A 55,374-nucleotide genomic window follows, 5' to 3' on the forward strand; every position below is an offset into this window, starting at 1 on the left:
CTCGGCCTGTGGAGCGCAGGTAAGACCGGGACTCGTCCCGGCGCAGCGCGAAGAAGCAGGAACCCGCCGAGGCGGCCGACCGGCCGCGGCAGGAATCCACGTGCTTCAGCGCAGGGAGCGGAGTCAATCCTCGGAGTTCGCCTTCGCCAAGGCCTTCAAACGGGAGTACGGGGTGGCGCCCGGCCGGTACCGCAAGGGTGCCTGAGGGCTCCCGCCGCCCGGTGCCGCACCTCACACCGGGGGCCGCGACGGAATGAAGGAGGCCGGGCGGGACGTTGCCCCCGTGGAACACCCACCACGGACCACCCCACCGGAACCCCCGGCAACCCCCTCGGAGAGAAGTCACATGCGCGTCGAGATCTGGAGCGACATCGCCTGCCCCTGGTGCTACATCGGCAAGGCCCGCTTCGAGAAGGGGCTCGCGGCCTTCGCCCACCGCGACGACGTCGAGGTCGTGCACCGCTCCTTCGAGCTCGACCCGAACCGCGCCAAGGGCGACACCGGCCCCGTCCTGGAGATGCTGGCGAAGAAGTACGGCCGCACCCTCGAAGAGGCCCGGGCCATGGAGGCGCACGTCGCCTCGAACGCGCACTCCGAGGGCCTCGAGTACCTCACCGACGGCCGCGACCACGGCAACACCTTCGACATCCACCGGCTGCTGCACCTCGCCAAGGAGCGCGGCCGCCAGAGCGAGCTCCTGGACCTGGCCTACCGCGCCAACTTCGCCGAGGAGCGCTCCGTCTTCGACGCCGAGACCCTGGTGGCGCTGGGTGTGGAGGCCGGTCTCGACGCGGCCGAGGTCCGGGCCGTCCTCGCCGACGAGTCGGCGTACGCCGAGGCCGTACGGGAGGACGAGCGGGAGGCCGCCGAACTCGGCGCCACCGGCGTGCCGTTCTTCGTCCTCGACCGCCGCTACGGCGTCTCCGGCGGCCAGCCCGCCGAGGTCTTCACCCAGGCCCTGGAGCAGGCCTGGCAGGGCCGCGTCCTCCAGCCGGTCGGCGCCGACGCGGAGGTCTGCGGCCCGGACGGGGCCTGCGAGGTCCCGTCGGCCTGACCGCTCTCCGCCGCACAGTGTCTGACCTGCGGAGATAAGCGCGGCTTGGATCTCCCCACGATCGAATCGCCATTGACGGCCGATCGTGGGGAATCCAGGGTGGGGGACATGGAATCCCTTGTCCAGCCGCTCGGCGGCGCCGAGTTCGCGCCCAGGAACACCTACCTGAACACCTCCGCCTGCGGACTGCTGCCCCGCCGGACCGTCGAGGCCGTCACCCTCCTCGCCGAGGAGACCGCCGCCGGCCGCGCCGGCGGCGCCGGCAGCTTCGACATCGTCGACGAGGCCCGCGCCGCCTTCGGCCGGATCGCCGGCGTCTCCCACGAGCGCGTCGCCGTGGGCAGCTCGGTCGCGGTCCACTGCGGGATGATCGCCCAGTCGCTGCCGGCCGGGTCCGAGGTCCTCTTCCCGGAGGGCGACTTCTCCTCCGTCATCACCCCCTTCACGATCCGCGGCGACCTCAAGACCCGCTTCGTGCCCCTGGACCGGCTCGCCGAGTCCGTCCGGCCCGGGACGGCGCTCGTCGCCTTCTCCGCCGTGCAGTCGGCGGACGGCCGCACGGCCGACTTCGCGGCGATCCGGGAGGCGGCGGCCGCCCACGGCGCCCGCACCCTCCTCGACGCCACCCAGTCGGCGGGCTGGCTGCCGCTGGACGCGGGGGAGTGGGACTACACGGTCGCCGGCGGCTACAAGTACCTGCTCTGCCCGCGCGGCGCGTCCTTCCTGACCGTCACGGAGGAGGCGCAGGACTCGCTGCTCGCGATCCACGCGGGCTGGGTCACGGGCGAGGAGCTGTGGGTCAACAGCTACGGGCCGGTCCGTGAACTGGCCCGCTCCGCCCGCCGGTTCGACGAGCCGGCCGCGTTCCTCTCGTACCACGGGGCGGCCCGTTCGCTCGCCCTCCTGGAGGAGATCGGCATCGAGCGGATCGAGGCCCACGACAAGGGGCTCGCGGCCCGCTTCCGCGCCGGGCTCCTCGACCTCGGGCACGCGCCGGTCATGGACGACTCGACGGTCGTCGCCGTCCCCGGCCTGGGGGACCGGGCGGACGCCCTGCACGACGCGGGCGTCCTGCTCTCGGCCCGCGCCGGCAATCTGCGGGCGTCGTTCCACCTGTACAACACGGCGGCGGACGTGGACCGCGCCCTGGACGTCCTGGCGGGCTGATCCCCGGCGGACGGCGGCGTCCTGGCGGGCGCCGCCGTGCCCGTGGGCCGGCGGGCCGCGCCGGACCCGGCAGGGCGAGCCTCGGCAGGCCGGGTCCGGTGGGGCGGTCCCGGCAGGCCCGGCCCGGCGGAGCGAGCCCCGGCAGGTCCAGTCCGGGGGAGCGGTCTCAGCAGACCGGCCCGGCGGCCTCCTCGCCCGCCTCCTCGGTCAGGTTCCCGCCCACGAGTCCGAGCAGGCGGGCGAGCTCCGCCCGGTCGGCCGGGGCGAGTCCGGCGAGCGTGCTCTCCTCCAGGTCCGCCCACGCGCCCTCGACCCCGGCGCGCAGGGCCAGGCCCTTCTCCGTCGCCTCGACCAGGACCGCGCGCCGGTCGGCCGGGTCCGGGCTGCGGCGGACGTATCCGCACTGCTCCATGCGCTGGAGCATCTTCGTCACCGTGGAGGGGTCGAGGCCGAGCGACTGGATGAGCTCCGACTGGCGGACCGCCCCGCAGTCCCACAGGCGCATCATCATCAGTTCCTGGCCCGGATAGAGGCCGAGGTCCCGCAGCCGCCGGCCCATGGCGATCCGGTGGAGCCGCGCGACCCACGCCAGGGTGTGGCTGACGGTCCCGCCGCAGGCGGCGGGCGGCGAGTCGGCGGACGGCGCCGACTCGGTACAGACGGGGTCGGTTCCTGGCATGCGGGCTCCTCGGAACGGCTTTCCCACAAGATTACCTTGGTCGGCCAATGAATGGGTTACAGTGAACGCGGCCCAATTACTTGGCCGACCACATATTTTTGTGAGGGACAGCCGTGACCACTGCATTCGACCCGATCGACCTTGCCGGCACCCGCCTCGCCAACCGCATCGCGATGGCCCCGATGACCCGCAGCCGCGCCAACGGCGAGGACGGCACCCCCACCGCGATCGTCGCCGAGTACTACGCCCAGCGCGCCTCGGCCGGACTGATCATCAGCGAAGGGGTCCAGCCCGTCCCCGAAGGACAGGGCTACCCCGACACCCCCGGGCTCCACAGCCGCGAGCAGATCGCCGCCTGGCGCCGGGTCACCACCGCCGTCCACGAGCGCGGCGGCCGGATCTTCGCCCAGCTCATGCACTCCGGCCGGATCGGCCACCCCGACCTCCTCGACGGCGACCTCCACCCCGTCGGCCCCTCGCCCGTCGCCGCCGCCGGCCAGGTCTACACCCACGAGGGCCCCAAGGACTTCGTCACCCCGCGCGAACTCACCGGCGACCAGGTGCGCGAGGCGATCGCCGGCTTCGCCTCCGCCGCCCGCAACGCCGTCGAGGCCGGCTTCGACGGCGTCGAGATCCACGGCGCCAACGGCTACCTGATCCAGCAGTTCCTCGCCTCCGGCTCCAACCACCGCACCGACGAGTGGGGCGGCCCGGTCGAGAACCGCATCCGCTTCGCCGTCGAGGTCGTGAAGGCCGTCGCCGCCGAGATCGGCCCCGAGCGCACCGGCCTGCGCATCTCCCCGGCCAACACCTTCAACGACATCAGCGAGACCGACACCGAGGAGCTCTACACCCGGCTGCTCACCGCGATCGAGCCCGTCGGCATCGCCTACCTCCACGTCCTGGAGACCGCCCCCGAGCGCCGCCCGCTCGTCCTGGACCTGCGCAAGCGGTTCGCCGGCACCTTCATCCTCAACCCGGCCACCGGCGCCGACCCGACCGGCACCGAGTCCCTGGCCCTGATCGAGGACGGCACCACCGACCTCGTCGCGTACGGCAGGCTCTTCATCTCCAACCCCGACCTGCCCGCCCGCCTGCGGACCGGCGGCCCCTACGCCACCCCGGACCCCGCCACCATGTACGCCGGCGGCCCCCAGGGCTACATCGACTACCCGGCGCTCTGAACCCTGATCTGCCGGACAGACCCTGGCCCGGACACGGAGAAGGCGGGGACCCGGACGACCGGACCCCCGCCCTCCCGCGCACGGCACGGGTGACGCGTACGGGCTCCTACCAGGCCTCCGCGACCGCCCGGCGCGCGCCTTCCAGGTCCACCGCGCGGCCCGACTCGCCGAGCGCCGCGCCCAGGGCGGCGAGCGAGGACCGCACGGCCCCCGGGGTCGCGTCCACCCCGTAGTGGTTGACCCGGATCATCTCCTTGGCCAGCGCCCCGCCGCCCGCGATCAGCGGCAGCGACGGGTCGGCCGCGAGGGCCTTCGCCACCAGCTCCGAGGCGTCGACGCCCGCGGGCGTGCGCAGCGTCGTCGCCACCGGCGCCGCGTCCTTCGCCTCGTACACGTACGGCTCCAGGCCCCCGCCCAGGGCCAGCGCGCCCGCACGGGTCGCGGCCGCCGCCGAGGCGTGCCGGGCCGTCAGCGCGTCCAGGCCCTCGGCCTCGATCCGCTCCAGACAGGCCTCCAGGGCCAGCATCTCCAGCTGCGCCGGAGCGTGCAGAAGGGCCTTGCGGCCGCCGTCGATCCAGCGCTCCTTCCAGTCCAGGAGGGAGAGGTACGAGCGGCGCGGCGCGGCCGGGTTGGCGGCGAACCGCTCCCACGCCCGCGCGCTCACCGACACCGCCGACACGCCCGCGGGCCCGCCCATCGCCTTCTGCGCGCCGATGATGCACATGTCCACGCCCCAGGCGTCCGGCAGCACCGGCTCGGCGCCGATCGACGCCACGGCGTCCAGGTAGAACAGCGCCCCGTGCGCGCGCACGACCTCGCCGATCTCCGCCACCGGGTTGGTGTTCCCGGTCGCGGCCTCGGCGTGCACCAGCGACACGAAGTCGATCTCCGGGTGTTCGGCGAGCGCCCGCTCCACCTGCTCCGCCGTCACCGCCGTGTGGAAGGGCACCTCCAGGTCGACCACGGTCGCCCCGCAGTCCCGCAACCAGTTCCCGAAGGTCTGGCCGTAGGGGCCGGTGACGACGTTCAGCGCGGTCGAACCGGCCCGCGCGCCGCTGCGGATGCACCCCTCCAGGGGCAGCAGCGCCTCGCCCTGGGTGATCACCACGTCCTGCTCCGTGGAGAGCAGGGCGGCCACCCGGCGCTCGATCGACGCGAACTGCGCGGCGGTCATCGGAGCCAGGTCCAGCAGCGGATGTGTCACGGTCACGGAGGTTCCTTCTTCGGTGTCGCATGCGTGTGGCATACATCGGGATCGGGCTCGTGCCAGCGTAAGCGCTTCCCGGTTCCCGGTCGGAGACGGTGCGCCGTCACGGTGGTGTCCGGAACGCGTCACAGGCCTCGAACCACCGCGCTCAGGCGCTTCCCCCGGAGCCCCGCCGGTGGGATGTTGCGGGCGGAGCGGCCCGCCCGTCGGAGGCCGCCGGTACGGAACGGGGTGGACACCATGGCTCGGAGAAGCGGCAGAACCGGAACCGTCACGATCGGAAGAGCGCGGCCGCGCAAGGCGCTCGTGGCCGCCGCGGCGCTCGCCGTCGCCGCACCGCTGACCCTCGCCGTCCCGGGAAGCGCGGGAGCCACCGGGGTGGTGTGGGCGTCCGCGGCCCGCCCGATCGTCTTCGCCCGCTACGACACGGCGACGCCCGTCGAGGACCTGTACACGATCTCCCCGGCCGGCGGCCCGACCGTCGCGCTCACCCACACCCCCGGCGTCAGCGACGTCATGCCCAGCTGGTCCCCGGACGGGAAGCGGATCGCATTCCTCCGCCACAGCCTCGACGGCACGGTCGACGGCATCTGGACGATGAAGAGCGCGGGCGGCGACCTGAAGCCCGTACCGGGCACCGGGGGCGCCTCCGACCCGGCGTGGTCCCCGGACGGCAAGCGGATCGCCTACTCCAGGCCGGTCGGCACCCAGCGCGAGATCTACGTGGCCGACGTCGACGGCACCCCCGCCACGCGGCTCACCAGCACCACCACGGCGGACGAGTTCCACCCGACGTGGTCCCCGGACGGCGCGTACCTGGCGTTCAGCCGCGCGGACGCCTCCGGATACAGCCGCCTGATGCGGATCCGACTGGCCACCCTGACCCAGACGCCGATCACCGGGGCCGCCTCCCAGGACTGGTCGCCCGACTGGTCGCGCGGCAACCGGATCGTCTTCAGCCGGGTCGACTCCACCGGCTTCGCCCACCTCCACGTCGTCCGCCCCGACGGCACGGGAGCGATCCGCATCACCTCGGCCCGCGCCAACGACAAGTCCCCCTCCTGGTCGCCGGACGGCCGGCGCCTGGTCTTCACCCGGGGCGGCACCGACGACGCGGACCCCGAGCACCTCTTCCTGGTACGGGCCGACGGCACCGCGCCCACCCAGCTCACCAAGACCGGCTCGCACGACCTGGAGGCCGACTGGCGCCCGTGACGGCCCTGCCGGGAGCGTGACGAAGACCGCCGCCCGGGGCCCGGGCGGCGGCTCGTAGAGTGCGGGTATGAGCGATCACGAGGTGCTGCACGTGAAGGGGCGGGTGCTCGTCGGCCCGGAGGACGTCCGCGACGAACTGTGGTGCGTAGACGGGCGGATCACCTTCGACCGGCCCGCCGCCGAGGCCGTCACCGTCGAGGGCTGGGTGCTCCCCGGACTCGTCGACGCCCACTGCCACGTGGGCCTCGACCGGCACGGCCCCGTCGACGAGGCCACCAGCGAGAAGCAGGCCCTCACCGACCGGGACGCCGGCACCCTGCTCATCCGGGACGCGGGCTCGCCCTCCGACACCCGCTGGATCGACGGGCGCGAGGACCTCCCGAAGATCATCCGGGCGGGCCGGCACATCGCCCGCACCCGCCGCTACATCCGCAACTACGCCCACGAGATCGAGCCCGCGGACCTCGTCGCCCACGTCGGCCGCGAGGCCCGCCGCGGCGACGGCTGGGTCAAGCTCGTCGGCGACTGGATCGACCGCGAGGTGGGCGACCTCACCGCCTGCTGGCCGCGCGCCGAGGTCGAGGCGGCCATCGCGGAGGCGCACCGGCTCGGCGCCCGGGTCACCGCGCACTGCTTCGCGGAGGACTCGCTCCGCGACCTCGTCGAGGCCGGCATCGACTGCGTCGAGCACGCCACGGGCCTCACCGAGGACACCATCCCGCTCTTCGCCGAGCGGGGCGTGGCGATCGTCCCGACCCTCGTCAACATCGCGACCTTCCCGCACCTCGCCGACGGCGGCCAGGAGAAGTTCCCCCGCTGGTCGGCGCACATGCGCCGGCTCCACGAGCGGCGCTACGACACCGTGCGGGCCGCCTTCGACGCGGGCGTGCCCGTCTTCGTCGGCACCGACGCGGGCGGCTCCCTCGCCCACGGTCTGGTCGCCGAGGAGGTCGAGGAACTGACCAGGGCCGGCATCCCGCCGCTCGACGCGCTCTCGGCCACCGCCTGGGGGGCCAGGGCCTGGCTGGGCCGCCCGTCCCTGGAGGAGGGCGCCCCGGCCGACCTCGTCGTCTACGGAGAGGACCCGCGCGCGGACGTCCGCGTCCTCGCGGCGCCGCGCCGGGTCGTCGTCAACGGCCGGGTCGTGGGCTGAGCCCGGGCCCGGCCGGGCCCCGTCCGGTCAGCGGCTCAGGAACGCCAGCCGGGCCCGCTTCTCCGGGATGAAGACCTCCGGCAGGTCCACCTCGGGGAGCACGACCTCCGGGCCCAGTTCGAAACCGGCCCGCAGCATGCGGGCGATCGCCTTCTCGTTGGCGGCGTCGGGCTCGATCACGATCCGGGTGTGGTCCGTCAGCGAGAAGTCGACGAGCGCGGTGAGCAGCCGGCCCGTGAAGCCGGCCTCGGGGGCGAGCCCCGGCGCGACGAACAGGTGCACACCGATGTCGCCGGGCCGCACCTCGTAGCACTCGCCCACCCGGTCCGCCGCCGGGTCGTACGTCTGGAAGAGGGCGACCGGCTCCCCGTCCCGGCTGACCAGGTAACCGTGGTGCGTGGTCAGCGAGTCGAGGTGCGCGTAGACCTCCCGGACCTGCTCGACGGTGGTCCCGACCATGCCCCAGAAGCGGGCCCGCTCCTCGTTGACCCAGCCGTGCAGGAGCGGCGCGTCCCCGGCGGGGTCGACGGGGCGGACCGTGACGGTCCCGAAGCCCTCGACGGTCTGGACGTGTACGGCGGTGGTCATCCCTGCTCCTTCGTGAGCTTCTGCCAGTCGGTGGTGACGGGGGCGAGTTCGCCCCGCAGCCACAGGGGGAGTTGGTCGCGGTGGTGCGGGTCGCCGGGGACGCCGGACGCGCCGAACGGCACGATCCAGCCGCTCCGCTCCCGGTCGGCGAGGTCCCAGACGTACCGCGCGGCGGAGGCGCGGGCGCTGCGGTCGGTCCAGCCGGGCACGCTGGACGTGGAGAGCACGCAGTCGTGGTCCCCGCCGAGCCCCGGCCACCGGTCGTCGTCCGGGTCGGGCAGCGCCTGCCAGGGCGCGAGCCGGTGCGTCACGCCCCAGGCGGCGGGCGGTTCCCCGGCGCCGACCTCGTCGAGCGCCTCGCGCACGATCCGGTCGACGTCCCCGGCGGGCACGGGCCCGGCCACGAGCAGCGTCTCCAGGGCGAAGGCGACGCGCGGCCCGAGCGCCAGCCAGGGCCGGAACAGCTCGGGGTACGGGGCGGGTTCGCGCAGCGCCGCGAAGGCCTCGTGTCCGGCGAGCCGGCGCACGACGGCCCCGCGCACGGCCGCGTAGAGCCCGGCGTCGACGCTCTCCGCGTCCATCCGCCGGTCCCAGCCGAGCAGCCGCCGCCGGACGTCGGAACCGGCGGGGGAGAGGCGGGCGGTCCGACCGCCCCCGGGGCCCGGGGACATGGTGAGGCCGGCGCTCGCGAGGGCGGCCGCGTCGCCGGGGGCCGCGTCGACGGCTCCGGCCGCGCCGTCCGTCTCGGTGCCGACCACCGCGGCGGCTTCCCCGGTGGCGCCGGCCACCGGATCCTCGCCCGCGCGCCGTACCGCCTCCAGGAGGCGGGCCGCCGAGGGGTTGTCGGTGTCCCTGTGGATCGCGGCCGTCGTCTCCGGGGTCCAGGCCGCCGAGGCGCGGAGCAGCTCGTCGATCCGGGCCGCCCGGTGCGGTGGCGCGAACTCGACGCCCAGCGGCGCCGCCAGGCCCCGGGCGTTGGCCATCACGGCGTGCCCGCGGACCTCGGCGCGGGGCAGCGGGGCCGGCGCGTCGGCCCAGGCGTGCGCCGGGTCCCAGGCGGGCACGACGCGCAGGGAGTTGGCCCGGTCCCGTACCGGCACGTGGCCGGCGACCCGGTGCAGGAGACCGCCCCGGGTGTCGGCGGCCTGGACGACGTTCACCGGCTCGACCCAGCCGTCGAGGGCCGCGTCCACGTCGGCGACGGTCCGGGCGCGCAGCAGCGCCGGCAGCGTCCCGAAGCCGAGCTCCCCGGTGACCCGCGGCGGGTGCCGCAGGCTCAGGCCCTCCCACTCGGCGGAGCCGTCCAGGGGCCCGCCGATGATCACCGGCCCCCGGTCCGTCTCGATCACCTCGACCTCCACCGGTTCCGCGTCCGCGACCCCGACCGTCTCCGTGTGCGCGGCCGCCGGGGCCCAGCCGTCGGGGCCGAGGGCCTCCACGGTGCCGTCGGGGAGCCGCCGCAGCCGTTCCCGGTACAGGTCCTGGTAGTCCGCCATCGCGTTGGTGATCGCCCAGGCCACCGGTCCGGCGTGGCCGAAGTGGGCGAGGCCGGGAACGCCGGGCACGGCCAGGCCCACCACGTCGTACTCGGGACAGGCGAGCCGGATCTGCTGGTAGACGCCCGGCGCCTCGATGAACCGGTGCGGGTCGCCGGCCACCAGGGCCGCCCCGCTCGCGGTCCGTCCGCCCGCCACGACCCAGCCGTTGGAGCCGGCGGTCCCGGGCCCGTCGGTCGCGAAGAGCTCCGTCCACTCCTCGCCGAGCCGCCGGGCGACCTCGTCCCGCCACAGTTTGGTGGGGAAGCCGGCGAAGAGGATGTGGGTCGAGAGCCAGACGGCGAGCGGGGTCCACGGCTCCCACCGGCCGGGCGCGAGGCCGGTCCCGGCGAACTCGGGTGCGCGGCCCGCCCCTTCGGCGAGGCCGTCGTTGACGCCGTCCGCGTAGGCGCGCACCCAGGCCGCGGTCGCCGGGTCGGTGCGGTCGAGCCGCTCGAAGCAGCGGCGGGCGGTGTCCGCGAGCCGGGCCCGCCGGACGAACGCGTCCCAGTCGAGCTCGGCGGCACCGAGGAAGGCGGCGCTGGTGCCCCGGGCCCGGTGCCGTTCGACCTCCAGCTGCCAGGCGCGGTCGCGGGCGGTGGTCCGCCCCTGGGCGAAGGCGAGTTCCTCCGGGTCCGCAGCCCGCAGATGGGGGACGCCCCAGGCGTCCCGGTAGACCTCGATGCTCACGGAGACCCCGATCCCGTCCATGTCCGACCGTACGGATGTGGCCACCCTTCTTAGGTTAGGCTGGCCTAAATTAATCTACAGGAGTCCGGGGTCGGGAACTCTCACCGGGTTGACGATCCGTGACCCGGCGACATCGCTGATCGTTGTCACCGATCCCGCGCACGCCTGCCCGTACGAAACGCGCGGGACCCCCGAGAACGGTTGTGTCGAAAAAAATCGAAAATGAACACGGAAACCCCCCTTTGGAGTGAACTCACGCCAGGCGACTGCCGGTTCACTCTCCGTGCGTAAAGATTCCGATGTCTCGAGTCGCCGAGGCCGTGCCGACCCACCGTCCCCGTGGAGAGCGGCCGGCGACGCCATGTCTCCTGTGGGGGTTCCACCATCTTGAACAGCAACACCTTCCTGCCCGCACGTCGTTCCGCCGCCGCCGCGACCGTCGCCGCCCTGGCCGTCGGACCCGTGCTCCTCGCGGCCCCGGCGGCGCACGCCACGGGCGGCGAAGGGCGCTCCACCGCCGTCGTGCTGAGGGCGGGCCTCGACGTCTCCCTCCTCGGCAAGACCGTGAACGTGCCGGTGCGGGCCTCCCTCAACGAGGTCGAGGCGCCGGCGAGCGAGAGCGAGACCGCGCTCTCCGTGAAGGTGCAGGGGGCCGAGGGCGGGGAGCCGATCGACATCCTCAAGGCCGACGTCGCCACGGCGGACGCGACCGTGGACGAGAAGAAGGCCGAGGGGCACGTCAACCTCGTGAAGGCGCGGGTGCACGTCCCCGGGATCCCGCTGCTCTCCCTCGTCGAGGTCGAGAAGGTCACGTCCAAGGCGCTGTGCGAGGTGGGCAAGAAGCCGGTCGCCGAGTCCAACGTCCTCGGTCACGTGACCGTGTTCGGCAAGAAGACCACCCTGTCCGCGGGCGGCCGGACCCAGGTCGCCGTGCCGGGCGTCGGCGAGGTCACCCTGGACCTCTCCCGTACCTCGACGACCTCCCGCACCGCCGCGGCCACGGCCCTGGAACTCAAGGTCGAGGTCGACCCGCTGAAGCTCGGCGTCGCCGAGGTCAACGGCACGGTCACCCTCGCCGAGGCCACCTGCGAGACGCCCAAGGGCGCGGCCCCGACCCAGAAGCCCACCGAGAAGCCCACGGAGAAGCCCACCGGCAACCCGACCGACCGGCCCACGCAGCAGCCCTCCGTCAAGCCGAGCGACGCCGGCGGCATCAAGACGAACAACGGCGGCACCACGCCCACCGAGAACCTCGCCGAGACCGGCGGCAGCTCCACCACCCCGTACATCGCGGCCGGAGCGCTCGCCCTCCTCGTCGCCGGCGGCGGCGCGCTCGTCGTGACCCGCTCGCGCGCCCGCTCCCGCGACTGACGGCCCGAGGGGGAAGCGCCGGGGGGCGCCGGGAGGGAAGCGAGGGTCCGGGGAGGGCGGCGGTGACGACACCGCCCTCCCCGGACCCTTCCGCACAACCCGCGGGGCTGTCAGCCGCCGATCAGCAGCGCCTGGTCGAGCGCCTGCAGGAAACGGTTCGTCGTCACCCGGTCCCGGACCGCGAGCCGCAGCCAGTTCCGGTCGAGCCCCGGGAACGTGTCGCCCCGGCGGGCCGCGAACCCGAGCGACCGCAGCCGCTCCCGCACCGCGTCCGCCCCGTCGATCCGCAGCAGCACGAAGGGGGCCTCCGCCCCCGCCACCGTCCGCACCTCGTCGAACTCCGCAAGCCCGGCCAGCAGATGGGCCCGCTCCACACCGATCCGGTGCGCCGCGTGCTCCGCCTCCGCGAGCGCCGCCCGCGTCATGCACGCCTCCGCCGCCACCAGGGCGGGCGTCGACACCGGCCACAGCGGCTGCGTCCGCTCCAGGGCGGCGATCGTCTCCGGCTCGGCCAGGACGTACCCGATCCGCAGGCCGGCGAGCCCCCAGGTCTTGGTCAGGCTCCGCAGCACCACGAGCCCCGGCACGTCGGTCCGCCCGGCCAGCGACTCCCGCTCGCCCGGCACCGCGTCCATGAACGCCTCGTCGACCACCAGGATCCGTCCCGGGCGGGCGAGCGCGGCGATCGAGGCGGCCGGATGCAGCACGGAGGTCGGGTTCGTGGGGTTCCCGATCACCACCAGGTCCGCGTCCTCCGGAACCGCCGCCGGATCCAGCCGGAAACCGTCCTCCTCGCGCAGCAGCACCCGGCCCACCTCGTGCCCGGCGTCCCGCAGCGCCGCCTCCGGCTCGGTGAACTGGGGGTGCACCACCACCGGCCGCCGCACCGGCAGGGCCCGTGCCAGCAGCACGAACGCCTCCGCCGCGCCGGCCGTCAGGAGCACCCGCGTCGACGGCAGGTCGTGCCGCTCGGCGACCGCGGCCCGCGCGGCCCGGCCGTCCGGGTAGGCCGCGAGACCGGTCAGCGAGTCGGCGATCCGCTTCCGCAGCCAGTCCGGCGGAGTGTTCGTCCGGACGTTGACCGCCAGGTCGATGAGTTTCTCGTCCCGGACCTCGGCGTCACCGTGGTGGCGCAGGTCGTGGGCGTCGGTGTGCGTGTGCGTGTCCATGGCCGCCGTCGTGTGGGGGGTGGGGATGGTGGGGGGTGAGCCAGGCTCGCCAGCGATGTACCCGTGCGTCAAGGGCAACAACCGTGCGACGGACGTCACTTCGTTCGGACGAACCGGGACGAAAGCGGCGATCGCGCAGGTCGCGCGCCGGGATTTCCGCTTCGGGACGAGCAACACGGGCCCGCCCCGGCCGACGAGCGACCCCCCGGGCCCCGCCCGGGTACCCACCTCCGGGCCCGCGCCCGCACCGGTCTCCGGGCCCGCGCCCGCGGCCGTCTCCGCACCCGCCTCTGCGGGCCCGGCCGTGGCGGTCTCCGCCCCCGCTTCCCCGGCCCCGCCCGTGGCGGTCCCGGCTCCCGCCCCGGTGCGCCCGCCCGCGGCCGTCTCCGGGCCCGTCCGGCCGTCCGCTCCCGCCGCGAGCAGCGCCGCCGCCTCCGCCACGGAGGCCGTGCCCGTCGCGGCCAGCGGCAGCGCCGAGGGATGCGGTACGGGAACGGCCGCCAGCTCCCGGGCCGGGAACCCCCGCACCGGCACCCCGAGGGCCGCCGCGGCCGCCACGATCCCCGGCTCGGCGGCCCGCGCGTCGAGCGTGGCGAGCGACCGCACGCACCCGGCCGGCAGCCCCGCCTCCCGCAGGGCCTCCCCGATCAGCGCGAGCAGCTCGTCCGCCGTCGTCCCCGACCGGGCCCCGACGCCGAGGTGCGCACCCGGCACCCCATCCGATAGCAAAGGCCCATGGCAGTAGTCGTCGCGCTCGGCGCGTTCCTCATGACGCTCTTCGGCGGCTGGGTCGCCGGACGCGTCACCGACCGCCGCCACCTCGTCCTCGGCCTCGCCGGCGGGCTCATGCTCGGCGTCGTCGGACTCGACCTCCTGCCGGAGGCCCTGGAGGCCGCTGGGAAGACGGTCTTCGGGGTCCCGGAGGCCCTGCTGCTCTTCGTGGGCGGCTTCCTCTTCGCGCACGTCGTCGAACGCCTCCTCGCCGTCAACCGCGCCGCGCACGGCGTCGGCGCCGACGAGAGGGTCCCGCAGGTCGGCCTCACCGCTGCCGCCGCGATGGTCCTCCACAGCCTCATGGACGGCATCGCGCTCGGCGCCGCCTTCCAGGTCAGCGGCGGCATGGGCGCCACCGTCGCGCTCGCCGTCATCACCCACGACTTCGCCGACGGCTTCAACACCTACACGATCACGAGCCTCTACGGGAACGCCCGCCGCAAAGCCCTCGCCATGCTCGTCGCGGACGCCCTCGCCCCGCTCGCCGGCGCCGGACTCGCCACCCTGTTCACCCTTCCGGAGGAACTCCTGGGCTGCTATCTCGGCTTCTTCGGCGGCGCCCTGCTCTACCTGGCCGCCGCCGAGATCCTGCCGGAGGCCCACCACGAACACCCCGCCCGCTCCACCGTGCTGTGCACGGTGGCGGGCGTGGCCTTCATCTGGCTCGTGGTGGGCGTCTCCGGCGGCTGATCTCACGCGCAGTGCTCCACGAACCGCGCGGCGACCTCCGGCGACCCCGCCCAGTGGGTGTGCACGTAGCTGGCGTGCACACCGCCCTGCACGAAGCCCTCCACCCGCCGGTCCGGCTGCCGCAGTCCCCAGGCCGCCAGCGGCCCGGCGCCCGGCTCGATGACGGTGCGGTGGAACTCGTGCCCCCGCATCCGCGTCCCGGCCGGCGCGAGGACGCTGTCGCTCACGGCGACGGCGTCCCGGTAGCCGAGCGTGAGCCGCTCCGACATCCGGGCGTCGGCGTCGAGCACCCCGCACATGGGCGTGCCGTCGAGCGACCGCGCCAGGTACAGCAGCCCGGCGCACTCGGCGGCGACCGGCGCGCCCGAGGCGGCGAGCTCGGCGACGGCCTTCCGCAGCGGCTCGTTGGCGGACAGCTGCTCGCCGTACATCTCGGGGAAGCCGCCGCCGATGACGAGCCCGCTCGTCCCCTCGGGGAGGCTCTCGTCGCGGAGCGGGTCGAAGGTGACGACCTCGGCACCGGCGGCGCGCAGCAGCTCGGTGTGCTCGGCGTACGAGAACGTGAAGGCAGCCCCGCCGGCCACAGCCACGCGCCGTGGCGGGCGATCGTTCCGCGGGGGCAAGGGGGTCCCCCCTGCTCGAGCGAAGCCGAGAGCTCGGGGGAGGGCGGGCACCACGGCGCCACCGGCGTGCAGCCGCTCCCCGACCCCCGGCACCCACGGTTCGGCGTGCAACTCAGGCGCGCTGCGCGCAAGCGCGAGCAGCGCCTCGAGGTCACACCCCTGCCGCACCTGCTCCGCCTGCGCGGCCACCGCCTCCACGGCGGCCGCCTGCCGCTCGGCGACCGGCACCAGGCCGAGGTGCCGGGAGGGCGTCGCGACGGCGGGGGCCCGCCGCAGCACGCCGAGCACCGGAACGCCCGACTCCCCGAGCGCTTCCCGCAGCAGGTGCTCGTGCCGGTCCGTCGCGACCTTGTTGAGGATCACGCCCCCGATCCGCACCTCCGGGTCCCAGGACGCGAACCCGTGCACCAGCGCCGCCACCGACCGCGACTGCGAGGACGCGTCGACGACGAGGACCACCGGCGCCTTGAGCAGCTTCGCGACCTGCGCGGTGGACGCCAGCTCGCCCTGGTCGGCGGCGCCGTCGTACAGCCCCATGACCCCCTCGACCACGGCCAGGTCGCAGCCCCGCGCCCCGTGCAGGAAGAGCGGCGCGATCAGCCCCGTACCGCACATGTACGCGTCGAGGTTGCGGCCCGGGCGGCCGGTCGCGAGCGCGTGGTAGCCCGGGTCGATGTAGTCGGGCCCGACCTTGTGCGGGGAGACGGCCAGACCACGGCCGGCGAACGCGGCCATCAGGCCGGTCGCGACCGTGGTCTTGCCCGCGCCGGACGACGGCGCGGCGATGACGAGACGTGCTACCACTCGATGCCCCGCTGGCCCTTCTGACCCGCGTCCATCGGGTGCTTCACCTTCGACATGTCGGTCACCAGGTCGGCGAAGTCCTGGAGTTCCTGCGGCGCGTTTCGGCCGGTGATGACGACGTGCTGCTGACCGGGACGGTCGCGCAGCACCTCGACGACCTCCTTGACGTCGATCCAGCCCCAGTGCAGCAGGTACGCGAACTCGTCGAGGACGTAGAACTTGTACTTCTCCTCGGCGAGGTCGCGCTTGACCTGCTCCCAGCCCTCGCGGGCCTTCTCCTCGTGGGACTGCTCGCCCTCGGCGACCTCGCGCTGGATCCAGGACCAGCCCTCGCCCATCTTGTTCCAGGTGACCGTGCCGCCCTTGCCGGTCTCGCCGAGCGCCTTGAGGGCGTTCTCCTCGCCGACCCGCCACTTGGCGGACTTGACGAACTGGAACACCCCGATCGGCCAGCCCTGGTTCCAGGCGCGCAGCGCCATGCCGAACGCGGCGGTCGACTTCCCCTTGCCGACGCCGGTGTGCACCATCACCAGTGCCCGGTTGCGGCGCTGACGGGTGGTGAGACCGTCGTCGGGCACGACGGTCGGCTGTCCCTGCGGCATTAGGCTGCCCTCCTCGTTGTCTGTCCTGCTGCCTGTACGTCCCTGACGAGGCCGGCGATCGAGTCGGCGCGCAGCTCGTCCAGGGTCACGGCGGTGCCGCCGAGTTCGCGCGCCAGCGTTCCCGCGAGGCCGAGCCGCACCGGGCCGGTCTCGCAGTCCACGACCACCGACGCCGTGCCCTCGGCCGCGTGCAGCCGCGCCGCGCGCGCCGCGAGCGCCACCGGGTCGCCGCCGCCGCCGGTCGCCCGTCCGTCGGTCACGACGACGAGCAGCGGGCGGCGCGAGGGGTCCCGCAGCCGTTCGACCCGCAGCACGTCATGGGCCTTGAGCAGCCCGGCGGACAGCGGCGTACGGCCTCCGGTCGGAAGCTTCTCCAGGCGGGCGGCGGCCGCGTCCACGGACGAGGTCGGCGGCAGCGCGACCTCGGCGTCCCGCCCCCGGAAGGTGACGAGACCGACCTTGTCGCGCCGCTGGTAGGCGTCGAGCAGCAGCGAGAGCACGGCGCCCTTCACGGCGCTCATCCGCTGCCGCGCGGCCATGGAGCCGGAGGCGTCCACGGCGAAGAGCACCAGGTTCCCCTCGCGCCCCTCCCGGGTCGCCTGCCGCAGGTCGTCCCCGCGGACCACGAGGCCGGGCCCGGAGCGGCCGCGCGCCCGCTGGTGCGGGGCGGCGGCCCGGACGGTCGCGGCCAGGTGCAGCTTGGTCAGCGCGCCCCGGGGCCGGGTCGAGCCTGTGGTGCGGCCGTGCTCGGTGCGGGCCCGGGAACGGCGCCCGGCCGCGCCCTCGCCGAGACCGGGCACGCTCAGCACCTTCGTTCGGAAGGGCTCGCCGGCCTTGACGGCGGCGCGCTCTCCGGCGCCGGCGCCGGCGCCGGAGTTCCGGGGCGCGGGCGCGCTCTCCGGGGCCTCGGCGGACTCGGGCGCGGACTCGGGCCCGGACTCGGACTCGGGCGCGGGAGCGTCGGGTCCCTCGCCCTGCGGCGGAACGCCCCCGCCGTCGGGACCTCCGCCACCCGGACCGCCGTCACCCGGCCCGTCCGGCTCCGGCTCCGGATCCTCGTCGTCCCCCTTGAACCGCTCCAGGGTCTCGTCGAGCTTGTCCTGGTCCAGGCCCGGCGCGTCGAACGGGTTGCGCCGCCGCCGGTGGGGGAGGGCCAGGAGCGCGGCCTGCCGCACGTCCTCCGAGGTGACCTCGGTCCGTCCGACCCAGGCGGCAAGCGCGGTCGCGGTGCGGGCCATCACGATGTCGGCGCGCATGCCGTCCACCTCGAACGCCGCGCAGGTCGCGGCGATCTGGAGCAGCACCGCGTCGCCGAGTCTCACCCGGGGGAGCAACTCCCGGGCGGCGACGATCCGTTCGCGCAGGGCGCGCTCCTCGCCGGCCCAGCGGGCGGCGAAGGCGGCCGGATCGTCCTCGAACGCGAGCCGCCGCCGGACGACCTCGACCCGCTGCTCCGGGTCCCGCGACGCGGCCACCTCGACGGTCAGCCCGAACCGGTCGAGCAGCTGCGGCCGCAGCTCGCCCTCCTCGGGGTTCATGGTCCCGACGAGCAGGAAGCGTGCGGCGTGCCGCACGGAGACGCCCTCGCGCTCGACGTGGGAGGCGCCCATGGCGGCGGCGTCGAGCAGGTGGTCGATCAGGTGGTCGGAGAGCAGGTTGACCTCGTCGACGTACAGGATCCCCCGGTGCGCGGCGGCGAGCAGCCCCGGCTCGAAGGCCTTCACGCCCTCGGCGAGCGCCTTCTCGATGTCGAGCGCGCCGACGAGCCGGTCCTCGGAGGCACCGACGGGCAGCTCGACCATCCGGGCGGGACGGGAAGAGCCGGGCGCGTCGCCGTGCGGCCCGTCCGGGCAGCCCGGGTCGGGCGAGGCGGGGTCACAGCTGAACCGGCAGCCGGCGACCACCGGGACATCGGGCAGCAGCTCGGCGAGCGCGCGCACGGCGGTCGACTTGGCGGTGCCCTTCTCCCCCCGGACGAGCACACCGCCCACGGCCGGGCTGACGGCGTTCAGCAGCAGCGCGAGCCGCAGATCGTCCATGCCGACGACGGCGGTGAACGGATAGCGGGTGCTCATCGGGGGTTCGCTCCTTCGGTGTGTACGGATGCCTGGACCGGGTGGGCACTCACGGCGCACCCGGCGGCACGAACGGCAGCCCCGCCGGGGCGCCCTCCTCGATCAGCCGCAGCAGCGCGTCCGTGTCCGCGTGCTCCTCGATCAGGTCGCCGAGCCGGTCGAGCTGCTCCTCCCGCAGCGCGCCGAACGACGTGTCCGGAGCCGGCACGAACCGCCGCCCGGCCGCCGCCGCGACCTCCCGCAGGAACGCCCGCCGGAAGCCGTCGCTCTCCAGCGAGCCGTGCCAGTGGGTGCCCCACACGGAGCCGACCCGGCACCCGTCGAGGAACGCCTCCCCGCCGAGCACCTCGGCCACGCCGTGGTGGATCTCGTACCCCTCGACCCGCTCGCCGAGCGCCTCGCCGACCGGCCGGGCGAGGGTCTTCTCGACCCCGAACCGGACCCGTACGGGCAGCAGTCCGAGCCCGTCGACCACGCCGGCCTTCGACTCGACCTCGTCCTCGATGCGCTCGCCCAGGGCCTGGAAGCCGCCGCAGATGCCCAGCACCGGCCGGCCCTCGGCCGCGCGCCGGACGAGGGCGTCCGCGAGCCCCCGCTCGCCCAGCCACTCCAGCGCCCTCACCGTGCCCCGGGTGCCCGGGACGACGACGAGGTCCGCGTCGACGAGCTCCTCGGGCCGGTCCACGAACCGGACGACGACGCCCGGCTCGGCGGCCAGCGCGTCGACGTCCGTGAAGTTGGACATCAGCGGCACGGCGCACACGGCGACCCGCAGCACGTCCTCGCCGAGCGGCGGCGCGACGACCGACTCGCGGACGGTGCCCCGCAGCGAGACCCGCAGGCCGTCCTCCTCGTCGATGCCGAGCCCGTGCGCGTACGGCAGGACGCCGAAGGTCCGGCGGCCGGTCAGCCCGTGCAGCATGTCGAGGCCGGGTTCGAGCAGGGACACGTCGCCCCGGAACTTGTTCACGAGGTACCCGGCCACGAGCGACTGGTCCTCGGGGCTCAGCAGCGCCGTCGTCCCGAAGAACTGCGCGAAGACCCCGCCCCGGTCGATGTCGCCGACGACGACCACGGGCAGTTTCGCGGCCCGCGCGATGCCCATGTTCACGATGTCCGTGCGCCGCAGGTTGATCTCGGCCGGGCTGCCCGCCCCCTCGCAGATCACGGCGTCATACGTGCCCCGCAGCTCCTCCAGGCACGCCAGGACGGGCTCGAAGAGTTCCCTCTGCCGCCCGCCGTGGTAGCCGCGGGCGCTCAGCTCGCCGACCGGCCTGCCCATGAGGACGACCTGGCTGGAGCGGTCGCTGCCGGGCTTGAGCAGCACCGGGTTCATGAGCGCGGTCGGCTCCACCCGCGCGGCCTGCGCCTGCATGGCCTGCGCCCGGCCGATCTCGGCGCCCTCCCGGGTGACGAAGGAGTTCAGGGACATGTTCTGTCCCTTGAACGGCGCGACCTTGACGCCCTGCCGGACCAGCCAGCGGCAGATGCCGGCCGTGACGACGCTCTTGCCCGCGTCGGACGTGGTCCCGGCGACGAGCAGCCCCCCACCCCTCATGCGTTCCTCCGCTTCAGCGCGCTCGCGATCATGCGGCCGCCCACGCAGGCGGCCAGGGTCAGTCCGGTGATCCGGCGGGACAGCCGGACCGCGCGGTCGATGTCGGCGACCTCGACGGGCCGCCCCTCACCGTTGAGGACGGGCCGGTGCTCGACCCGCCCGGCGTACGAGAGGGTCCCCCCGAGCCGTACGCCGAGGGCGCCCGCGAAGGAGGCCTCGACCGGTCCCGCGTTCGGGCTCGGGTGCTTCGCGGCGTCCGCCCGCCATGCCCGTACGGCTCCGCGCGGGTCTCCGCCGGCGACGGTCGCGAGCACGGCGGTCAGCCGGGCGCCGGGCCGGCCGGCCAGGTCGTCGAGGCGGGCCGAGGCCCAGCCGTACCTGCGGTACCGGGGCGACTTGTGGCCGACCATCGCGTCGAGGGTGTTGACGGCGCGGAAGCCGACGAGCCCCGGCACGCCCGCGACGGCGCCCCAGAAGAGGGCGCCGACCACGGCGTCGGAGGTGTTCTCGGCGACGGACTCGACGACCGCGCGGGCCATCGCGGGACCGTCGAGGGACTGCGGGTCGCGCCCGCACAGGTGCGGCAGCCGCTCCCGGGCCACCTCCAGGTCCCCGGCGGCGAGGGCGCCGCCGATCGCGCGGGCCTCGCGCCCCAGGGTCGTACCGCCGACGACGGCCCACACGGCGGCCGCGGTGAGCGCGACGGATCCGGCGCGGCTGCCCCGTACCGCGCGGGCGGCGAGGGCGCCGGCCGCGACGGTGGTGCCGGCGCAGACGGCGGTGTGCAGGGCGCCCCAGCCGCGGTGGTCGTGCCACAGGGCCCGTTCGACGCGGCCCGCCGCCCGGCCGAAGGCGGCGACGGGGTGTCCGCGGCGGGGGTCGCCGACGAGCAGATCGACGGCGAGGCCCAGGGCCGCGCCGTACGCGAAGACACCGGTGGCTGGGGAGACGCTGCGGCCGCGGCCGGGCATGGCGCTCTGTCCTCACTCAGGGTCCGCGCCCTGGATCGACGTGACCGGCGGCGAGAGTTCCTGACTCCCGGACCCTTCGGATCCGGTCACAGTGGCGGGACCGCGCCGGATTCGCACCGGACTTCCTCTACTGCCGCCGTAATGGCCTCGGCAGTCCACCACGGGCCGAGAACAGCCGTCAACTCACCCTTGACCTGCACCGCGTCACTGTGCGAAGCGCCACAAACACGACGGCCGGGCGGTCCGCGTCCGACGACGCGGACCGCCCGGCCGAGGCGGGAGGACCGTCAGGCGACGATCAGGTAGATGCCGTACGCCACGGCCGCCAGGCACAGGCCGAAGCAGGCGTAGGCGCCGGTGCGGGCCAGGGCGGCGGAGCCTCCCTGGGCGGCGGCCTGCTCCTGCTTGGAGAGGCCGACGATACCGAGGGTGAAGAGCCCCACGAGGGCGACGGTCGCCACGAGGCTGACTCCGAAGACGGAGCCGAGGGCTGCCCAGTCGATCTTCATGCTTGGTTCCAGTTCCTTAGACCGCGGCGGTGGCCGGGGGAGCGGCCGGGTCCGTGGGGACCGGCGCGGGGATGGTGGTCTTCAGGTCCTCGTCCGCGACGGCGGCGACGGAGCCGGCCGGCGGCGGGGTGACGGCCGCGATCGCGGTGGTCACGACGCCCGCGGGCTCGGTCTCGACGTCGTTGACGTTGGTGTGGTCGACCACCTGGCGGCGGGAGACGAGCCAGATGCCGAGGCACGAGGCGACCAGGAAGGTCGCGACGACGTAGACGCCCCAGTCGCCCTGGCGGGCGACGTACTCGGCACCCGCGCCGACCAGGCCGGCGGCCGGCAGGGTCAGGCCCCAGGCGGCGAACATGCGGGTGGCGGTCGACCAGCGGACGACGCCGCCCTTGCGGCCGAGACCCGCGCCCATGACGCCACCCGAGACGACGTGGGTGGTGGAGAGCGAGAAGCCGAGGTGGGAGGAGGCCAGGATGGTCGTGGCCGCGCTGGTCTGGGCGGCGAAGCCCTGCTGCGGCTGGAGGTCCGTGAGGCCCTTGCCCATGGTGCGGATGATGCGCCAGCCGCCGAGGTAGGTGCCGAGCGCGATCGCCAGGCCGGCGGAGACGATGACCCAGACGGGCGGGTTGGAGCCGGGGGCGAGGGTGCCGCCGGCGACCAGGGCGAGGGTGATGATGCCCATGGTCTTCTGCGCGTCGTTGGTGCCGTGGGCGAGGGAGACGAGACCGGCGGAGGCGATCTGGCCGACCCGGTAGCCCTTCTCCGTCGTCTTCGCGTCCGCCTTCTTGTCGAGGCGGTACGTCAGGCGGGCGGCGAGCATCGAGGCGATGCCGGCGACGATCGGCGCGGCGACGGCCGGGATGAGGACCTTGGTGACGACGACCTCGCCGTTGACGCCGCTGATGCCGATCGAGGCGACGGTCGCACCGATGAGGCCGCCCATCAGGGCGTGGGAGGAGCTGGAGGGCAGTCCGACCAGCCAGGTCACGAGATTCCAGAGGATCGCGCCGACGAGCGCGGCGAGGATCACTTCGGGCTGGATCCCCTCCTCGTTGACCAGCCCCTTGGAGATCGTCTTGGCGACCTCCACGGACAGGAACGCGCCGACGAGGTTCAGCACGGCGGACATGGCCACCGCCGTCTTGGGCTTGAGCGCACCGGTCGAGATGGTCGTGGCCATCGCGTTGGCGGTGTCGTGGAAACCGTTCGTGAAATCGAACACGAGAGCTGTCACGACCACAATGGCGAGCAGCAGCGTGATGTGTTCCATTTACCCAGGCAATCGTTTGACGTCAGTGGCTCGTCGAACGTAAGCAACCTGGGTGAACGGAAGGTGAACTGGGGCGGGCGGCGTGGTGTCCCTATCCGGTGTCAAGGGATTCCGCTTCTCGCCCCGGAGGGCCCGGTGTCCACGATGCGGTCACCGTGCGACCACGGGTAATCCCGTCCCTCCCGGGGCATGTACGACCTGCCCCGCTTCCTCCCCCGGCACCCCGTTCCGCTCCCTGGACAGGACCATCCGACCGGAGGACCCCCGAAGGAGACCCGCGTCACTCTCCCCGGCGACCCTCCGGTTCCGCCACGGCCCACCCCGCCGGGTCCGTCCGGTGGCAGGCCCACCCCGTCCTGCCGAGACTGGGAGCGTGCGCCCGGCTACAGCGACGGCAGCGGCCGTCACCACCCTGATCGGTGTCGGCGCGGCCGCGATCGCGGCCGGCCGGTACGCCAGCGACGTCGCCCTCAAGGTGCCGTCCGGACGACCACTGCCCGGAGACCCCGGACTCACCGTGCACGCCACGGGACCCGAGCGGATCACCCTCACCCGCAGCCTCGCCTCGCTGCGCCCCGGCACGTACGGAATGGACGCCCCCGGCCTGCACGCCGTCCTCGGCCCCGTCCTCGACCGGGTCCCGCACACCGCCGACACCGTCGTCCGCCGCCTGGAGCGGGTCGAACTCGGCGTCCTCGGACCCGGCGCCCGCGTCCGGCTCACCCCCCAGCTCCACCGCGGCACCCCGGCCAGTGCCCTCGGCCTCGTCCACGAGGACGTCGAGATCCCCGGCGAGCTCGGCCCCCTGCCCGCCTGGCTCGTGCCCGGCCCGCGCACCACCTGGGTGATCGCCCTGCACGGCCTCGGCACCACCCGCGAGCACCCGCTGAACCTCGTCCCCTTCTACGACCGCCGCAAGATCCCCGTCCTCGTCCCCGCCTACCGGGGCGACGAAGGGGCGCCCGCCACCCCCGACGGCCTCGCCCACCTCGGCGACTCCGAGTGGCGGGACGTCGACGCCGCCATCCGCTACGCCGTCCGCCGAGGGGCCCGGAAGGTCGTCCTGCACGGCTGGGGGACCGGCGCCACGATGGCCCTGCGCGCCGCCGTCGAATCGGGCGTGCGCGACCGGATCAGCGGCGTCGTCCTCGACTCCCCGGTCCTCGACTGGGAGGCCACCCTCCGCAACCTCGCGGCGGCCCGCCACGTCCCGGGCCCCCTGCTCCCGCTCGCCGTCCGCGCCGCCCAGGGCAGGACCGGCCCGCACGGCGACCTCCTCCGCTCCGCCTCCGAGCCGGACGCCCTGCGCGCCCCGGTCCTCCTCTTCCACGGCCCCGACGACACCCTCGCCCCCTGGGAACCCTCCGTCGAACTCGCCGCCCGGCTGCCCGGCCGGGTCGCCCTCCGGACCGTGAAGCAGGCCCCGCACGCCGCGATGTGGAACGCCGACCCGGTCCGCTACGAGGAGGCCCTGCGCCGCTTCCTCACCCCGCTGTTCTGACGGCGCTTCCGATTCCGATTGGGCTTTCGGGCCGTCAGCGGGAAGACTGCCTCCGTGACGTCTCGAAAGCCCGATGAACCATTGGCGCGCAACTCCAGACTCCGACTCGTCCGCCCGCGGGCGCTGGCCACCGCCCGACGGGCCGTGACGACCCGGCGCACCCGGCCGGCGCCGCGGCCGCCCGAGGGCACTCCGCCCCGCGCGGAGCTCGCCCGCCAGGCCCGGCACGTCCTCGCCGACGCCGTACGGATCGCCCGCTGGGCCGCCGTCGAGCACGGGGCCGACACGGCACCCCGCACCGGCCCCGTCCAGGAACGGGCCGCGGCCGCACTGGACCTGACGCCCGGCCAGATCCGGGCCGGCTGGGACCGCGCCCGGCTCGCCGGACTCGTCGAGCTGCACGGCGACACCGCCCGCCCCGGCTGGCGGCTGCACGCCTGGGACCGCGACGACTCCGCCGTCCTGCGCGGCTGGGTCGCCCTCTTCGACGCCTGGTCGCTCGTGCACCCCGCCCCCGAGGGGGTCGCCACGAGCGCCGTCGCCGAGGTCGTCGAGGCCGTCCCGCAGGTGCTGTCGCTGCTCCAGCTCTCCCAGGGCCCGGTCCTCGTCCCCGCCCTCCTCGACCTCCTCGGCCAGCGCGTCGAGGAGCTCCGCGAGGAGCGCTGCGAGGTCCCCGCGGCCGAGCAGGCGCCCGGGACGGCGGACGTTCCCTCCCCCGATGGTCTGCCCGCCCTCCTCGACTGGGCCCTGGACGGCCTGGCCGCCGTCGGCGCGCTCACCCTGGACCCCGGCCCCGACGGGCGCCACGCCACCCTGACCCCGCTCGGCAACTGGGCGGTCTGGGTCAAACTGGAGCAGATCTGCGTCGCCGCGCAGAGCCCCGCGGGCAACATCGAGCAGTCCGCCGAGGACATGCTCCGCGGCTGCGCCCGGCTCACCCCGGGCCCGGCCCGCGACGAGTACCGCGCCTGGCTCGCGGCCCGCACCCTGTCCAGCGCCGTGAGCGAACTCCTCGCCGTCGCCCGCGGCGAGGACGCCCTCCTGCGCGGGCTCGCCTTCGAGGCGCTCCGCGTCGTCGGGGCGCCCGCCGAAGCCGAGGTGCGGGCCGCCGTCGCCGAGCCGTCGCTCCGCCCGTACGCGCTGCTCTGGCTGGCCGAGTACGAGGGGGCCGACCCCGACGAGGCCCAGGAGGTGCTGACCCGCGAGGAGTCCACCTGGCTCTGGGTCGACACCGCGGCGGCCGTCGCCGACCACGGCGAGAGCGAACTGCTCGTCCGCCACCTCGACTCCGCCGTGCAGGGCACCGTCCCGGCGCTGCTCGACGAGGTCCGCGCCGTCGGACACCCCCGCACGGTCCAGGTCCTGGTCGCCCTGGCGGCCGCCCACCCGGACCCGGCCCTGGCCAAGGCGGTCCGCCGGGCCGCCTTCCAGGTCCACACCGGGGGAGCCTGACCTGGGGGGAGACGCTCACCCCGCCGCGCCGGGGGCGTACGTGCCGAAGCTCCATACGTTGCCCTCGGCGTCCCGGGCCGTGTAGTCCCGCGAGCCGTACTCCTGGTCCGTCGGCGGCAGCACGATCTCGATGCCCTGCGCCACCGCCCGGGCGTGGTGCTCGTCGACGTCGTCCACGCGCACGTACACCGCGGTGGGCCCGCCGTCGCCCATCAGCTTGTCGAACCCGGTGCCGCTGCCCTTGCTGCCCAGCATCACCATGCCGTTCCCGCACACGAGTTCGGCGTGCAGCACCCGGCCGTCCTCGCCCTCGTACACGGCGTGCTCGGTGAAGCCGAAGCCCTCGGTGAGCTGTTTGATCGCGGCCTTCGCGTCCTCGTACCGCAGTGCCGGACAGATGTCGGGGGTCCCAGCCATCCCGATCACTCCCTCTCGATGTGACCTGGATCTCAGTCTGGCAGCCGCCGCCGACAACTCAGCGGAAGGTGTCGCACCGGGCCATGTCGCCGGTCCGGTAGCCCTCGTGGAACCACCGCTGCCGCTGCGCTGCCGAACCGTGCGTCCAGCTCTCCGGCGTCACCCGCCCCTGGAACCTCTCCTGGATCCGGTCGTCGCCCACGGCCGCCGCCGCGTCCAGGCCGTCCCGGACGTCCTCGTCGGTGAGCCGGGTGAGCAGCGGCCGGCCCGTCTTCTCGTCGGGGGCGGTCGTCGCGTGCCGCGCCCAGACCCCGGCGTAGCAGTCGGCCTGGAGCTCGACCCGCACGGCGTTGGAGTCCGCGCCGGTCCGTCCGTCCTGGGCGCGGCCGAGGGTCCCCATCAGGTTCTGGACGTGGTGGCCGTACTCGTGCGCCACCACGTACGCCTGGGCGAAGGGCCCGCCGGTCGATCCGAACGTGGTCCGCAGCTCGTCGAAGAAGCCCAGGTCCAGATAGACCCGCCGGTCGCCGGGGCAGTAGAAGGGCCCCACCGCCGAGGTCGCCGAGCCGCACGCGGTGCCGACCCGCTCGGTGAACATCACGGTGGTGGCGTTCCCGTAGGCGCCGCCCCGGCGCGGGTACTCGCTGCGCCAGTAGTCCTGGACGCTGTTGACGACGGCGACGATCCGGCAGTCCTGGCGCGTGTTGGCGTCCGAGCCCTTCTTGCAGCTCTGGTTCACCTGGGCCGCGGACGAAGAGCTCGCCACCGGCTCTTCACCGCCGGAGGAGAGCCCGAGCTGGTCCGGGCCCACCCCGAAGAGCACGCCCAGGACCAGGGCGATGAGACCGATGACGCCGCCGCCGACGGTCGCCCTGCCGCCCGGGACGCGGCTGCCGCGGACGTCCCGTACCTCCGAGGTGTCCAGGTCGGCGTCGTCGTCGAACTGCACGGTCCACCACCCTCCGCGTCGCTGTCACGGCGGTGGCCGCCGCCCTGTGCCGAGTATCGGATGATCTCGCCTCGATCGCCCCTTTTCCGATGTGCAGGCGGGAATGTGACAGACATCCGAGTCTGCCTGCCGCACCCGTATGGCCGAAAACCAGTTGCAGGCGCCCGTTAGACTGGCCGCATGGCCGTTCTCCTCTGGGTGCATTAGCGGCGTCGAAGCCCGCCACCAGCCGTCCTTCCGCCCTTTCCCACCGCCCTGGAGTCTGTCCGTGATCACCGCTTCCGGCATCGAGCTGCGCGCCGGCGCCCGAGTCCTCATCGAGTCCGCTTCCTTCCGCGTCGCCAAGGGCGACCGCATCGGCCTCGTCGGCCGCAACGGAGCGGGCAAGACCACCCTCACCAAGTGCCTCGCCGGCGAGGGACAGCCGGCCGGCGGCAGCATCACCCGCTCCGGCGAGGTCGGCTACCTCCCGCAGGACCCGCGCACCGGCGACCTCGACGTCCTGGCCCGCGACCGCATCCTCTCCGCCCGCGGCCTCGACGTCCTCCTCAAGAAGATGCGGATGAACGAGGAGCGCATCGCCACCGGCTCCGGCGCCACCCGCGACAAGGCGCTGCGGCAGTACGAGCGCCAGGAGACCGAGTTCCTGACCAAGGGCGGGTACGCGGCCGAGGCCGAGGCCTCCACCATCGCCGCCGCCCTCGGCCTGCCCGACCGGGTCATGGGGCAGCCGCTGCACACCCTCTCCGGTGGTCAGCGCCGCCGCGTCGAGCTCGCCCGGATCCTCTTCTCCGACGCCGACACCCTGCTCCTCGACGAGCCCACGAACCACCTCGACGCCGACTCCATCGTCTGGCTGCGCGACTACCTGAAGACCTACCGCGGCGGCTTCATCGTCATCTCCCACGACGTCGACCTGGTCGAGACCGTGGTGAACAAGGTCTTCTACCTGGACGCCAACCGCTCCACGATCGACGTCTACAACATGGGCTGGAAGCTCTACCAGCAGCAGCGCGAGGCCGACGAGAAGCGCCGCAAGCGCGAGCGCCAGAACGCCGAGAAGAAGGCCGCCGCGCTCAACTCGCAGGCCGACAAGATGCGCGCCAAGGCCACCAAGACCGTCGCCGCGCAGAACATGGCCAAGCGCGCCGAGCGGCTGCTCTCCGGCCTGGAGGCGGTGCGGGCCTCCGACAAGGTCGCCAAGCTCCGCTTCCCCGAGCCCGCCCCCTGCGGCAAGACCCCGCTGACGGCCGAGGGGCTCTCCAAGTCCTACGGCTCGCTGGAGATCTTCACCGATGTGAGCCTCGCGATCGACAAGGGCTCGCGCGTCGTCATCCTCGGCCTCAACGGCGCGGGCAAGACGACCCTGCTGCGCCTCCTCGGCGGCGTCGAGAAGCCCGACACCGGCGAGGTCACCCCGGGCCACGGCCTGAAGCTCGGCTACTACGCCCAGGAGCACGAGACGCTCGACCCCGAGCGGACCGTCCTGGAGAACATGCGCTCGGCCGCGCCCGACCTCGACCTCGTCGACGTGCGCAAGACGCTCGGCTCCTTCCTCTTCTCCGGCGACGACGTCGACAAGCCGGCCGGCGTCCTCTCCGGCGGCGAGAAGACCCGGCTCGCGCTCGCGACCCTCGTCGTCTCCTCGGCGAACGTGCTGCTGCTCGACGAGCCCACCAACAACCTGGACCCGGCCAGCCGCGAGGAGATCCTCGGCGCGCTGCGCACGTACAAGGGCGCCGTCGTCCTCGTCACCCACGACGAGGGCGCCGTGGAGGCGCTCGACCCGGAGCGGATCATCCTGCTTCCGGACGGCGTCGAGGATCTGTGGGGCGCGGACTACGCGGACCTGGTGGCCCTCGCCTGACCCCCGAGGGGCGTTCCGGGGCCCCGTCCGGCCCCGGATGATCATTCTGGACTGGATCATTCGGCTCATGGGCGATCCGTCATCTGAGTGAGGATGTCTCGTACTTCCCGGCGCGGTGCTCTGCCGAATCCTTCCGGCAGGCCCGCGCCGTACGCGTGTTCCCCTTGCCCCGCTGACCTGGCACTTCCCGTACCGACCGGTTCGGAGGCGGGTTTCCGGCCTGGCGGAATCCAGGCCTCCGTTCGTGATGACGGCGTACTCGTCCGCAAACCCGGCGGCACGGACCTTGTCGAATGGGTGGCCAGGACGGACGGGAGGGGTGATCATGAGAAGTCCAGAGCGCACTTCCCATGAGGAGGCACGGGTGGCCGAGACTCTGAAGAAGGGCAGCCGGGTGACCGGCGCCGCGCGCGACAAGCTCGCGGCAGACCTGAAGAAGAAGTACGACTCCGGTGCGAGCATCCGGGCGCTGGCCGAGGAAACCGGCCGCTCCTACGGATTCGTCCACCGGATGCTGAGCGAGTCCGGAGTCACGCTGCGTGGACGCGGCGGAGCGACCCGGGGCAAGAAGGCGGCCTCGGCCTGACATCGGGGCGGCTCGACCGGTCCACCGGGACCTCCCGGTGGGCACCCGGTCGGCCCTGCGGTCGGCCGGGTGGTTACTGTGCAGTCACTTAGCATGTCGCATGCAGTGCTGCACCGGAACCGGAGGCGCCCCATGACTACGCTCGACGACTCTGAGCTCGTGTTCGACAAGGACGGTGTACGGCTCACCGTCGAGGACGCCGTTGCCACGGTGACCCTGACCAATCCGGCGAAGCGCAACGCCCAGTCTCCCGCTCTGTGGCGGGCGTTGACGGAAGCCGGCCGGTCGTTGCCCGGCAGCGTGCGGGTCGTCGTCCTGCGCGGCGAGGGCAAGTCCTTCTCCGCCGGACTCGACCGGCAGGCGTTCACGCCCGAGGGCTTCGACGGCGAGCCGTCCTTCCTCGACCTCGCGCGCGGTTCCGACGAGGACCTCGACGCGGTCATCGCCGAGTACCAGGAGGCGTTCACCTGGTGGCGCCGCAGCGACCTCGTGTCGATCGCGGCCGTCCAGGGCCACGCCATCGGTGCGGGCTTCCAGCTCGCCCTCGCCTGCGACCTGCGGGTCGTCGCCGAGGACGTGCAGTTCGCCATGCGCGAGACCAGCCTGGGTCTCGTCCCGGACCTGACCGGGACGCACCCGCTCGTCTCGCTCGTCGGCTACGCCCGCGCGCTGGAGATCTGCGCCACCGGCCGCTTCGTGCACGCGGAGGAGGCCGAGCGCATCGGTCTCGCCAACCTGTCCGTGCCCGCCGACGAGCTCGACGCGGCGGTACGGGACCTCGGCGCCGCCCTGCTCGCCGCGCCCCGCGACGCGGTCACCGAGACCAAGGCGCTGCTCCAGGGCGTCTCCGGCCGCTCCTACGAGGAGCAGCGCACGGCCGAACGCGCCGCCCAGGCCCGCCGCCTGCGCGACCTGGCGGGCCTCGGCGACTGACGCCCGCGCGGGCGGCCGAAGCGGGCGCCCGCTCCTCGCGCACGCGCCCGTTCAGCGCAGTTCCGAGACCAGCACCGTGACCGCGGTCGCCCCGTCGGCGGCCGAGGTCGCGGCGTCCCGGGCGGCGCGGGCCACGTCCAGCGGGCGGTGACCGGCCGTCACGGCCAGCTCCACCCGCACCCCGTCCGGGCCCCGGTGCACCGGCGGCCCCCAGAGGTCCGTCACGCCCGCCACGCCCTCGACCCGCAGGACCGCCAGGGCCACCGGGTCGTCCGTCGCCGGGGCCGGCCGCCCCGGCGGGGGAGCGGCCGGAGCCGCCGCCGGCTCCGCGTCGAGCAGCTCCGTCACCCGCAGGTCCACGGCCGTCACGCGCAGCCCGAGTCCGTCCCGCGCCGCCCCGAGCAGGGCCGCCCGCAGCTCCTCGGCCAGCTCCGGCAGCGGACGGCCCGCGACCGCCCCGAAGTCCGCGGTGATCCGCAGCGCCCGCGCCTCCAGCCCGCCCGGCGGCACCGGGAGCGGCCCTGCCTTCGTCGTTCCGTCGTCCTCCGGGTCGGGCCCGACCCGGAGCTTGCCCGGCACCGCGCCCCGTACCGCCGCTGCGGCGGGGCCGAGGACACCCCGTGCCGCCCGCTCGGTGATCCACGCGCCGTCCCCGGCCGCGCCGAGCGGCAGGAGCCTGCCCGGCGCGAGGCGCTCCCGTACCGCCGCCGTCCATCCTTCAGCCGTCGTCATTCCCCCAGCCTGCCGCATTCCTGGCGCGAATTGGGGCAAGTCGCCTTAATGTGGGCGAGGAACCCCGAAATGTGACGGAAGGGGCTAAAACTCATGACGGACACCACTTACTCAGGAGACTCCGCGGCGGACGAGCCGCGCCGTGCCTCCATGACCAAGCGGGGAAGCGGCCCGGCGGCCTCCCGGGGCCGGACGACGATCGCCGACGGAGTCGTGGAGAAGATCGCCGGGCTCGCCGCGCGTGACGTCGACGGCGTCCACGCGATGGGCAGCGGCTTCTCCCGCACCTTGGGCGCCGTCCGCGACCGGGTCCCGGGCGGGGGCGGCGGCAAGTCGGGCGTCACCCGAGGCGTCAAGGCCGAGGTCGGCGAGGTGCAGACCGCCCTCGACCTGGAGATCGTCGTCGACTACGGCGTCTCCATCTCCGACGTCGCCGGCGACGTCAGGGAGAACGTCATCGCCGCCGTGGAGCGGATGACGGGTCTCGAAGTCGTCGAGGTCAACATCGCGGTCAGCGACGTGAAGTTGCCCGAGGACGAGGAAGAGGAGCCGGAGCCCCGGCTCCAGTAGTCGTCGGACCCCCGGCGACAGGGGCCAGGAAAGGGACTCGGAATGAGCATGGCGATGGTCGGCCTGCTGGCCGGCATGGCTCTCGGCTTCGCCGGATACTTCGGTGGCTTCGGAGCGTTTCTGCTGATCGCGGCCCTCGGGGCGGTCGGCTTCGTGGTGGGCAGGTTCCTCGACGGAGACCTCGAACCCGGCGATCTGTTCCGGGGCCGCGAGCGCGGCGACCGGCGGCGGTGACCCGGAGTGGTGACGGACCTGGCAGACGACCCGGTACGGGACGGGGTGCGGGACCGGGGGGCGACCGACATCGCCGACCGGGTCGTCGCGAAGATCGCCGCCCAGGCGGCCAGGGAGGCGCTCGACGCCGTCCCCGAAGGAGGATCGAAGCCGCACGCCTCGGTCGTCGTCCACCGGGAGTTCGCCCGCGTCTCGGTGAGTCTCGACCTCGACTACCCCTCCGACGTCGGACGCCAGTGCGCCGCCGTCCGGAGCCGGGTGCGCGCCCGCGTGGAGGAGTGCGCCGGTCTGGAGGTCCACGAGGTGGCCGTCCACGTCGAGCGCCTCCACTCCGCGCACACCCGCCACACCTCGCCGAGGGGCCGCCTCGCATGACCACCACACCGGAACCGGACCGGGCCCCCGCGGGGGGCGCCACCCAGGCGACAGGACCCGGCGACGAGGGCCGTGGCGCGCCCACGCCACCCGTCCGCCGCTTCTGGTCCGTCCGCCGCATCCCCGCCGCCCTCCTCGCTGCCGTCGTCCTCGGCGCCGCCGGGCTGCTCCTCTACGACGTCGCGGCCGTACGCGCCGACCGCTCCGCGATGGCCTGGCGGCGCGAACTGGCCCACGCCCTCGCGACCCGCCCGCTCGACGACGTGGTGATCGTCGCCGGCGCGGCCGTCGCCGTCCTGCTCGGCCTCTGGCTCCTCGTCCTGGCCGCCACCCCGGGGCTGCGCGACGTCCTCCCGATGCGCCGCGAGCACACCGACGTGCGGGCGGGCCTCGACCGCGAGGCCGCCGCCCTCACCCTGCGGGACCGCGTCATGGAGGTCTCCGGGGTCCAGTCCGTCAAGGTGAACGTCGGCCGCGCCAAGGTGGGCGTCCGGGCGGTGTCCCACTTCCGCGCCCTCGACGAGGTCCGCGCCGACGTGGAGACGGTGCTCGCCACCGGCGTCGACGAGCTCGGCCTCGCCCGCCCGCTCGCCCCGACGGTACGGGTGGCCCGGCCGTCCCGGAAGGAAGGGAAGGCCAAGTGACCGTCGTCCTCCGGCGCGTCAACCGCGTCCTGCTCGGTCTCGCCGGGCTGATCCTCGTGGTCGTCGGCGGCGCCGTACTCGCCGCCGCCCTCGACCTGTCCGTACCGTCCTGGTGGCCCTGGTCCGGTCCCGACGACGTGCTGCTCACCACCGCACAGCGGCAGCGCTGGCGGGACGAGGGCTGGTGGTGGCCGGTGGTCATCGCGGTCCTCGGGCTCATCGTCCTGCTCGCCCTGTGGTGGCTGCTCGCCCAGTTCCGCCGGGCCCGGCTCTCCGAGGTCCTCGTGGACACCGGCGACGGCGAGGAGGCGGTCCTGCGCGGCCGGGCCCTGGAGAGCGTCCTGGAGGCGGACGCCGCCGCGCAGGACGGCGTCGCCCGGGCCAAGGTCGCCCTCACGGGCCGCCGGGCTGCTCCCAGGACCCGGATCCGGCTCCTCCTGGAGCCGCACGCCTCCCCGGGCGAGGCCCTGACCGCCCTCAGCAACCGGGCCCTCGCCCACGCCCGTAAGGCGACGGGACTGCCCGCACTGCCCACCGAGGCGCGTCTGCGCGCGGTGAAGCACCGCGCCCGCCGGGTCGCCTGAGGATCAGAACTCGGCGCGCGCCCCGCCGTCCACCGGCAGCATCAGCCCCGTCAGGTACGAGGCGGCCGGCGAGAGCACGAAGGCCGCCGTGCGCCCGAACTCCTCCGGGGTGCCGTAGCGCCGCAGCGGGATCGTGAGCTCGTTCGCCGCGCGGGCCGCGTCCGCGTCGCCGGAGAGCGCGTCGAGGGAGCGGACCCGGTCCGTGTCGATGCGGCTCGGCAGCAGGCCGACGACCCGGATCCCGCGCGGTCCCAGGTCGTTGGCGAGGGACTTGGCGAAGCCGGCCAGTCCCGGGCGCAGCCCGTTGGAGATGGTGAGGCCGGGGATCGGCTCGTGGACGGAGCCGGACAGGACGAAGCCGATGACCCCGCCCTCGGTGAGCGTCTCGGCGGCCGCGCGGGCCAGCCGCACCGCCCCCAGGAAGACCGTGTCGAAGGCGGCCGCCCACTGCTCGTCGGTGTTGTCCGCCGCGAAGCCGGGCGCCGGGCCGCCGACGCTGATCAGGAGGCCGTCGAAGCCCCCGAAGCGGGCCCGTGCCTCGGCGATCAGCCGGGCCGGGGTCTCCGGGTCGGCGTTGTCGGCGGCGATCCCGGCCGCGCCCTCGCCCAGCTCGGCCACCGCGTCGGCGACCGTCTTCTCCTCGCGCCCGGTGATCAGCACCTTCGCGCCCTCGGCGAGCAGCGCCTCGGCCGAGGCCCGGCCGAGCCCCCGCGTCGCACCGGTCACCACGTACACACGGTCCTTCAGTCCAAGATCCATGCCCCTATCCTGCCGCCTCCTCGGCGGCCAGGGCGAGAGCCGTCCCCACCAGGCCGATGTGGCTGAAGGCCTGCGGGAAGTTCCCCAGCTGCCGGCCCGCCACCGGGTCGTACTCCTCCGCGAGCAGCCCCACGTCGTTGGTGAGCGTGAGGAGCCGCTCGAAGAGCTCGCGGGCCTCCTCGGCGCGTCCGGTCAGCCGCAGCGCGTCCGCCAACCAGAACGAGCAGACCAGAAAGGTCCCCTCCTGCCCCGGGAGCCCGTCCAGGGCCGTCGAGTCGGGGGTGTAGCGGCGCAGGAAGCCGCCGTGCATCAGCTCCTCCCGCACCGCGTCCACCGTCCCCACCACCCGGGGGTCGTCCGGCGGCAGGAAGCCGACCTGGGGGATGAGCAGGGTGGCGGCGTCCAGCTCGGACGAGCCGTACGCCTGGGTGAAGGTGTTCCGGACGGGGTCGTACGCCCGCGCGCACACCTCGGCGTGGATCTCGTCCCGCAGCGCCCGCCACCGCCCCACGCCCCCCGGCAGCGTGGGGTCGGCCTCCAGGGTGCGGACCGCGCGGTCGGCGGCGACCCAGGCCATCACCTTCGAGTGGGTGAAGTGGCGGCGCGGCCCGCGGACCTCCCACAGGCCCTCGTCGGGCTCCCGCCAGGTGGACTCCAGGAAGCCGAGCAGGCTCAGCTGGAGGTTCCAGGCGTGCCGCTCCGGCGGGATCCCGGCCTCGCGCGCGCGGTGGAGGGAGTCCATGACCTCGCCGTACACGTCCAGCTGGAACTGGTCCACCGCGGCGTTCCCGGTCCGCACCGGCGCCGAGTCGGCGTAGCCGCGCAGCCACGGCAGGCTGGTCTCCGGCAGCCGGCGCTCCCCGGCCGGCCCGTACATGATCTGCAGGTCGGCGGGGTCGCCCGCGACCGAGCGGAGCAGCCAGTCCCGCCAGGCGGCCGCCTCCTCCTCGTACCCGGCGGCGAGCAGCGCGCCGAGGGTGAGGGAGGAGTCGCGCAGCCAGCAGGCGCGGTAGTCCCAGTTCCGCACGCCCCCGAGGTCCTCCGGCAGGGAGGTGGTGGGGGCGGCCATGATGCCGCCGGTGGGGGCGTACGTGAGCGCCTTGAGGGTGATCAGGGACCGCAGCACCGTCGGCCGGTACGGGCCGTCGTAGGTGCAGCGGGCCGTCCACTTCCGCCAGTCCGCGAGGCACTGCTCCAGGGCCTCGAAGGGGTCGACGAGGTCCGGGCGCGGCTCGTGCGAGGGGTGCCAGGTCAGGACGAAGGCCACCTTCTCGCCGGCGGCGACGGTGAAGGAGGACTGGGTGGAGAACTGCTGGCCCCAGGTCTTCACGTGCGGCTCGCTGCGCAGCCAGACCGAGTCCGGCCCGGCGATCGCCACCCGGTGGCCGTCGGCCCTGCGCACCCACGGCACGACCGAGCCGTAGTCGAAGCGGAGCCGCAGCACGGAGGCCATCTCGACGCTGCCGCTGACGCCCTCCACGATCCGCATCAGGTCGGGAGACCTGTCCCGCTGCGGCATGAAGTCGACGACCTTGACGGTGCCCGTACGGGTCTCCCAGTAGGTCTCCAGGACGAGGGTGTCCTCGGCGTAGCGGCGGGTGGTGCAGGTGGTGGCGCCCTTGGGAGCGACGGTCCAGTGGCCGTTGTCCTCGTCGCCGAGGATGGCGGCGAAGCAGGCGGCGGAGTCGAAGCGGGGCAGACACAGCCAGTCGACCGACCCGTCGCGGCCGACGAGCGCGGCGGTCTGGAGATCCCCGATGAGGGCGTAGTCGTCGATACGTTGCGTCACGCTTCGGCCTGTTCCCGGAAGCGGCGACGGTCAATCAGCGGGACGGAGTGGCCTGCGCCTCCGCCGTGTCCCGCTCCGCGGATCCGGGGACGTCGGCGGCGTTGCCGGCCTCCCGGTCGCGCTTCTCCCGGCGCACCAGGATCACCCAGCCGACGGGCACTCCGGCGGTGAAGAGCCACCACTGAACGGCGTACGCCATGTGGGGACCGATCGACTCGTGGTCCGGCTCGGCGATCGTCTCGGGGGAGCCGCCGGCCGGCTCGGGCGCGGTCAGCTCCAGATAGCCGCCGAGCACCTCGCGGCCGATGAGCTCGGCCTGCTGCCGGCTGCTGATGAGCATGACCTGGCGGTCCGGCAGGCCCTTCAGGTCCTTGATGCCGCTGGCGCCCGTCGTCTCGTCCGCCTTGAGCCGGCCCGTGACGGTGACCTCGCCCTTGGGGGCGGGCGGCACCGGCGGGTAGGAGTGCTGGTCGGCGGCGGCCGGGACCCAGCCGCGGTTGACCAGGACGACCCGGCCGTCGCGCAGGACCAGCGGGGTCAGGACGTGCACGCCCACCTGGTCGTCGGAGGAGGTGCGGCGGCGGACGACCACCTCGTGGGCGGTGTCGAAGGTGCCGGTGGCGGTGACCGTCCGCCAGTAGTCGGCGCGCGGGACGGTGTGGCCGGGGGAGGTGAGCTCCTCGACCGGGAGCGGCTTCGCCCTGAGGTTGTCCGCGATCAGCGCGTTCTGGGCGACCCGGTGCTCGTGCCGGTGGAACTGCCAGAATCCCAGCTGGATCATCGTGGGGATGAGGGCGAGGGCGCCGAGGGTGAGGATCACCCACTGCCGGGACAACAGGAAGCGGTACACCCCACGACCGTACAGCGCGGGTCGAGGGGTGCACGCACGGGGGGTTCGGGTCGGTTCGCCCGACCGCCCGGGATCGTTTCCTCACACCCTGTCGACGATGCCCACCTTTCCCTCCGCGCGGGCGCAGTGGCCGCCGCAGTACCAGCTGCCCTCGACCTCGACGCCCTGTCCGATGATCTGGACCCGGCAGTGCTCGCAGATGGGCGCCATCCGGTGGATGGCGCAGGCGAAGCAGTCGAAGACGTGCACCGCGCCCTGCGCGTGCACCTCGAAGGACATGCCGTAATCGTTTCCGCAGACCTCACAACGTGCCATGCGCCACAGGGTGGAGCGCCCGGCGGGCGCGCGCGGCGCGGCGCGCCCGCAGGACCGGGGGCAGTCACCCGTCTGCCGGGGTCACGTCCCGCAGCAGCTGGGTGTAGGCGGCCTCGTCGACGACCGGGGTGCCGAAGGACCGGGCCTTGAGCGTCTTGGAGGTGGGGGAGTCCGGGTCGTTGGTGACCAGGAGGCTGGTCAGCCGGGAGACGCTGGTGGCGACGTGGAGGCCGGCCTCGACGGTGCGGTCCTCCAGGAGCTCGCGGTCGATGGAGGTGTCGCCGGAGAACGCCACCCGCATGCCCTGCTTGAGCGGCTTGTCCGACTCGTAACGCCCGGGGTTCGGGTACGGGCACGGCGGACGCTTCCGCGAGGGCCGCCAGCTGCCCGCCCGGTAGGAGGACTGGTGGCCCGCCCGGGGCGGCACCGGCGCCGAGGCCCACTCGGTGAGCGGCCGGCACTCGAGCAGCGGCAGCCGTACGTTCCGCTCGGCCGCCGCGTGCAGGCTCGGCCGGAACGCCTCGGCGAGCACCCGCGCGTCGTCGAGCGCGTTGTGCGCGCGCTGCTGGACGACGCCGAAGTGCGCGGCGAGCGACTCCAGCTTGTGGTTGGGCAGCGGCAGCGACAGCTCCTTGGCGAGCGCGATCGTGCAGAGCCGCTGGCGCACCGGCGCGGCGGACTTCGCGCGCGCGTACTCCCGGGCGATCATCTGCCAGTCGAACATCGCGTTGTGCGCGACGAGCACCCGCCCGTCGAGCCGCTCGGCGAACTCCGCCGCGATCTCCGGGAAGAGCGGCGCGCCCTCCAGGACGTCGCTGGTCAGCCCGTGGATCCAGACGGGGCCGGGATCCCGCTCGGGGTTGACCAGCGTGTACCAGTGGTCCTCGACGTTCCCCTGGGCGTCCAGCCGGTAGACGGCAGCCGACACTATCCGGTCGTCGCGGGCGAGTCCGGTGGTCTCCACGTCGACTACCGCGTACCCCTGCGGGTAGGCGGCCGGCCACATCGCTGCTGTCGTACGGTCGTCAAGCACGGTTATTGAGAATACGGGCCCCGACGGACACCCAGGCTCCCGGTGCCGGATTCCGGGGCCGGGAGCCGCCGCCTCCGCGCCCGCCGGAGCGCCCGGGCGGGGCGCGGGGAAGGGCGTGCGGGAAGGCGCAGTGCGGGGCGCGGGAGGCACAGGGCGGGGCGGGGAGGCGCCGGACGGGGCCGCCGGTACGCCCGCACCTCGCCCGTCGCCCCCCGGCCGCGCCGGAGCACGGTCACCGCGTCCGTACGGGCCGCCGCGCGCCTGACCGCCAGGCCCCGGCCGGGGCGGGAGCGGATCCGTCCGGTCCGGCGCACTCGGTCGTGCCCTTCGCCGCGGGCGCCGAGGCGAGGTCGTCGGGGCGGAACACGGCGCGCGGCCCGAAGACCGGGCGGGTGCGGTCGCGCGACCCGGCGAAGGACCGGTCCTCGCGGAGCGGGGCGGCGGCGCCCCCGCCCCCGTGGACCGGCGTCACGCGTGCGTGCCGCCGGATCAGGGCCGGGGGCGGAGGGCTCGGGCCTCCTCGGCGAGCAGTCCCGCCACCAGCGCCCGCACCCCCACCAGGAACACGGCCTCCGTGTCGATCGGGGCGGCGAGGGCGCGGGCGAGCTCCGGGTCGGGGGTGGTGAAGCCGGTCGGCTCCGTGGTCCAGAGGGCCGTCTCGGCCGGCGGCTGGGCGGGGGCGCGCTCACGGTTGCGCTCGACGAGGACGTGGCCGACGACCTGGAACTGGACCGCGTGGACCAGGGCGGCCGCGCGGGCGCCGCGCAGCCCCGCCGCGTGGGCCTCGTGGACCAGGGCGCGTTGGGCCGGCAGGAACATGCGTTCCGTCAGGCCGCGTTCGTGGACCATCGCCACCAGGTGCGGGCGCTCGCGCAGGGCGCGGCGCAGCGCGCGGGCGACCGAGACGATCCGCTCGGCCGGGGTCGCGCCCCGGGGGCGGATCGTGCCGAGGTCGGCGACGGTGCGGGCGACGAGGGCGTCGAGGAGCGACTCGCGGTTGCCGACGTGCCAGTAGATCGAGGTGACCGCGGTGCCGAGCTCGGCGGCCAGCCGGCGCATCGTGAGCGCGTCCGGGCCGTGCTCCCTCACCAGGGCGGCCGCCGTGTCCAGGACTTCGTCGCGGGTCAGCGCGGAGCGTGCCATCGGTTCCCCCAACTCCTCTGCGTGCGGCCCTCTTTACCCTGCGGGGTGGTCGGTGTAACTGTGTTACAGGCCGATACGTTCCCGAAGGGCGGTACGTCATGGCACGAGTACGGTACGGGGCTCGCGGCGAGGCGGAGGCGGCAGCGGCCCGCGAGCGGTCCGCCAGGCTCCCCGACATCTGGTCCACCGGCGTGGTCGCCGTCTGGGAGACCGACCCGGACGTCGTGGCGGCGGTCCTGCCGCCCCCGCTGAAACCCACCGCGCGCCCCCTCGTGCGCGCCAACATCAGCAAGGTCGACCTGCCCGGCCATCCGCTCGGCGCCGGCTCGGTCGCCGTGGCCGCCGCCCACGGCGACCGCGAGGGCTGGTACCCGCTGGTCATGCCGATGACCCACGAGCGGGCCCTGATCGGCGGCCGCGAGGTCTTCGGCGAGCCGAAGAAGCTGGGCGAGGTCACCGTCGAGCGCGACGGGCTCGTCGTGCGCGCCGCCCTCGCCCGGCACGGCATCGCCTTCGTGGAGGTGCGCGGCGCGGTCTCCGGACCGCTGCCGCTGCCGGCGCCCGTCGAGAAGACCGACTTCTACTTCAAGTTCCTGCCGGGCGTGGAGGGGACCGGCTTCGACACCGACCCCGTCCTCGTCCACTGCGTCCGCAACGAGAAGGTGCGGAAGCTGGAACGGATCACGGGTGACGTGGTCCTGCGCGAGTCCATGTACGACCCGGTCGCCGACCTCCCCGTGCGCCGGCTCGTCGAGATCACGATCGGCGAGAAGACCACCGACCAGAAGGGCACGGTCGCCGAACGCGTCTCCGCCCGGGACCTGCTGCCCTTCGTCCACCAGCGGTACGACGACCCGCTCCAGATCCTCGACGGACCCCCGGAAGGACGTGCCTGATGGAGCTGCGCGAGGGGCAGGTCGCCGTCGTCACCGGCGCGGCGAGCGGCATCGGGCTCGCGATGGCCCGCCGCTTCGCCGCCGAGGGCCTCGCCGTCGTCCTCGGGGACGTCGAGCGGGACGCGCTCGCGGAGGCCGCCGACGCGCTGATGGAGAGCGGCGCGCAGGTCCTCGCCCGGACGGTCGACGTCTCGGACCCCGAGGAGGTACGGGCGTTCGCCGACGCCGCGTACGACACCTTCGGCGCCGTCCACGTCCTCTGCAACAACGCGGGCGTCGGCTCCGGTGCCGAGGGACCCGTGTGGGAGCACGAGCCGAACGACTGGAAGTGGGCCTTCTCCGTCAACGTCTGGGGCGTCTTCCACGGCATCCAGGCCTTCGTCCCGCGCATGCTCGCGGGCGGCGGACCCGGCCACGTCGTGAACACCTCCTCCGGCGACGGAGGCATCGCCCCGCTGCCCACCGCCTCCGTGTACGCGGTCACCAAGGCGGCCGTCGTCACCATGACCGAGTCCCTGTACGCGCACCTGAAGGCCGAGCACGCGCGCGTGGGCGCCTCCGTGCTCTTCCCCGGCCCGCACATGCTCCGCACCGGGCTGTGGGAGTCGCACCGCAACCGGCCCGAGCGGTACGCCAAACAGCGGCCGCGCAGGTCCCCTTACCGCAGCCTCGACCAGTGGGAGGCGGCGATGAAGGAGGCCGGGCACGAGGTGGCCTTCACACCGGTGGAGGAGGTCGCCGAGCACGTCGTCGACGGCATCCGCGCCGACCGCTTCTGGATGCTGCCGGAGAGCGAGCACAGCGACCGCCTGATCAAGGCGCGCTCGCGGTCCATGCTCGACCGCGCCAACCCGTCGTACCTGGAGAGTTTCATCCTCGACTGACTCGACCGAGGGGCTTCGCCATGACCAACGAGCGCCACGAGGACCCGTATCTGATCATCTCCTCCGACTGTCACGCCGGGCTGCCCACCGAGGAGTACCGGCCCTATCTCGACCCCCGCTTCCACCGGGACTTCGACGACTTCCTGGCGGGACGCGAGGCCCGCCGGGAGGCCATGACCCGGCTCGGGGTGCGCAACGAGGCCTTCGCGGACAAGTGGTTCCACGACAACGAGGAAGGCCTGCGCGGCGGCTGGGACGCGGCGCGGCGCATCAAGGAGCTCGACGGCGACGGGGTCGCCGCCGAGGTCGTCTTCCCCGACGCGGACGCCGTCGACAGCCGGACCGCCGCGCCCTTCGGCGTCGGCCTCGGGCTCTCCGGCGACCAGGACCCGGAGCTCGGCATGGCGGGTGCGAAGGCGCACAACCGCTGGCTCGCCGAGTTCGTCTCCGCGAACCCGGCGCGGCACTGCGGGGTCGCCCTCCTCCCCGTCACCGCCGACGTCCGCGAGGTCGTCGCCGAGATCCACCGGGCCAAGGAGTCCGGGCTCGGGGCGCTCATGATCCCCTCCATGTGGGTGGACAAGGCCCCGTACCACGACCGGCGTTACGACCCCGTGTGGGCGGCGGCCGCCGAGACCGGCATGCCGGTCGTCACCCACTCCGGGGCGGCCCCGCGCGAGGAGTACGGCGACCACCTCGGGATCTACGTCTCCGAGGTCACCTGGTGGCCCGCCAGGCCGCTGTGGTTCCTGCTCTGGTCGGGCGCCTTCGAGCGCCACCCGGGCCTGCGGTTCGGGGTCGCCGAGTCCGGCTGCTGGTGGCTGCCGAATCTGCTCTGGTTCATGGACCGGCTCTACCTGGGGGCGCACGGCGGCAAGAAGCTGTCCCCGTTCGCGGAGCTGAAGCGACCGCCCAGCGAGTACCTGGACCGGCAGGTCTTCGTCTGCGCGACCAACACCAAGCGGCGCGAGCTCGCGCAGCGGTACGAGATCGGCGTCGACAACATCCTGTGGGGCTCGGACTTCCCGCACCCGGAGGGCACGTGGCCGGACACGCGCGCGTGGCTGCGGAGGACGTTCCACGACATCCCGGTCGAGGAGACGCGGCGGATGCTCGGTCTCGCCGCCGCGGAGGTCTTCGGATTCGACGTCCGAACACTGGATCCGATAGCCCGTCGGATCGGCCCCACCCCCGCCGACCTCGGCCAGCCCGCCGACCAGGCCGTCGTCGAAGCCTCCTGGGCCCGCTCGCGCGAGGTCGGCCGGCACTGGCTCACCGACCACGAGTTCCCGGTCCTGGGGGTGACGCCGTGACCGACCGCTACACCGTCGTCTCCGCCGACTGCCACGCCGGCGCCGACCTCCTCGACTACAGGCCGTACCTGGAGAAGAAGCACCACGACGACTTCGACGCCTGGGCGGCGACCTACGTCAACCCGTACGAGGACCTCCTCGCCGACACCGCCGACCGCAACTGGAACTCGCAGCGCAGGCTGCGCGAACTGGAGGCGGACGGCATCGTCGCCGAGGTCGTCTTCCCGAACACCATCCCGCCGTTCTTCCCCAAGGCCTCCCTGATGGCCCAGCCGCCCACCCGCGCCGAGTACGAGCAGCGCTGGGCCGGGCTCCAGGCGCACAACCGCTGGCTGGCCGACTTCTGCGCGGACGCCCCGGGGCGCAGGGCGGGCGTGGCGCAGATCCTCCTCAACGACGTGGACGCGGCGGTCGCGGAGATCCGCCGCACCCGCGAGGCCGGGCTGACCGGGGGCGTCCTGCTGCCGGGGGTCCCGCCGGGTTCGCCCGTCCCCGAGCTGTACTCGGCGGCGTACGACCCGATCTGGGCGGTCTGCGCCGAGCTCGACGTCCCGGTCAACCACCACGGCGGCTCCGCCTCGCCGCCGCTGGGCGACGAACCGGCCGCCCGCGCGGTGTTCATGGTGGAGACCACCTGGTTCTCCCACCGAGCCCTGTGGCACCTGATCTTCGGCGGCGCGTTCCGGCGCCATCCGGGGCTCAAGCTGGTCCTGACCGAGCAGGGCTCGGGCTGGATTCCGGGCGTGCTCGACATGCTGGACTACTACCACCGGCGGCTGGTGTCGGCCGCGACGAAGGCCGCCACCGCGGAGTCCAAGTTCGGCGCCGGCCTCGCGGAGTCCATGGGCAAGGGCCCCGGTGAGGTCTGGCGGGAGAACTGCTTCGTCGGCGCGAGCTTCATGCGCCCCCACGAGGTGCCGCTGCGCGACCGGATCGGCCTCGACAAGATCATGTGGGGCAGCGACTACCCGCACGACGAGGGCACCACCCCGTACTCCCGGGAAGGCCTCCGCATCGCCTACGCGGGACTGCCCCGGGAGGAGGTCGCCGCCATGGTCGGCGGGAACGCGGCCCGCGTCTACGGCTTCGACCTCGCCCTCCTCGACCGCCTCGCCGCCGTCCACGGCCCGGCCGTCGAGGAGATCGCCCGGCCCCTGGAGGAGGTCCCCGCGGGCGCCACCAGTCCGGCCTTCGCCCCGGGCGGGTCGGTCCGCGTGTGGTGAGGCGGCGGATGCGACCCTCCTGGAGTGACTGAAGCTCCCGTACACGAGGACGAGGCCCACGGCGGCGGCCTCGGCTCCCGTCTCAACTGGCTCCGGGCGGCCGTGCTCGGAGCCAACGACGGCGTCGTCTCCACCGCCGGACTCGTCGTCGGCGTCGCAGGCGCCACCGAGTCCCGGGCGGCCCTGCTCACGGCGGGCCTCTCGGGGCTGCTCGCCGGCTCGATGTCGATGGCGGCGGGGGAGTACGTCTCGGTCTCCAGCCAGCGCGACTCGGAGAAGGCCGCGCTCGCCCAGGAGAAGCGCGAACTGCGCGAACAGCCGGAGGTCGAACTCGCCGAACTGACCGGTCTCCTCGCCGCCCGCGGCCTCTCCCCGCAGGTGGCCCGCGAGGCCGCCGAGCAACTCACCGAGCGCGACGCCCTGCGCGCCCACGCGCGCGTGGAGCTCGGCATCGACCCCGACGACCTCACCGACCCCTGGCACGCGGCCGGCGCCAGCTTCCTCGCCTTCACCGTCGGCGCCCTGCTCCCGCTCCTCGCGATCGTCCTCCCGCCGGCCTCCGCCCGCCTCTGGATCACGGTCCTCTCCGTCCTCGCCGCCCTCGCCCTCACCGGCTGGTGGAGCGCCCGCCTCGGAGGCGCCCCCACGGGCCCCGCGATCCTGCGCAACGCGGGGGGCGGCGCCCTCGCGATGGCGGTCACCTACGGCGCCGGGTCCCTGCTGGGAGCGGCAGGCGTCTGAGGCGCTGGTCGGTCCGAGGCGCTGGTCGGTCCGAGGCGCTCGACGGTCCGAGGTGCTTGTCGGAAGGCGCCAAAGCTTGCTGACAAGTCGTCTCGCATACTTGTCGGTAACGACGTCTAGCCGCCTCCGGCCACCGCCTCTACCGTCGACGCATGCCGAACCTGCCCGACGTCGTGCTCTGGTCCATACCGGCCTTCGTCCTGCTCACCGTCCTGGAGATGGCCGGCCACCGGATCCACCCCGACGAGGACGCCGCCGGGTACGAGGCCAAGGACACCGCCACCAGCATCGGCATGGGCCTGGGGAGCCTCGCCTTCGACGCGCTGTGGAAGATCCCCGTCGTCGCGGTCTACACCGCCGTGTACGAGCTGACCCCGCTCCGCGTCCCCGTCCTCTGGTGGACGATCCCGCTCATGCTGCTCGCGCAGGACTTCCTCTACTACTGGCAGCACCGCGGACACCACGTCATCCGCATCCTCTGGGCCTGCCACGTCGTCCACCACAGCAGCCGGAAGTTCAACCTCTCCACCGCCCTGCGCCAGCCCTGGACCGGTGTCACCGGCTGGCCGTTCTACCTGCCGATGATCGCCCTCGGCGTCCACCCGGCGGCCGTCGCCTTCTGCTACTCGGTCAACCTCGTCTACCAGTTCTGGATCCACACCGAGCGCGTCGACAAGCTGCCCCGCCCCTTCGAGTACGTCCTCAACACCCCCTCGCACCACCGCGTCCACCACGCCTCCCAGGGCGGCTACCTGGACCGGAACTTCGGCGGCGTCCTCATCGTCTGGGACCGGGTGTTCGGCTCCTGGACCGGCGAGACCGAGCGGCCCGTCTACGGCCTCACCAAGAACATCGAGACCTACAACCCGCTGCGCGTCGCCACCCACGAGTACGCCGCCATCGCCCGCGACCTGCGCGCCGCGCACGGCTGGCGCGAGCGCGCCGGACTGGTCTTCCGGGGCCCGGGCCGGCAGCCGGCCCCGGGCGCCGGGACGGGCCCCGCCGCCGCGGCGGCCCCCGCGCCCGAGGCCGCCGCGTGAGCGCCGTCCCCGCGGCCGCCCGCACCGTCCCGGCCACCGCCTCCCGCGCGCTCCTGGCCGCCTTCGGGCTCGCGGCCGCCGTCGACCTGGGCTCCCTGCTCGCCGGCGCCGACCTCGGCCACCAGATCGCCAAACCGCTCCTGATGCCCCTGCTCGCCGCGTACGCCGTCGCCCACGGCGCCCCGCGACCGCTCACCGCCGCGCTCCTCCTCGGCTGGGGCGGCGACGTCCTGCTGCTCTCCGACGCCGACTGGGCCTTCCTCGCCGGCATGGGCTCCTTCGCCGCCGGACACGTCTGCTACCTGGTCCTCTTCGGACGGAGGCGTACGTCCCCGGCGCTCGGCGCCCTGTACGCGGCCGCGCTCGCCGGCACCGTCGTGCTCCTCTGGCCCGGCCTCCCCGCCGACCTGAGGATCCCCGTCGCCGGCTACTCGCTGCTGCTCACCGCGATGGCCCACCGCGCCGGCGCCCTCGGGCTCCCGGCCGGTCTCGGCGGCGCCCTGTTCCTGCTGTCCGACACCCTCATCGCCACCGGCGTCGCCGAGTGGCCCCAGCTGCCGGTGCCCGACTTCTGGGTCATGCTGACCTATGTCGCGGCGCAGTACCTGCTGACGGCGGGAGCGCTCCGCGCGATGTACGGTGAACGTCGTACAACCGTCTGACAGCAAGGACCGCCCCGCATGCGCGCCACCACCATCCACGCCCCCTTCGACATGCGCGTGGAGGACGTGCCCGACCCGGTGATCCAGGAGCCCACGGACGTCGTCCTGCGGGTCCTGCGCGCGTGCATCTGCGGCAGCGACCTGTGGGCCTACCGCGGCGAGTCCGCCCGGCAGCCCGGCCAGCGCATCGGCCACGAGTTCCTCGGCATCGTCGAGGCGGCCGGCTCCGAGGTCACCGGCTTCACCGCCGGCGACCTCGTCGTCGCCCCCTTCGTCTGGTCCGACGGCACCTGCGAGTACTGCGCCGAGGGTCTCCAGACCTCCTGCCCGCGCGGCGGCTTCTGGGGATCGGTCGGCTCCGACGGCGGCCAGGGCGAGGCCGTCCGCGTCCCCTTCGCCGACGGCACCCTCGTCAAGCTGCCCGCCGACGCCGCCTCCGACGACCGGCTCCTGACCGCGCTGCTCGCGCTCTCCGACGTCCTGGGCACCGGTCACCACGCGGCTCTCGGCGCGGGCGTCACGAAGGGCTCCACGGTCGCCGTCGTCGGCGACGGGGCCGTCGGCCTCTGCGGCGTCCTCGCCGCCAAGCGGCTCGGCGCCGAGCGGATCATCGCGCTCGGCCGGCACACCGCCCGCACCGACATCGCCCGCGCCTTCGGCGCCACCGACGTCGTCGCCGAGCGCGGCGAGGCCGCCGAGGCGGCCGTCCGCGAGCTCACCGGCGGCCAGGGCGCCCACGGCGTCATCGAGGCCGTGGGCACCGAGCAGTCCATGCGCACGGCCGTCGCGATCGCCCGCGACGGCGGCTCCATCGGCTACGTCGGCGTCCCGCACGGCAGCGGCACCGGCCTCGACCTGTCCGTCATGTTCGACCGCAACATCGCGCTGCGCGGCGGCGTCGCCCCGGTCCGCGCGTACATCCCGGAGCTCCTCCCGGACGTCCTGGACGGCACCGTCGACCCGTCCCCGGTCTTCGACCTGACGGTCGGCCTGGACGGCGTCCCGGCCGGCTACAAGGCCATGGACGAGCGCACGGCCCTGAAGGTCCTGGTCAAGCCGTAGGGCGGGCAGGGCCGGGCCCGCTGCCCGCCGTGTGGGCGATCGTTCCGCGGGGCGAGGGGGCCCTGCTCGCACGAAGCCGAGAGCTCGGGGGAGGGCGGGCACACCCCCGTTGCCGGGCACCGGCCCGCCCCGCCCCGTACGGCCCGGCGCCGTCGGCCGGCTCCTCCCGCCGGGCCGACGGCGCGGAACCGGAACCGCGGGCGGGCCGACCGGGCCGCGGGCGGGAGCCCCTCAGCCCCCGATCCACTCCGCCGCGTCCGCCCCCGCGATCCCCGGCGCCCGGGTCCACCCCGAAGGCCCGCCCTCGTACGACACGGGCGACAGCGCGTGCCGCAGCCGCCCCAACGCCCCCTCCGACTCCGCGAGGTACCGCTCCGGCTCGTACCGGGGCAGCGTCCCGGTGAGCCAGTGCCCCGTCTGCGCGAGGGCCAGGCGGACGAGACGGCTCCCGCCCTCCGCCCGCTGCTCGGTCAGCGACCGCAGCACCGCCGCCGCGAGCAGATACCCCGTGCCGTGGTCCAGCGCCTGCGCCGGCAGCGCCCCCGGCTCCTCCGCCGACCCCTCCACGGTGGCGATCCCCGTCGCCACCTGCACCAGGGAGTCGAAGCCGCGCCGCCCGCCCCACGGCCCGTAGTCGCCCCAGGCGGAGAGGCGGGCGGTCACCAGGCCCGGACGCTCCAGGTCGAACCGGTCGAGAGCGCCCGGCCGGTAGCCGGTCACCAGGACGTCGGCCGCGTCGAGGAGGCCGTCGAAGGTGCGCCGGTCCGACGGCCGGTCCAGGTCGAGCGCGGCCGTCCGCTTGCCGACGCCCGCGTCCGCGTGCTGGTCCGGCAGTTCGGGGTTGCCCGGCGGGTCGATCCGCAGCACGTCCGCGCCGAGCAGCGCCAGCGTCCGGGTCGCGACGGGCCCGGCGATCACCCGGGTCAGGTCGAGGACCCGCAGCGGGCCGGAGCGCCGCCGGGGCGCGGCCCCGTCGAGCCGCTCCCGGGTCAGCAGCGGCCGCGCCGCCACCTCCCGGCCCTGCTCGCTCGCCGCCCACTCCGCGGGCGTGCGCAGGGCGACGGCCAGGCCCCCGGCCGCGTACACCGCCGTCTCGACCTCGACGGCCTTCCGCTCGCCGATCGCCGCCGCCACGGCCTCGACGGAGTCCGGCGCATCCAGCGCCGCCAGCAACGCCGCCTTGTGGTGAGGGTAGTTGGCGTGGGTGCGGACCCAGCCGTCGGCCGCCCGCCAGAACCGTGACAGCGGCGCGAAGTTCACCGGCGCCCGTCCGTCGACCCGCAGGTGACGCTCGCTCACGAAGGCGGTGGCGACGGCCCCGTCGTCGACCCGCACCGCCCCCGGCAGCCCGGCGTGCTCCACCGCGGCGAGCGAGCAGGCCGCGACCGTCGCGCGCGCCAGGTCCATCACCGGCAGCCGCGCGGGCAGCAGCCCGGACACCCCGCCGTACTCCACGCGGTCGACGAGGGCGGGATCGCCGCCCAGGGCCGACCACAACAACTCCGTACCCGTACGCACTGTGCTGTCCATGATCGCAGTGTGGCACTCAGTGCCACCCGCGGACGTGGAGAGGGCCCCGGTGTGGCGCACCACACCGGGGCCCTCGTGCACGGCTGCCGCTTACTTCACGGCGTCCAGCGCGTCGATCAGACCGGCCCCGTAGAAGCCGTTCTTGTTCACGTCACCCTCGCAGACGGCGTCGACGGTGCCGTCGCCGTTGATGTCGTACGGGTTCGTGCAGGCGCGGTCGTCGGCCTGCGCGTACAGCAGCGCCTTCAGCGCCGCCGGGCTCGCGTAGGGGTGCGTCGACTTGAGGAGCGCCAGGACGCCCGCCGCGTGCGGCGAGGCCATCGACGTGCCGGCCTTGTAGTTGTAGCCGCCGTTGACCGTGGTCGACAGGATGCGGCCGTTGACCGCCGGGGCGTCCGGGGTCTGGTACTCGGTGCGGTCACCGCCGGGGGCGGCGACGTCGATCACGCCGAGACCGTAGTTGGAGTAGGACGCCTTCAGGTCCTTGGCGCCGGTCGAGGAGACCGTCACGACGCCCGGCAGCATGGCCGGGTAGTCGAGGCACTCCTTCGGGTCGATGACCCGGTCGCCCGGCGTGGTGTCGTTCGGGCTGCTGTTGTCGAGGATCGAGTCGGCGGCCAGGTCGAACTTGGAGTTGCCGGCCGCGGCGACGTTGACCGTGCCCTTCTTCTCCGCGTAGCGGGTGGCACGGGTGACCGCCTCGATGAGGGCCTTCTGGTCCTCGTCGTTCTTGCAGGCGAACATCCACGGGTCGGTGTAGTAGCTGTTGTTCGTGATGTCGACGCCGTGCTCGGCCGCCCACACGAAGCCGCAGACCACGGCCTCGGTGTAGAAGAAGCCGTCCGGGGTGGAGACCTTGATGCCGGAGATCTTGACGCCCGGGGCGACGCCGGTGATGCCGACGCCGTTCTTGGCGGCGCCGATGGTGCCGGCGACGTGCGTGCCGTGGTCGCTCTCGCCCGGGTTCGGACGCCACGAGCCGGCGGTGGTGTCCGGCTTGCCGGACACGCAGTTGGCGGACGCGGCCGCGTCGAAGTTCGGCGCCAGGTCCGGGTGGGTGTCGTCGACACCCGTGTCGATGACGCCGACGGTGACCCGGCTGCTGCCGAGGGTCTTCTTGTGCGCCTTGTCGGCCTTGATCGCCGGGAGGTCCCACTGCAGGGGCTCCATCGGGTCCTGACCGTCCGTGGCGGCGGCCGCGGCGGCCTTGGCCTCGGCCGGGGTCAGCGCCTGCGCGCCCTCGTCGACGGAGTCGTCGGACTGGACGGAGAGCGGGGCGGTCCGGGTCGCACCGGCCGACACCACGCCGGGCGCCTGGCGGATCGTCTTCGCGAACTCGGGGTTCTGCGAGTGGACGACGATGACGCCTATCTGGTCGTACGAGATGACCACCTCGCCGCCCGCGGCGGCGATCGCCTTCTTCACCGAGGCGCCGGTCCAGCGGCCGCCCTCGATGTTGACGACGTAAGAAAGCTTCGGGCCGTTCGTGGCCACGGTGGCCGGAGCGTCGCTCAGTTCCGCGGCGGAGGCGGCGCCGGGGGCGAGGAAGCCGAGCGAGGCCGTGAGCGCGAGACCAACCGGCAGAGCAAGAGCTCGGCCGCGCCTCGATCCCAGATGAGCCATGGGTTCTCCACATCATCCGTATGTACTGTCCGCGCGCGGGTTTGCGCGTGGGCAGGTGCATGACGAGTGAAGTTATCGCTGATCTTCCCGAAGCTTCAATGAGTTGAGAAGACTTCATGAAGATCTGTTCAAGAAAATCCCGCCGGTGAACCGCTTCGCTTCCGGCTCCGTGCCGTTGGTCAGGGGAGGGGCTCCGCTCGGAGCCCCGCTCTCCGCACCCCTGGTGAGGCCCCCTTGACCATGCCGCCCGCCCCCGCGTCCCGAGGAGATTCCGTGGCCACCGAAGCACCGCCGCCCAGAAATGACACGGAGACCGACCACGGTCCCGCGTCGCCCACGACGGAGGAATTCGTCGAGATGCAGGAAAGCGAGGAATTCGGCGAACTGCGCCGTACATACCGTTCGTTCGCTTTTCCCCTGACCGTCGCCTTCATCGCCTGGTATCTGCTCTACGTGCTGCTCTCCAACTACGCGGGCGGCTTCATGGGGACCAAGGTCTTCGGCAACGTCAACGTGGCCCTCGTCCTCGGCCTCGGCCAGTTCGCCACCACGTTCCTCATCGCCTGGCTCTACTCGCGGCACGCGGCGAACCGGCTCGACCCCAGGGCCGAGGCCATCAAGCACCGTATGGAGGCCGACGCATGAGCACCCCCGTCCTGCTCGCGGCGGGCAACGCCACCACCGAGCACCGGCCCCTGATCATCACGCTCTTCGCGGCCTTCGTCGTCGCCACCCTCGTCATCACCGTCTGGGCCGGCCGCCAGACCCGCAGCGCCGCCGACTTCTACGCCGGCGGACGCCAGTTCACCGGCTTCCAGAACGGCCTCGCGATCTCCGGCGACTACATGTCCGCCGCGTCCTTCCTCGGCATCGCCGGAGCCATCGCCCTCTTCGGCTACGACGGCTTCCTGTACTCGATCGGCTTCCTCGTCGCCTGGCTCGTCGCCCTGCTCCTGGTCGCCGAACCGCTGCGCAACTCCGGCCGGTTCACCATGGGCGACGTCCTCGCCTACCGGATGCGCCAGCGCCCCGTCCGCACCGCCGCCGGCACCTCGACCATCGTCGTCTCGATCTTCTACCTGCTCGCCCAGATGGCGGGCGCGGGCGTCCTCGTCTCGCTCCTGCTCGGCATCACCAGCGACGGCGGCAAGATCGCGATCGTCGCCCTGGTCGGCCTCCTGATGATCGTCTACGTGACGATCGGCGGCATGAAGGGCACCACCTGGGTGCAGATGGTCAAGGCGGTCCTGCTCATCGCGGGCACGCTGCTGATCACCTTCCTCATCCTCCTCAAGTTCCACTTCAACATCTCGGAGCTGCTCGGCGCGGCCGCCACCAACAGCGGCAAGGGCGACGCCTTCCTGGAGCCCGGCCTCAAGTACGGCGCCACCGCCACCTCCAAGCTGGACTTCCTCTCGCTCGGCATCGCGCTCGTCCTCGGCACGGCCGGCCTGCCCCACATCCTGATCCGCTTCTACACGGTGCCGACCGCCAAGGCCGCCCGTAAGTCCGTCAACTGGGCCATCGGCATCATCGGCGCCTTCTACCTGATGACGATCGTCCTCGGCTTCGGCGCCGCCGCCCTCCTCAAGAACAGCGACATCGTCGCCTCCAACAAGGCGGGCAACACGGCCGCCCCGCTCGCCGCCCTGGAGATCGGCGGCGGACCCGACTCCACCGGCGGCGCGGTCCTCCTCGCCGTCATCTCCGCCGTGGCCTTCGCGACCATCCTCGCCGTCGTCGCCGGCCTGACCCTGGCCTCCTCCTCGTCCTTCGCGCACGACATCTACGCCAACGTCATCCGGCGCGGAAAGGCCACCGAGAAGGAGGAGGTGCGGGCCGCCCGCTGGGCGACCGTCCTCATCGGCGTCGTCTCCATCGCGCTCGGCGCCCTCGCCCGCGACCTCAACGTCGCCGGCCTGGTCGCCCTCGCCTTCGCGGTCGCCGCCTCGGCCAACCTGCCGACGATCCTCTACTCGCTCTTCTGGAAGCGGTTCACCACCCAGGGCGCCCTGTGGTCGATCTACGGCGGCCTGATCTCCGCCGTCGTCCTCGTGCTCTTCTCGCCGGTCGTCTCCGGCAAGCCCACGTCGATGTTCAAGACGGTGGACTTCTACTGGTTCCCGCTGGAGAACCCCGGCCTCGTCTCCATCCCGCTCGGCTTCCTGCTCGGCTGGCTCGGCTCGATCCTCTCCAAGGAGGAGCCGGACAAGGGCAAGTACGCGGAACTGGAGGTCAAGTCCCTCACCGGAGTCGGAGCGCACTGAACCGTATACGGTCCGCGACCGCCGGACGGCCGTGTCGTAGAGTTCTACGACGCGGCCGCGTCGGTCCTCGTGACAATCTGCCCTGCTCGTTGTCCGTGCGCTCACGTAGGCTCGAAGAACACGCATCCGGAATACGGGGAGGGGGCCCACAGTGCTCATCGACACCTACGGCCGTGTGGCCACTGACCTGCGCGTCTCGCTCACGGACCGGTGCAACCTGCGCTGCACCTACTGCATGCCGGAGGAGGGCCTCCAGTGGCTCGCCAAGCCGGACCTCCTCACCGATGACGAGATCGTCCGGCTGATCCGCATCGCGGTCACCGACCTCGGCGTCACCGAGGTCCGCTTCACCGGCGGCGAGCCGCTGCTCCGTCCCGGCCTCGTCGGGATCGTCGAGCGCTGCGCCGCCCTGGAGCCCCGCCCCCGGATGTCCCTCACGACCAACGGCATCGGACTCAAGCGCACCGCCGCCGCCCTCAAGGCGGCCGGCCTCGACCGGGTCAACGTCTCCCTCGACACCCTGCGCCCCGACGTCTTCAAGACCCTCACCCGGCGCGACCGCCACCAGGACGTCCTCGACGGCATGGCCGCCGCCAGGGAGGCCGGCCTCACCCCGGTCAAGGTCAACGCCGTCCTGATGCCCGGCCTCAACGCCGACGAGGCCCCCGACCTGCTGGCCTGGGCGATCCAGGAGGGGTACGAGCTCCGCTTCATCGAGCAGATGCCCCTGGACGCCCAGCACGGCTGGAAGCGCGACGGCATGATCACCGCCGGGGACATCCTGGAGTCGCTGCGCACCCGCTTCGCCCTCACGCCGGAAGGCTCCGAGGAGCGCGGCTCGGCCCCCGCCGAGCGCTGGGTGGTCGACGGCGGACCGCACACGGTCGGCGTCATCGCCTCCGTCACCCGCCCGTTCTGCCGGGCCTGCGACCGCACCCGCCTCACCGCCGACGGACAGGTGCGCACCTGCCTCTTCGCCACCGAGGAGACCGACCTGCGGGCCGCGCTCCGCTCGGACGCCCCGGACGAGACGGTCGCGGAGATCTGGAAGAAGGCCATGTGGGGCAAGAAGGCCGGCTCGGGCCTCGACGACCCGAGCTTCCTCCAGCCCGAGCGCCCGATGTCGGCCATCGGCGGCTGACGTCTAGGAGGCCGGGGAGCCGGACTCCCACTCGCCCAGCGGCACGACGTCCTTCAGGAAGCCCCGTACCCCCAGGAACTGGGAGAGGTGCTCGCGGTGCTCCTCGCACGCGAGCCAGGTCTTGCGGCGCTCGGGCGTGTGCAGCTTGGGGTTGTTCCACGCGAGGACCCAGACGGCGTCGGCGTGGCACCCCTTGGCGGAACAGATCGGCTTCTCTTCACTCACGGGACCGTTGATCACCCGATCATTGTCCAGCAACAGCGATGCCGGGCAGCCACGGGGGGAGCTGCCCGGCATCGGTCCGTCGCTCCGACGGGGGATGCGGAGCGCGTAGGCAGTATGTCACGGCACATGGGGTGCGGTGCACCGGATCGTCATGATTGATCTGAGGTTTTCTTGAGGTTCGGAGCGTCGAGCGCGGGGCGCTCCGGAGTGGGGACGAAGGTGGAGGGAAGGGACGGAGCCCTCTCGCGTCCCGCGTTGGCGATCACCACGGCGATGTAGGGGAGCAGAAGGCCCAGGCCCAGCGCCACGAAGGCCACGTGCCGCTCCACGTTCCACAGCACCGTCGCGGCGATCACGGAGAACGTCCGCACCGTCATCGAGATGACGTAGCGCCGCTGTCGCCCCCGCACGTCGTCGGCGAGCCCCTGCCGGGCTCCCGTGATCCGGAAGACCTCGGTCCCGCCATGCTTCGGCATCGCCGTTCACCACCCACAGGTCGTGCCGGACCCTCCCCGGTCCGGACCTCCTTCCACCGTACGCCCGCCCCGCCGGGCCGACGAGACCGGGGCACGTACGGCGGTGTCCGACATGCGTCGTATGGCCGACGGGTCGAGACTGGGCCCACATGCGCACTAGGAGGCGACGATGAGTTGGTTGTGGGCGATCATCGTGGGATTCGTCCTCGGTCTGATCGCGAAGGCGATCCTGCCCGGGAAGCAGCAGATCCCGCTGTGGCTGACGACCGTGTTCGGCATTCTCGGCAGCGTGCTCGGAAACGCGGTCGCGACCTGGATCGGAGTCAACGACACCAAGGGCATCGACTGGACCCGGCACCTGCTCCAGCTGATCGGCGCCGTCGCCGTGGTCGGCGTGGGTGACATGCTGTGGGCCTCGATCAGGGGCAACAGACAGCGCGCCTGACGAGGGCGCCCGGCGACGGCGCCCGGCTACGGCGCCTGGCTACGGCGCCTGGCTACGGCGCCTGGCTACGGCGCCTGGCTACGGAAAGAGGCCCGGTACGGCGCACCGCGCGTACCGGGCCTCTCCCGTGATCCCGCTAGCCGGCGAACTCGATCGCCGCCAGGTTCTTCTTGCCGCGCCGCAGCACCAGCCAGCGGCCGTGCAGCAGCTCCTCCGCCGACA

55 protein-coding genes and 1 riboswitch (1 of these 56 only partly in view) are annotated in these 55,374 nt (G+C 73.8%); of the genes, 29 read left to right on the forward strand and 26 right to left on the reverse strand.

Features of this window, described 5'->3' with window-relative positions:
* Positions 1 to 346: 346 nt before the first annotated feature.
* Positions 347 to 1,054, forward strand: coding sequence for a DsbA family oxidoreductase (locus tag K7G60_RS19675; RefSeq protein WP_225802254.1), 708 nt, complete (start codon positions 347 to 349; stop codon positions 1,052 to 1,054).
* Between the two features lie 108 nt (positions 1,055 to 1,162).
* Complete coding sequence (locus K7G60_RS19680) at positions 1,163 to 2,221, forward strand: aminotransferase class V-fold PLP-dependent enzyme (protein WP_225802255.1); 1,059 nt, start codon at positions 1,163 to 1,165, stop codon at positions 2,219 to 2,221.
* Between the two features lie 166 nt (positions 2,222 to 2,387).
* On the opposite strand, the gene K7G60_RS19685 is transcribed toward K7G60_RS19680, so the two are convergent.
* A complete protein-coding gene (locus K7G60_RS19685) occupies positions 2,388 to 2,900 on the reverse strand; it encodes a MarR family winged helix-turn-helix transcriptional regulator (RefSeq protein ID WP_225802256.1) in 513 nt (170 codons plus the stop codon).
* 113 nt (positions 2,901 to 3,013) lie between these two features.
* Between K7G60_RS19685 and K7G60_RS19690 the strand changes: the two genes are divergently transcribed.
* Positions 3,014 to 4,084, forward strand: a complete 1,071-nt coding sequence (locus tag K7G60_RS19690) for an alkene reductase (protein ID WP_225802257.1) — start codon at positions 3,014 to 3,016, stop codon at positions 4,082 to 4,084.
* Positions 4,085 to 4,190: 106 nt separating this feature from the next.
* Here K7G60_RS19690 and K7G60_RS19695 read toward each other — a convergent pair whose 3' ends face one another.
* Complete coding sequence (locus K7G60_RS19695; protein WP_225802319.1) at positions 4,191 to 5,288, reverse strand: aminotransferase class V-fold PLP-dependent enzyme; 1,098 nt, start codon at positions 5,286 to 5,288, stop codon at positions 4,191 to 4,193.
* A 243-nt stretch (positions 5,289 to 5,531) separates the two neighbouring features.
* On the opposite strand from K7G60_RS19695, the gene K7G60_RS19700 reads away from it, so the two are divergent.
* On the forward strand, positions 5,532 to 6,506 hold the full coding sequence (locus tag K7G60_RS19700) for a DPP IV N-terminal domain-containing protein (RefSeq protein WP_225802258.1): 975 nt from the start codon (positions 5,532 to 5,534) through the stop codon (positions 6,504 to 6,506).
* Between the two features lie 67 nt (positions 6,507 to 6,573).
* Positions 6,574 to 7,659, forward strand: a complete 1,086-nt coding sequence (locus K7G60_RS19705) for an amidohydrolase family protein (RefSeq protein WP_225802259.1) — start codon at positions 6,574 to 6,576, stop codon at positions 7,657 to 7,659.
* A gap of 27 nt (positions 7,660 to 7,686) precedes the next feature.
* On the opposite strand, the gene K7G60_RS19710 is transcribed toward K7G60_RS19705, so the two are convergent.
* Complete coding sequence (locus tag K7G60_RS19710; RefSeq protein WP_225802260.1) at positions 7,687 to 8,247, reverse strand: GNAT family N-acetyltransferase; 561 nt, start codon at positions 8,245 to 8,247, stop codon at positions 7,687 to 7,689.
* The gene (locus K7G60_RS19715; protein WP_225802320.1) at positions 8,244 to 10,493 is read right to left on the reverse strand and encodes a penicillin acylase family protein; all 2,250 of its coding nucleotides are present in this window, start codon (positions 10,491 to 10,493) and stop codon (positions 8,244 to 8,246) included. The genes K7G60_RS19710 and K7G60_RS19715 overlap by 4 nt, the downstream gene beginning before the upstream one ends.
* A gap of 366 nt (positions 10,494 to 10,859) precedes the next feature.
* Between K7G60_RS19715 and K7G60_RS19720 the strand changes: the two genes are divergently transcribed.
* Positions 10,860 to 11,843 carry an SCO1860 family LAETG-anchored protein gene (locus K7G60_RS19720; protein ID WP_225802261.1) on the forward strand — a complete coding sequence of 328 codons (984 nt, stop codon included), beginning with the start codon at positions 10,860 to 10,862 and terminating at the stop codon, positions 11,841 to 11,843.
* 110 nt (positions 11,844 to 11,953) lie between these two features.
* On the opposite strand, the gene cobC is transcribed toward K7G60_RS19720, so the two are convergent.
* Positions 11,954 to 13,726, reverse strand: a complete 1,773-nt coding sequence (gene cobC, locus K7G60_RS19725) for an Rv2231c family pyridoxal phosphate-dependent protein CobC (RefSeq protein ID WP_225802262.1) — start codon at positions 13,724 to 13,726, stop codon at positions 11,954 to 11,956.
* A gap of 21 nt (positions 13,727 to 13,747) precedes the next feature.
* Here cobC and K7G60_RS19730 point away from each other — a divergent pair, with 21 nt between their 5' ends.
* Positions 13,748 to 14,476 carry a ZIP family metal transporter gene (locus K7G60_RS19730; protein ID WP_225802263.1) on the forward strand — a complete coding sequence of 243 codons (729 nt, stop codon included), beginning with the start codon at positions 13,748 to 13,750 and terminating at the stop codon, positions 14,474 to 14,476.
* A gap of 2 nt (positions 14,477 to 14,478) precedes the next feature.
* Here the strand turns inward: K7G60_RS19730 and K7G60_RS19735 are convergent, their stop codons facing one another.
* The 7 genes from K7G60_RS19735 to K7G60_RS19765 all read right to left on the reverse strand — a co-directional run bounded on the left by K7G60_RS19735 (position 14,479) and on the right by K7G60_RS19765 (position 22,891).
* Complete coding sequence (locus tag K7G60_RS19735) at positions 14,479 to 15,903, reverse strand: cobyrinate a,c-diamide synthase (RefSeq protein ID WP_225802264.1); 1,425 nt, start codon at positions 15,901 to 15,903, stop codon at positions 14,479 to 14,481.
* Positions 15,897 to 16,505 carry a cob(I)yrinic acid a,c-diamide adenosyltransferase gene (gene cobO, locus K7G60_RS19740; RefSeq protein WP_225802265.1) on the reverse strand — a complete coding sequence of 203 codons (609 nt, stop codon included), beginning with the start codon at positions 16,503 to 16,505 and terminating at the stop codon, positions 15,897 to 15,899. Before cobO ends, K7G60_RS19735 begins: the two co-directional genes overlap by 7 nt.
* The gene (locus tag K7G60_RS19745; protein WP_225802266.1) at positions 16,505 to 18,580 is read right to left on the reverse strand and encodes a putative cobaltochelatase; all 2,076 of its coding nucleotides are present in this window, start codon (positions 18,578 to 18,580) and stop codon (positions 16,505 to 16,507) included. The genes cobO and K7G60_RS19745 overlap by 1 nt, the downstream gene beginning before the upstream one ends.
* Before the next feature lie 49 nt (positions 18,581 to 18,629).
* Entirely contained in the window at positions 18,630 to 20,138 is a 1,509-nt protein-coding gene (locus K7G60_RS19750; protein WP_225802267.1) for a cobyric acid synthase, read from the reverse strand.
* The gene (locus tag K7G60_RS19755; protein WP_225802268.1) at positions 20,135 to 21,109 is read right to left on the reverse strand and encodes a cobalamin biosynthesis protein; all 975 of its coding nucleotides are present in this window, start codon (positions 21,107 to 21,109) and stop codon (positions 20,135 to 20,137) included. Before K7G60_RS19755 ends, K7G60_RS19750 begins: the two co-directional genes overlap by 4 nt.
* A gap of 34 nt (positions 21,110 to 21,143) precedes the next feature.
* A riboswitch (cobalamin riboswitch) is annotated at positions 21,144 to 21,276 on the reverse strand.
* 120 nt (positions 21,277 to 21,396) lie between these two features.
* Positions 21,397 to 21,618, reverse strand: a complete 222-nt coding sequence (locus K7G60_RS19760) for a hypothetical protein (RefSeq protein ID WP_225802269.1) — start codon at positions 21,616 to 21,618, stop codon at positions 21,397 to 21,399.
* A gap of 16 nt (positions 21,619 to 21,634) precedes the next feature.
* Complete coding sequence (locus tag K7G60_RS19765) at positions 21,635 to 22,891, reverse strand: inorganic phosphate transporter (protein ID WP_225802270.1); 1,257 nt, start codon at positions 22,889 to 22,891, stop codon at positions 21,635 to 21,637.
* 373 nt (positions 22,892 to 23,264) lie between these two features.
* On the opposite strand from K7G60_RS19765, the gene K7G60_RS19770 reads away from it, so the two are divergent.
* On the forward strand, positions 23,265 to 24,392 hold the full coding sequence (locus K7G60_RS19770) for an alpha/beta hydrolase (RefSeq protein ID WP_225802271.1): 1,128 nt from the start codon (positions 23,265 to 23,267) through the stop codon (positions 24,390 to 24,392).
* A 54-nt stretch (positions 24,393 to 24,446) separates the two neighbouring features.
* Positions 24,447 to 25,844 carry a hypothetical protein gene (locus K7G60_RS19775; protein ID WP_374115654.1) on the forward strand — a complete coding sequence of 466 codons (1,398 nt, stop codon included), beginning with the start codon at positions 24,447 to 24,449 and terminating at the stop codon, positions 25,842 to 25,844.
* A 15-nt stretch (positions 25,845 to 25,859) separates the two neighbouring features.
* Here the strand turns inward: K7G60_RS19775 and K7G60_RS19780 are convergent, their stop codons facing one another.
* Together K7G60_RS19780 and K7G60_RS19785 are read right to left on the reverse strand one after the other, a co-directional pair.
* Positions 25,860 to 26,261, reverse strand: a complete 402-nt coding sequence (locus tag K7G60_RS19780; protein ID WP_225802272.1) for a VOC family protein — start codon at positions 26,259 to 26,261, stop codon at positions 25,860 to 25,862.
* 58 nt (positions 26,262 to 26,319) lie between these two features.
* Positions 26,320 to 27,210: a neutral zinc metallopeptidase gene (locus K7G60_RS19785; protein WP_225802273.1), complete on the reverse strand. Its 891-nt coding sequence runs from the start codon at positions 27,208 to 27,210 to the stop codon at positions 26,320 to 26,322.
* Positions 27,211 to 27,478: 268 nt separating this feature from the next.
* On the opposite strand from K7G60_RS19785, the gene K7G60_RS19790 reads away from it, so the two are divergent.
* From K7G60_RS19790 to K7G60_RS19800, 3 genes are all read left to right on the forward strand, one after another.
* A complete protein-coding gene (locus K7G60_RS19790; RefSeq protein ID WP_225802274.1) occupies positions 27,479 to 29,077 on the forward strand; it encodes an ABC-F family ATP-binding cassette domain-containing protein in 1,599 nt (532 codons plus the stop codon).
* A 364-nt stretch (positions 29,078 to 29,441) separates the two neighbouring features.
* The gene (locus K7G60_RS19795) at positions 29,442 to 29,663 is read left to right on the forward strand and encodes a helix-turn-helix domain-containing protein (RefSeq protein WP_006123601.1); all 222 of its coding nucleotides are present in this window, start codon (positions 29,442 to 29,444) and stop codon (positions 29,661 to 29,663) included.
* A gap of 132 nt (positions 29,664 to 29,795) precedes the next feature.
* Positions 29,796 to 30,596: an enoyl-CoA hydratase/isomerase family protein gene (locus tag K7G60_RS19800; RefSeq protein ID WP_225802275.1), complete on the forward strand. Its 801-nt coding sequence runs from the start codon at positions 29,796 to 29,798 to the stop codon at positions 30,594 to 30,596.
* Between the two features lie 51 nt (positions 30,597 to 30,647).
* Here the strand turns inward: K7G60_RS19800 and K7G60_RS19805 are convergent, their stop codons facing one another.
* The gene (locus tag K7G60_RS19805; RefSeq protein ID WP_225802276.1) at positions 30,648 to 31,328 is read right to left on the reverse strand and encodes a hypothetical protein; all 681 of its coding nucleotides are present in this window, start codon (positions 31,326 to 31,328) and stop codon (positions 30,648 to 30,650) included.
* A 93-nt stretch (positions 31,329 to 31,421) separates the two neighbouring features.
* Here K7G60_RS19805 and K7G60_RS19810 point away from each other — a divergent pair, with 93 nt between their 5' ends.
* Genes K7G60_RS19810 through amaP form a run of 5 tightly spaced genes read left to right on the forward strand, consistent with a single transcriptional unit; the run spans position 31,422 to position 33,735 of the window.
* The gene (locus K7G60_RS19810; RefSeq protein WP_225802277.1) at positions 31,422 to 31,898 is read left to right on the forward strand and encodes an Asp23/Gls24 family envelope stress response protein; all 477 of its coding nucleotides are present in this window, start codon (positions 31,422 to 31,424) and stop codon (positions 31,896 to 31,898) included.
* A 42-nt stretch (positions 31,899 to 31,940) separates the two neighbouring features.
* Complete coding sequence (locus K7G60_RS19815; protein WP_225802278.1) at positions 31,941 to 32,132, forward strand: hypothetical protein; 192 nt, start codon at positions 31,941 to 31,943, stop codon at positions 32,130 to 32,132.
* A 9-nt stretch (positions 32,133 to 32,141) separates the two neighbouring features.
* Positions 32,142 to 32,507, forward strand: a complete 366-nt coding sequence (locus K7G60_RS19820; RefSeq protein WP_225802279.1) for an Asp23/Gls24 family envelope stress response protein — start codon at positions 32,142 to 32,144, stop codon at positions 32,505 to 32,507.
* Positions 32,504 to 33,151 carry a DUF6286 domain-containing protein gene (locus tag K7G60_RS19825; RefSeq protein WP_225802280.1) on the forward strand — a complete coding sequence of 216 codons (648 nt, stop codon included), beginning with the start codon at positions 32,504 to 32,506 and terminating at the stop codon, positions 33,149 to 33,151. The genes K7G60_RS19820 and K7G60_RS19825 overlap by 4 nt, the downstream gene beginning before the upstream one ends.
* Entirely contained in the window at positions 33,148 to 33,735 is a 588-nt protein-coding gene (gene amaP, locus K7G60_RS19830) for an alkaline shock response membrane anchor protein AmaP (RefSeq protein ID WP_225802281.1), read from the forward strand. Before K7G60_RS19825 ends, amaP begins: the two co-directional genes overlap by 4 nt.
* 3 nt (positions 33,736 to 33,738) lie before the next feature.
* Here amaP and K7G60_RS19835 read toward each other — a convergent pair whose 3' ends face one another.
* From K7G60_RS19835 to K7G60_RS19860, 6 genes are all read right to left on the reverse strand, one after another.
* The gene (locus tag K7G60_RS19835) at positions 33,739 to 34,494 is read right to left on the reverse strand and encodes an SDR family oxidoreductase (RefSeq protein WP_225802282.1); all 756 of its coding nucleotides are present in this window, start codon (positions 34,492 to 34,494) and stop codon (positions 33,739 to 33,741) included.
* 4 nt (positions 34,495 to 34,498) lie between these two features.
* A complete protein-coding gene (locus K7G60_RS19840; RefSeq protein WP_225802283.1) occupies positions 34,499 to 36,283 on the reverse strand; it encodes a glycoside hydrolase family 15 protein in 1,785 nt (594 codons plus the stop codon).
* Positions 36,284 to 36,317: 34 nt separating this feature from the next.
* Positions 36,318 to 37,133, reverse strand: a complete 816-nt coding sequence (locus K7G60_RS19845; RefSeq protein WP_225802284.1) for an SURF1 family protein — start codon at positions 37,131 to 37,133, stop codon at positions 36,318 to 36,320.
* Positions 37,134 to 37,214: 81 nt separating this feature from the next.
* Positions 37,215 to 37,448, reverse strand: a complete 234-nt coding sequence (locus tag K7G60_RS19850; RefSeq protein ID WP_030691654.1) for a hypothetical protein — start codon at positions 37,446 to 37,448, stop codon at positions 37,215 to 37,217.
* A gap of 64 nt (positions 37,449 to 37,512) precedes the next feature.
* Entirely contained in the window at positions 37,513 to 38,487 is a 975-nt protein-coding gene (locus K7G60_RS19855; RefSeq protein WP_225802322.1) for a DEDDh family exonuclease, read from the reverse strand.
* A gap of 483 nt (positions 38,488 to 38,970) precedes the next feature.
* A complete protein-coding gene (locus tag K7G60_RS19860; protein WP_225802285.1) occupies positions 38,971 to 39,624 on the reverse strand; it encodes a TetR/AcrR family transcriptional regulator in 654 nt (217 codons plus the stop codon).
* A 98-nt stretch (positions 39,625 to 39,722) separates the two neighbouring features.
* On the opposite strand from K7G60_RS19860, the gene K7G60_RS19865 reads away from it, so the two are divergent.
* The 8 genes from K7G60_RS19865 (at position 39,723) to K7G60_RS19900 (ending at position 47,445) form a co-directional block, all read left to right on the forward strand.
* On the forward strand, positions 39,723 to 40,520 hold the full coding sequence (locus K7G60_RS19865; protein ID WP_225802286.1) for an acetoacetate decarboxylase family protein: 798 nt from the start codon (positions 39,723 to 39,725) through the stop codon (positions 40,518 to 40,520).
* On the forward strand, positions 40,520 to 41,404 hold the full coding sequence (locus K7G60_RS19870; RefSeq protein WP_225802287.1) for an SDR family NAD(P)-dependent oxidoreductase: 885 nt from the start codon (positions 40,520 to 40,522) through the stop codon (positions 41,402 to 41,404). Before K7G60_RS19865 ends, K7G60_RS19870 begins: the two co-directional genes overlap by 1 nt.
* Positions 41,405 to 41,424: 20 nt before the next feature.
* Positions 41,425 to 42,717 (forward strand): amidohydrolase family protein, encoded by a 1,293-nt coding sequence (locus tag K7G60_RS19875; RefSeq protein WP_225802288.1) that lies wholly within the window; start codon positions 41,425 to 41,427, stop codon positions 42,715 to 42,717.
* Complete coding sequence (locus K7G60_RS19880; RefSeq protein ID WP_225802289.1) at positions 42,714 to 43,940, forward strand: amidohydrolase family protein; 1,227 nt, start codon at positions 42,714 to 42,716, stop codon at positions 43,938 to 43,940. The genes K7G60_RS19875 and K7G60_RS19880 overlap by 4 nt, the downstream gene beginning before the upstream one ends.
* 24 nt (positions 43,941 to 43,964) lie before the next feature.
* Positions 43,965 to 44,681: a VIT family protein gene (locus tag K7G60_RS19885; RefSeq protein WP_225802290.1), complete on the forward strand. Its 717-nt coding sequence runs from the start codon at positions 43,965 to 43,967 to the stop codon at positions 44,679 to 44,681.
* A gap of 152 nt (positions 44,682 to 44,833) precedes the next feature.
* Positions 44,834 to 45,721, forward strand: a complete 888-nt coding sequence (locus tag K7G60_RS19890; RefSeq protein ID WP_225802291.1) for a sterol desaturase family protein — start codon at positions 44,834 to 44,836, stop codon at positions 45,719 to 45,721.
* Positions 45,718 to 46,383 (forward strand): lysoplasmalogenase, encoded by a 666-nt coding sequence (locus K7G60_RS19895; RefSeq protein ID WP_225802292.1) that lies wholly within the window; start codon positions 45,718 to 45,720, stop codon positions 46,381 to 46,383. The genes K7G60_RS19890 and K7G60_RS19895 overlap by 4 nt, the downstream gene beginning before the upstream one ends.
* Before the next feature lie 18 nt (positions 46,384 to 46,401).
* Positions 46,402 to 47,445 (forward strand): zinc-dependent alcohol dehydrogenase family protein, encoded by a 1,044-nt coding sequence (locus tag K7G60_RS19900; protein WP_225802293.1) that lies wholly within the window; start codon positions 46,402 to 46,404, stop codon positions 47,443 to 47,445.
* Positions 47,446 to 47,676: 231 nt separating this feature from the next.
* Here the strand turns inward: K7G60_RS19900 and K7G60_RS19905 are convergent, their stop codons facing one another.
* Entirely contained in the window at positions 47,677 to 48,975 is a 1,299-nt protein-coding gene (locus K7G60_RS19905; RefSeq protein WP_225802294.1) for a CoA transferase, read from the reverse strand.
* Between the two features lie 90 nt (positions 48,976 to 49,065).
* A complete protein-coding gene (locus K7G60_RS19910) occupies positions 49,066 to 50,598 on the reverse strand; it encodes a S8 family serine peptidase (RefSeq protein ID WP_225802295.1) in 1,533 nt (510 codons plus the stop codon).
* Positions 50,599 to 50,871: 273 nt separating this feature from the next.
* On the opposite strand from K7G60_RS19910, the gene K7G60_RS19915 reads away from it, so the two are divergent.
* The 3 genes from K7G60_RS19915 to moaA all read left to right on the forward strand — a co-directional run bounded on the left by K7G60_RS19915 (position 50,872) and on the right by moaA (position 54,006).
* Positions 50,872 to 51,243, forward strand: coding sequence for a DUF485 domain-containing protein (locus tag K7G60_RS19915; protein WP_225802296.1), 372 nt, complete (start codon positions 50,872 to 50,874; stop codon positions 51,241 to 51,243).
* Entirely contained in the window at positions 51,240 to 52,865 is a 1,626-nt protein-coding gene (locus K7G60_RS19920; RefSeq protein ID WP_225802297.1) for a cation acetate symporter, read from the forward strand. The genes K7G60_RS19915 and K7G60_RS19920 overlap by 4 nt, the downstream gene beginning before the upstream one ends.
* A 151-nt stretch (positions 52,866 to 53,016) precedes the next feature.
* Complete coding sequence (gene moaA, locus K7G60_RS19925) at positions 53,017 to 54,006, forward strand: GTP 3',8-cyclase MoaA (RefSeq protein ID WP_225802298.1); 990 nt, start codon at positions 53,017 to 53,019, stop codon at positions 54,004 to 54,006.
* Between the two features lie 3 nt (positions 54,007 to 54,009).
* Here the strand turns inward: moaA and K7G60_RS19930 are convergent, their stop codons facing one another.
* Positions 54,010 to 54,246, reverse strand: coding sequence for a hypothetical protein (locus K7G60_RS19930; RefSeq protein ID WP_225802299.1), 237 nt, complete (start codon positions 54,244 to 54,246; stop codon positions 54,010 to 54,012).
* 134 nt (positions 54,247 to 54,380) lie between these two features.
* A complete protein-coding gene (locus K7G60_RS19935; protein WP_225802300.1) occupies positions 54,381 to 54,707 on the reverse strand; it encodes a DUF3099 domain-containing protein in 327 nt (108 codons plus the stop codon).
* Positions 54,708 to 54,876: 169 nt separating this feature from the next.
* Here K7G60_RS19935 and K7G60_RS19940 point away from each other — a divergent pair, with 169 nt between their 5' ends.
* Positions 54,877 to 55,152, forward strand: coding sequence for a GlsB/YeaQ/YmgE family stress response membrane protein (locus K7G60_RS19940; RefSeq protein WP_225802301.1), 276 nt, complete (start codon positions 54,877 to 54,879; stop codon positions 55,150 to 55,152).
* Positions 55,153 to 55,288: 136 nt separating this feature from the next.
* On the opposite strand, the gene tyrS is transcribed toward K7G60_RS19940, so the two are convergent.
* Positions 55,289 to 55,374, reverse strand: partial view of a tyrosine--tRNA ligase gene (gene tyrS / locus K7G60_RS19945; RefSeq protein WP_225802302.1) — the 3' portion only. 1,180 nt of this gene lie beyond the right edge of the window; 86 of the gene's 1,266 nt are visible here — the last part of the coding sequence; its start codon lies off the right edge, out of view; the stop codon is at positions 55,289 to 55,291.

Source organism: Streptomyces sp. NK15101, assembly GCF_020400725.1.
Taxonomy (GTDB): Bacteria; Actinomycetota; Actinomycetes; order Streptomycetales; family Streptomycetaceae; genus Streptomyces.

What these genes read in the sequence shown, in the direction of transcription:
- K7G60_RS19675 (WP_225802254.1), top strand. Translation starts at nt 347, where the DNA reads ATGCGCGTCGAGATCTGGAGCGACATCGCCTGCCCCTGGTGCTACATC.
- K7G60_RS19680 (WP_225802255.1), top strand. Translation starts at nt 1,163, where the DNA reads ATGGAATCCCTTGTCCAGCCGCTCGGCGGCGCCGAGTTCGCGCCCAGG.
- K7G60_RS19685 (WP_225802256.1), bottom strand. Translation starts at nt 2,900, where the DNA reads ATGCCAGGAACCGACCCCGTCTGTACCGAGTCGGCGCCGTCCGCCGAC.
- K7G60_RS19700 (WP_225802258.1), top strand. Translation starts at nt 5,532, where the DNA reads ATGGCTCGGAGAAGCGGCAGAACCGGAACCGTCACGATCGGAAGAGCG.
- K7G60_RS19705 (WP_225802259.1), top strand. Translation starts at nt 6,574, where the DNA reads ATGAGCGATCACGAGGTGCTGCACGTGAAGGGGCGGGTGCTCGTCGGC.
- K7G60_RS19710 (WP_225802260.1), bottom strand. Translation starts at nt 8,247, where the DNA reads ATGACCACCGCCGTACACGTCCAGACCGTCGAGGGCTTCGGGACCGTC.
- K7G60_RS19715 (WP_225802320.1), bottom strand. Translation starts at nt 10,493, where the DNA reads ATGGACGGGATCGGGGTCTCCGTGAGCATCGAGGTCTACCGGGACGCC.
- K7G60_RS19730 (WP_225802263.1), top strand. Translation starts at nt 13,748, where the DNA reads ATGGCAGTAGTCGTCGCGCTCGGCGCGTTCCTCATGACGCTCTTCGGC.
- cobO (WP_225802265.1), bottom strand. Translation starts at nt 16,505, where the DNA reads ATGCCGCAGGGACAGCCGACCGTCGTGCCCGACGACGGTCTCACCACC.
- K7G60_RS19745 (WP_225802266.1), bottom strand. Translation starts at nt 18,580, where the DNA reads ATGAGCACCCGCTATCCGTTCACCGCCGTCGTCGGCATGGACGATCTG.
- K7G60_RS19750 (WP_225802267.1), bottom strand. Translation starts at nt 20,138, where the DNA reads ATGAGGGGTGGGGGGCTGCTCGTCGCCGGGACCACGTCCGACGCGGGC.
- K7G60_RS19755 (WP_225802268.1), bottom strand. Translation starts at nt 21,109, where the DNA reads ATGCCCGGCCGCGGCCGCAGCGTCTCCCCAGCCACCGGTGTCTTCGCG.
- K7G60_RS19760 (WP_225802269.1), bottom strand. Translation starts at nt 21,618, where the DNA reads ATGAAGATCGACTGGGCAGCCCTCGGCTCCGTCTTCGGAGTCAGCCTC.
- K7G60_RS19765 (WP_225802270.1), bottom strand. Translation starts at nt 22,891, where the DNA reads ATGGAACACATCACGCTGCTGCTCGCCATTGTGGTCGTGACAGCTCTC.
- K7G60_RS19780 (WP_225802272.1), bottom strand. Translation starts at nt 26,261, where the DNA reads ATGGCTGGGACCCCCGACATCTGTCCGGCACTGCGGTACGAGGACGCG.
- K7G60_RS19800 (WP_225802275.1), top strand. Translation starts at nt 29,796, where the DNA reads ATGACTACGCTCGACGACTCTGAGCTCGTGTTCGACAAGGACGGTGTA.
- K7G60_RS19805 (WP_225802276.1), bottom strand. Translation starts at nt 31,328, where the DNA reads ATGACGACGGCTGAAGGATGGACGGCGGCGGTACGGGAGCGCCTCGCG.
- K7G60_RS19810 (WP_225802277.1), top strand. Translation starts at nt 31,422, where the DNA reads ATGACGGACACCACTTACTCAGGAGACTCCGCGGCGGACGAGCCGCGC.
- K7G60_RS19815 (WP_225802278.1), top strand. Translation starts at nt 31,941, where the DNA reads ATGAGCATGGCGATGGTCGGCCTGCTGGCCGGCATGGCTCTCGGCTTC.
- K7G60_RS19825 (WP_225802280.1), top strand. Translation starts at nt 32,504, where the DNA reads ATGACCACCACACCGGAACCGGACCGGGCCCCCGCGGGGGGCGCCACC.
- K7G60_RS19835 (WP_225802282.1), bottom strand. Translation starts at nt 34,494, where the DNA reads ATGGATCTTGGACTGAAGGACCGTGTGTACGTGGTGACCGGTGCGACG.
- K7G60_RS19850 (WP_030691654.1), bottom strand. Translation starts at nt 37,448, where the DNA reads ATGGCACGTTGTGAGGTCTGCGGAAACGATTACGGCATGTCCTTCGAG.
- K7G60_RS19860 (WP_225802285.1), bottom strand. Translation starts at nt 39,624, where the DNA reads ATGGCACGCTCCGCGCTGACCCGCGACGAAGTCCTGGACACGGCGGCC.
- K7G60_RS19865 (WP_225802286.1), top strand. Translation starts at nt 39,723, where the DNA reads ATGGCACGAGTACGGTACGGGGCTCGCGGCGAGGCGGAGGCGGCAGCG.
- K7G60_RS19870 (WP_225802287.1), top strand. Translation starts at nt 40,520, where the DNA reads ATGGAGCTGCGCGAGGGGCAGGTCGCCGTCGTCACCGGCGCGGCGAGC.
- K7G60_RS19875 (WP_225802288.1), top strand. Translation starts at nt 41,425, where the DNA reads ATGACCAACGAGCGCCACGAGGACCCGTATCTGATCATCTCCTCCGAC.
- K7G60_RS19890 (WP_225802291.1), top strand. Translation starts at nt 44,834, where the DNA reads ATGCCGAACCTGCCCGACGTCGTGCTCTGGTCCATACCGGCCTTCGTC.
- K7G60_RS19900 (WP_225802293.1), top strand. Translation starts at nt 46,402, where the DNA reads ATGCGCGCCACCACCATCCACGCCCCCTTCGACATGCGCGTGGAGGAC.
- K7G60_RS19905 (WP_225802294.1), bottom strand. Translation starts at nt 48,975, where the DNA reads ATGGACAGCACAGTGCGTACGGGTACGGAGTTGTTGTGGTCGGCCCTG.
- K7G60_RS19910 (WP_225802295.1), bottom strand. Translation starts at nt 50,598, where the DNA reads ATGGCTCATCTGGGATCGAGGCGCGGCCGAGCTCTTGCTCTGCCGGTT.
- K7G60_RS19920 (WP_225802297.1), top strand. Translation starts at nt 51,240, where the DNA reads ATGAGCACCCCCGTCCTGCTCGCGGCGGGCAACGCCACCACCGAGCAC.
- K7G60_RS19935 (WP_225802300.1), bottom strand. Translation starts at nt 54,707, where the DNA reads ATGCCGAAGCATGGCGGGACCGAGGTCTTCCGGATCACGGGAGCCCGG.
- K7G60_RS19940 (WP_225802301.1), top strand. Translation starts at nt 54,877, where the DNA reads ATGAGTTGGTTGTGGGCGATCATCGTGGGATTCGTCCTCGGTCTGATC.